This is a genomic window from Ruegeria sp. G2 (assembly GCF_056533505.1).
Genome location: NZ_JBQFON010000011.1, coordinates 57,672 through 115,342 on the forward strand (window position 1 = coordinate 57,672; position 57,671 = coordinate 115,342).

The 57,671-nt window shown below is 54.9% G+C and carries 42 protein-coding genes (1 of these 42 only partly in view); 7 read left to right on the forward strand and 35 right to left on the reverse strand.

Features of this window, described 5'->3' with window-relative positions:
- From ACR0DU_RS18180 to ACR0DU_RS18220, 9 genes are all read right to left on the reverse strand, one after another.
- Window positions 1–783: the 5' portion of an ABC transporter substrate-binding protein gene (locus ACR0DU_RS18180; RefSeq protein ID WP_170781970.1), read on the reverse strand. It extends 1,257 nt beyond the left edge of the window; the window shows 783 of its 2,040 coding nt (coding positions 1–783); its start codon is at window positions 781–783; its stop codon lies off the left edge, out of view.
- A gap of 29 nt (window positions 784–812) precedes the next feature.
- Entirely contained in the window at window positions 813–1,658 is an 846-nt protein-coding gene (locus ACR0DU_RS18185) for a DeoR/GlpR family DNA-binding transcription regulator (RefSeq protein ID WP_170781969.1), read from the reverse strand.
- A gap of 176 nt (window positions 1,659–1,834) precedes the next feature.
- The gene (locus ACR0DU_RS18190; protein ID WP_010443432.1) at window positions 1,835–2,674 is read right to left on the reverse strand and encodes an EamA family transporter; all 840 of its coding nucleotides are present in this window, start codon (window positions 2,672–2,674) and stop codon (window positions 1,835–1,837) included.
- Window positions 2,675–2,684: 10 nt separating this feature from the next.
- Window positions 2,685–3,830, reverse strand: a complete 1,146-nt coding sequence (locus ACR0DU_RS18195) for an iron-containing alcohol dehydrogenase (RefSeq protein ID WP_480876396.1) — start codon at window positions 3,828–3,830, stop codon at window positions 2,685–2,687.
- A 65-nt stretch (window positions 3,831–3,895) separates the two neighbouring features.
- Window positions 3,896–5,278 (reverse strand): aldehyde dehydrogenase family protein, encoded by a 1,383-nt coding sequence (locus ACR0DU_RS18200; protein ID WP_480876398.1) that lies wholly within the window; start codon window positions 5,276–5,278, stop codon window positions 3,896–3,898.
- An 89-nt stretch (window positions 5,279–5,367) separates the two neighbouring features.
- Window positions 5,368–6,729: a glutamine synthetase family protein gene (locus ACR0DU_RS18205; protein ID WP_480876399.1), complete on the reverse strand. Its 1,362-nt coding sequence runs from the start codon at window positions 6,727–6,729 to the stop codon at window positions 5,368–5,370.
- Window positions 6,714–7,475: an N-formylglutamate amidohydrolase gene (locus ACR0DU_RS18210; RefSeq protein WP_480876401.1), complete on the reverse strand. Its 762-nt coding sequence runs from the start codon at window positions 7,473–7,475 to the stop codon at window positions 6,714–6,716. Before ACR0DU_RS18210 ends, ACR0DU_RS18205 begins: the two co-directional genes overlap by 16 nt.
- A gap of 127 nt (window positions 7,476–7,602) precedes the next feature.
- Complete coding sequence (locus tag ACR0DU_RS18215) at window positions 7,603–8,391, reverse strand: inositol monophosphatase family protein (protein ID WP_480876403.1); 789 nt, start codon at window positions 8,389–8,391, stop codon at window positions 7,603–7,605.
- Between the two features lie 18 nt (window positions 8,392–8,409).
- Entirely contained in the window at window positions 8,410–9,183 is a 774-nt protein-coding gene (locus ACR0DU_RS18220; RefSeq protein ID WP_480876405.1) for a DeoR/GlpR family DNA-binding transcription regulator, read from the reverse strand.
- A gap of 216 nt (window positions 9,184–9,399) precedes the next feature.
- On the opposite strand from ACR0DU_RS18220, the gene ACR0DU_RS18225 reads away from it, so the two are divergent.
- From ACR0DU_RS18225 to ACR0DU_RS18240, 4 genes are all read left to right on the forward strand, one after another.
- Window positions 9,400–10,965 carry a sulfatase-like hydrolase/transferase gene (locus ACR0DU_RS18225; protein ID WP_480876407.1) on the forward strand — a complete coding sequence of 522 codons (1,566 nt, stop codon included), beginning with the start codon at window positions 9,400–9,402 and terminating at the stop codon, window positions 10,963–10,965.
- Between the two features lie 372 nt (window positions 10,966–11,337).
- Window positions 11,338–12,864 (forward strand): caspase family protein, encoded by a 1,527-nt coding sequence (locus ACR0DU_RS18230; RefSeq protein WP_170781960.1) that lies wholly within the window; start codon window positions 11,338–11,340, stop codon window positions 12,862–12,864.
- On the forward strand, window positions 12,834–13,535 hold the full coding sequence (locus ACR0DU_RS18235) for a hypothetical protein (protein ID WP_319544428.1): 702 nt from the start codon (window positions 12,834–12,836) through the stop codon (window positions 13,533–13,535). Before ACR0DU_RS18230 ends, ACR0DU_RS18235 begins: the two co-directional genes overlap by 31 nt.
- Window positions 13,532–13,951, forward strand: a complete 420-nt coding sequence (locus ACR0DU_RS18240) for a hypothetical protein (RefSeq protein ID WP_480876409.1) — start codon at window positions 13,532–13,534, stop codon at window positions 13,949–13,951. The genes ACR0DU_RS18235 and ACR0DU_RS18240 overlap by 4 nt, the downstream gene beginning before the upstream one ends.
- Window positions 13,952–13,965: 14 nt before the next feature.
- On the opposite strand, the gene ACR0DU_RS18245 is transcribed toward ACR0DU_RS18240, so the two are convergent.
- Window positions 13,966–15,453, reverse strand: a complete 1,488-nt coding sequence (locus ACR0DU_RS18245) for a caspase family protein (protein WP_480876411.1) — start codon at window positions 15,451–15,453, stop codon at window positions 13,966–13,968.
- Between the two features lie 150 nt (window positions 15,454–15,603).
- Between ACR0DU_RS18245 and ACR0DU_RS18250 the strand changes: the two genes are divergently transcribed.
- Window positions 15,604–16,659: an OmpA family protein gene (locus ACR0DU_RS18250; RefSeq protein WP_010443420.1), complete on the forward strand. Its 1,056-nt coding sequence runs from the start codon at window positions 15,604–15,606 to the stop codon at window positions 16,657–16,659.
- A 21-nt stretch (window positions 16,660–16,680) separates the two neighbouring features.
- Here ACR0DU_RS18250 and ACR0DU_RS18255 read toward each other — a convergent pair whose 3' ends face one another.
- The 4 genes from ACR0DU_RS18255 to ACR0DU_RS18270 form a co-directional block, all read right to left on the reverse strand.
- A complete protein-coding gene (locus ACR0DU_RS18255; RefSeq protein WP_480876413.1) occupies window positions 16,681–18,615 on the reverse strand; it encodes a caspase family protein in 1,935 nt (644 codons plus the stop codon).
- Between the two features lie 20 nt (window positions 18,616–18,635).
- Window positions 18,636–22,295 carry a two-partner secretion domain-containing protein gene (locus ACR0DU_RS18260; protein WP_480876414.1) on the reverse strand — a complete coding sequence of 1,220 codons (3,660 nt, stop codon included), beginning with the start codon at window positions 22,293–22,295 and terminating at the stop codon, window positions 18,636–18,638.
- The gene (locus ACR0DU_RS18265) at window positions 22,240–23,979 is read right to left on the reverse strand and encodes a ShlB/FhaC/HecB family hemolysin secretion/activation protein (protein ID WP_170781954.1); all 1,740 of its coding nucleotides are present in this window, start codon (window positions 23,977–23,979) and stop codon (window positions 22,240–22,242) included. Before ACR0DU_RS18265 ends, ACR0DU_RS18260 begins: the two co-directional genes overlap by 56 nt.
- 173 nt (window positions 23,980–24,152) lie before the next feature.
- Window positions 24,153–24,992, reverse strand: coding sequence for a M15 family metallopeptidase (locus ACR0DU_RS18270; protein ID WP_170471976.1), 840 nt, complete (start codon window positions 24,990–24,992; stop codon window positions 24,153–24,155).
- A 166-nt stretch (window positions 24,993–25,158) separates the two neighbouring features.
- On the opposite strand from ACR0DU_RS18270, the gene ACR0DU_RS18275 reads away from it, so the two are divergent.
- Window positions 25,159–25,734, forward strand: a complete 576-nt coding sequence (locus ACR0DU_RS18275; protein WP_170543757.1) for an OmpA family protein — start codon at window positions 25,159–25,161, stop codon at window positions 25,732–25,734.
- 38 nt (window positions 25,735–25,772) lie between these two features.
- Window positions 25,773–27,974 carry a serine/threonine protein kinase gene (locus tag ACR0DU_RS18280; RefSeq protein ID WP_480876416.1) on the forward strand — a complete coding sequence of 734 codons (2,202 nt, stop codon included), beginning with the start codon at window positions 25,773–25,775 and terminating at the stop codon, window positions 27,972–27,974.
- Between the two features lie 58 nt (window positions 27,975–28,032).
- On the opposite strand, the gene ACR0DU_RS18285 is transcribed toward ACR0DU_RS18280, so the two are convergent.
- The 21 genes from ACR0DU_RS18285 to tssA form a co-directional block, all read right to left on the reverse strand.
- Window positions 28,033–28,755: a PP2C family protein-serine/threonine phosphatase gene (locus ACR0DU_RS18285; RefSeq protein WP_480876418.1), complete on the reverse strand. Its 723-nt coding sequence runs from the start codon at window positions 28,753–28,755 to the stop codon at window positions 28,033–28,035.
- A complete protein-coding gene (gene tagF / locus ACR0DU_RS18290) occupies window positions 28,752–29,438 on the reverse strand; it encodes a type VI secretion system-associated protein TagF (RefSeq protein ID WP_480876420.1) in 687 nt (228 codons plus the stop codon). The genes ACR0DU_RS18285 and tagF overlap by 4 nt, the downstream gene beginning before the upstream one ends.
- On the reverse strand, window positions 29,438–33,010 hold the full coding sequence (gene tssM / locus ACR0DU_RS18295) for a type VI secretion system membrane subunit TssM (protein WP_480876421.1): 3,573 nt from the start codon (window positions 33,008–33,010) through the stop codon (window positions 29,438–29,440). The genes tagF and tssM overlap by 1 nt, the downstream gene beginning before the upstream one ends.
- Window positions 33,007–34,428 (reverse strand): type IVB secretion system protein IcmH/DotU, encoded by a 1,422-nt coding sequence (gene icmH / locus ACR0DU_RS18300; RefSeq protein ID WP_480876423.1) that lies wholly within the window; start codon window positions 34,426–34,428, stop codon window positions 33,007–33,009. Before icmH ends, tssM begins: the two co-directional genes overlap by 4 nt.
- Before the next feature lie 108 nt (window positions 34,429–34,536).
- On the reverse strand, window positions 34,537–35,877 hold the full coding sequence (gene tssK / locus ACR0DU_RS18305) for a type VI secretion system baseplate subunit TssK (RefSeq protein WP_480876425.1): 1,341 nt from the start codon (window positions 35,875–35,877) through the stop codon (window positions 34,537–34,539).
- Between the two features lie 37 nt (window positions 35,878–35,914).
- On the reverse strand, window positions 35,915–37,372 hold the full coding sequence (gene tagH / locus ACR0DU_RS18310; protein ID WP_480876427.1) for a type VI secretion system-associated FHA domain protein TagH: 1,458 nt from the start codon (window positions 37,370–37,372) through the stop codon (window positions 35,915–35,917).
- Between the two features lie 10 nt (window positions 37,373–37,382).
- Entirely contained in the window at window positions 37,383–37,691 is a 309-nt protein-coding gene (locus ACR0DU_RS18315; RefSeq protein WP_010443407.1) for a PAAR domain-containing protein, read from the reverse strand.
- Between the two features lie 2 nt (window positions 37,692–37,693).
- Window positions 37,694–38,305: a DUF6931 family protein gene (locus tag ACR0DU_RS18320; RefSeq protein ID WP_480876429.1), complete on the reverse strand. Its 612-nt coding sequence runs from the start codon at window positions 38,303–38,305 to the stop codon at window positions 37,694–37,696.
- 11 nt (window positions 38,306–38,316) lie between these two features.
- Complete coding sequence (locus tag ACR0DU_RS18325; RefSeq protein ID WP_010443405.1) at window positions 38,317–40,422, reverse strand: type VI secretion system Vgr family protein; 2,106 nt, start codon at window positions 40,420–40,422, stop codon at window positions 38,317–38,319.
- A gap of 34 nt (window positions 40,423–40,456) precedes the next feature.
- Window positions 40,457–44,605: a type VI secretion system contractile sheath small subunit gene (gene tssB, locus ACR0DU_RS18330; RefSeq protein WP_480876431.1), complete on the reverse strand. Its 4,149-nt coding sequence runs from the start codon at window positions 44,603–44,605 to the stop codon at window positions 40,457–40,459.
- On the reverse strand, window positions 44,598–45,455 hold the full coding sequence (locus ACR0DU_RS18335) for an ion transporter (protein ID WP_170472001.1): 858 nt from the start codon (window positions 45,453–45,455) through the stop codon (window positions 44,598–44,600). Before ACR0DU_RS18335 ends, tssB (ACR0DU_RS18330) begins: the two co-directional genes overlap by 8 nt.
- Window positions 45,456–45,518: 63 nt before the next feature.
- Window positions 45,519–46,754 (reverse strand): hypothetical protein, encoded by a 1,236-nt coding sequence (locus ACR0DU_RS18340; RefSeq protein WP_010443402.1) that lies wholly within the window; start codon window positions 46,752–46,754, stop codon window positions 45,519–45,521.
- 62 nt (window positions 46,755–46,816) lie between these two features.
- Complete coding sequence (tssH, locus tag ACR0DU_RS18345; RefSeq protein ID WP_480876433.1) at window positions 46,817–49,534, reverse strand: type VI secretion system ATPase TssH; 2,718 nt, start codon at window positions 49,532–49,534, stop codon at window positions 46,817–46,819.
- On the reverse strand, window positions 49,531–50,607 hold the full coding sequence (gene tssG, locus ACR0DU_RS18350; RefSeq protein WP_480876435.1) for a type VI secretion system baseplate subunit TssG: 1,077 nt from the start codon (window positions 50,605–50,607) through the stop codon (window positions 49,531–49,533). Before tssG ends, tssH begins: the two co-directional genes overlap by 4 nt.
- The gene (gene tssF, locus ACR0DU_RS18355; protein WP_170543733.1) at window positions 50,571–52,448 is read right to left on the reverse strand and encodes a type VI secretion system baseplate subunit TssF; all 1,878 of its coding nucleotides are present in this window, start codon (window positions 52,446–52,448) and stop codon (window positions 50,571–50,573) included. The genes tssG and tssF overlap by 37 nt, the downstream gene beginning before the upstream one ends.
- Window positions 52,449–52,452: 4 nt before the next feature.
- Window positions 52,453–52,947: a type VI secretion system baseplate subunit TssE gene (gene tssE, locus ACR0DU_RS18360; RefSeq protein ID WP_010443398.1), complete on the reverse strand. Its 495-nt coding sequence runs from the start codon at window positions 52,945–52,947 to the stop codon at window positions 52,453–52,455.
- Entirely contained in the window at window positions 52,940–53,761 is an 822-nt protein-coding gene (locus ACR0DU_RS18365) for a type VI secretion system accessory protein TagJ (protein ID WP_170472015.1), read from the reverse strand. The genes tssE and ACR0DU_RS18365 overlap by 8 nt, the downstream gene beginning before the upstream one ends.
- Before the next feature lie 84 nt (window positions 53,762–53,845).
- The gene (locus ACR0DU_RS18370; RefSeq protein WP_010443396.1) at window positions 53,846–54,340 is read right to left on the reverse strand and encodes an Hcp family type VI secretion system effector; all 495 of its coding nucleotides are present in this window, start codon (window positions 54,338–54,340) and stop codon (window positions 53,846–53,848) included.
- A 97-nt stretch (window positions 54,341–54,437) separates the two neighbouring features.
- Window positions 54,438–55,934: a type VI secretion system contractile sheath large subunit gene (gene tssC, locus ACR0DU_RS18375; protein ID WP_010443395.1), complete on the reverse strand. Its 1,497-nt coding sequence runs from the start codon at window positions 55,932–55,934 to the stop codon at window positions 54,438–54,440.
- 3 nt (window positions 55,935–55,937) lie between these two features.
- Window positions 55,938–56,453: a type VI secretion system contractile sheath small subunit gene (tssB, locus tag ACR0DU_RS18380; protein ID WP_010443394.1), complete on the reverse strand. Its 516-nt coding sequence runs from the start codon at window positions 56,451–56,453 to the stop codon at window positions 55,938–55,940.
- Window positions 56,454–56,523: 70 nt separating this feature from the next.
- Window positions 56,524–57,561: a type VI secretion system protein TssA gene (tssA, locus tag ACR0DU_RS18385; RefSeq protein ID WP_170781939.1), complete on the reverse strand. Its 1,038-nt coding sequence runs from the start codon at window positions 57,559–57,561 to the stop codon at window positions 56,524–56,526.
- Window positions 57,562–57,671: the final 110 nt, after the last annotated feature.

Here is a 57,671-nt window from a genome sequence, read left to right on the forward strand (position 1 = left end):
CTCATATCCAAGTGCTTGTGCATTGGCGTCCGCATTTGCATCCAGAGCCGGATGGAACTGTTCAAAGAAATGCTTTGGCTGGAAGGGCTGAACATACGTGAATGAGAACGTCTCGGTCAGACCCGGCTTCGGCGCGGCCAGCGTAAAACGAACGGTAGTATCGTCCAGCGCCTCAACCTTCATCGGTTCACCACCTGCCAGCGCGTAGTCCTTCGCTTCGGCTATAACGTTGGTGTCCATCATCAGGTTATCATACCAAAAGACAACATCTGCAGATGTAAATGGCGCGCCATCCGACCATTTGTGACCTGAACGCAGATGAACCGTCAGCTCGGTGAATGCGTCATTCCATTCCCAAGACTTCGCAACATTGGGCACTAAGGTTTGCAAGTCGTCGGAATAACGGAACAGATTGACGTGGCGCACGGACAAAAAGTCGGATGTACCGCTTTCCGTAGCGTTGGACAGCGCGTCCAGCTGGCCGCCATACTGACCAATGCTGTCGTAGGGTACGATAACCAGTGGATCAGCTGGCAAACGATCCGCAACTGCCGGTAGGGCTTCGTTGCCTCGGATCATGCCGTTGAGGTCTGCGATAGATGGGTTTTCCGAAAATCCAAGCGTACAATTTCCTGCGGACTGGAATTCAGACAGATCAAATTGCTGAGGATATGCCCCATCCGTCAGGCCTTGCATATCTGCCACCGTCGCAGTCGGACAATTTGCCCAGGCAGCACTTCCAAGAGTCGCAAGTGCGGCTCCGGACATCAAAAGCTTCTTCATGATAACCTCCCTAAAGATAGCTCTGTTTCTTAGTTTTCTTCATCTATGGCGGCATTGGCATCAGCTGCACTTGCGCCATTGCTGGTTCCACCCCTTTCAGAAGCGACGTGGACCCTGACCCCAGCCTCATGCAGAGCCGAACCAAAGTTGGCGGGTGGGGCAATATCTGTGACCAGATCAGTCACTTGATCAAACCGACAAGCGATATTGGCCGCTCGCGCTCCAAATTTTGTGTTGTCCGTTGCGACAATCGTACGGGCGGTGTTGTCCAAAAGCGCACGTGTCAGCTCGGCTTCCAGCAGATTCGAGGTCAGCACTCCGCCTTTCAGAGACAAGGCATCAGCACCACAGATAATGGCGTCATAGCTATACTGACACGCCAGTTGCTCGGCGGCACGCCCAAAGCTTCCGCGTTCTGAGCGGATGACTTCGCCTCCGGCTAGAATGGCGCGCGTACCGTTGTGATCTGCCAAAGATGCGATAACCGACAACGAATTGCTCACTACCAAAAGGTCCTTATGATCGCGGAGCTGTTCTGCAACATGCGTCATGGTCGAGCCTACCGAGACGAATATCACCATTCCATCTTCGATGATCTGGCTGACCCGATTTGCAATAAGGGTCTTCTCTTTCGCATTATGTTCGAGCGCCCCAGAGAACATTGGTGTGTCCTGCGCTCGCGACAGATACGTCCCTCCGTGAACACGTTCGACCATGTTTTCGCGTGCGAGCGCTTTGACAAGACGGCGAACGGTTTCTTCGGACACATCCATGACCTGGGCGATTTGGGTGTTGCGTGCAGAGCCACCCAACCGTGCCAACACGTCAAGAAGCTCCCGCCCTCGATGTGGTATGTTTCCACTATCATCGTTCATTTTTTAACTTCGCCATAATTCCACTTATAAATCCACAAAAAAAGTAATAGTTTTGTGACAATTTTGGTTTTTCATAAAAATATATATCCAATTCAAACATAAACGGTCACGCCATCAACTGCCCACCGGGCGAGTCATTACGGCACAAAATGATTGTTGTATTACTTCCTGACAGCTCAGGATGCCAAAGCGATCAATGCCACGCCGACAGCCATAATGATTGCAGCCATGATTCGACGGACCGGGTGACCTTCACCAAGCAGCAAATACCCAATCAGAGCCGCAAATATCACGGACGTTTCCCGCAAAGCCGAAACGGCACCAAGAGGCGCAAAGTTTTTTGCATAGAGGACAAGACCGTAGGCTGTCATCGAAACGAATCCACCCGTGAGCCCGATAACCCATGTCTTAGCAGGTAACGTCAACATCGCCCTGCCACGCCTGATGCCAACAAAAGCCGCTATGAAAACATGCAACAGAGAGTGCCAAGCCCAGTACCCAAGCGTATTTTCGGACAGGCGCACTCCGACACCATCGACAAGCGAATAGGCTGAAATACACACTCCGGTTCCTAGGGCAAATCCCAATGCCGCGCGGCCAACGCCCTGACGTAACGCCGCCCAGCTAGATAGCTGAATAGCCCCCGCGATCAGCGCTATGCCCAACCACGCTTGTGCGGGCAGTACCTCACCCACAAAGAGCATTGCCCAAAGCGAAACCAATGCAGGCACGATGCCGCGCGCAATCGGGTAAACCACGCTGAGATCGCCATGTTTATATGCCTGACCGAGCATATAAAAATACCCGAAGTGGATCACTGTTGATCCCAACAAATACGGCCAGCTTTCAATGGCTGGAAATGGCAGATAGGTCACCAAGATCAGGCCCGGGAAAACATGCCCAAGCGCGACCAGCCCCAACGTCACTGTTCGGTCACCGGCTGCCTTAACGATCGTATTCCAAGCGGCATGCAAAACTGCCGCCGCAAGGATGATTATGATGATACCCGTGCTCAAATGACGTGTATCAAATCAGCGCATTAAACAGGCGCCGCAAATTTTCGCGTGTCAGTTCCACTGGATTTCCACCACAAGACGGGTCAGAGATCGCCCCTTCGACAAGCGCATCCATCTTGTCTGCGGTTACGCCCATCTCGGACAATTTTCGCGGAATTTCAAAACCGTCATTGAATTCCTGCACAAAGCTCTGAAAGCCCTCAAATCCCCCATCAATACCCAGATAACCAGCGGCCAGATTAAAGCGATCGCGAATGACGTCCGCATTGAACTTGAGAACCTCCGGCATGCACACAGCATTTGTGGTGCCGTGGTGAGTGTTAAAGATCGCTCCGATCGGGTGACTCAAGGCGTGAATAGCACCTAGTCCCTTCTGAAAGGCCGTGGCCCCCATGGCTGCTGCACTCATCATATGGGCCCGTGCCTCAAGGTCCGTACCGTCTGCATAGGCACGCGGCAGATTGTTGATGACAAGGCGCATGCCTTCCAGTGCAATACCCTGACTCATCGGATGGTAATGTGGCGAGGAGTACGCTTCAACACAATGAGCAAAGGCATCAAGACCGGTGCCAGCCGTAATGAACTTGGGCATTCCAACGGTCAATTCCGGATCACAAATCACAACCGAGGGCAATACTTTCGGGTGGAAGATGATTTTTTTGACGTGGGTTTGTGAATTCGTGATGATGCTCGCACGGCCAACTTCAGAACCCGTACCCGCAGTGGTTGGTACCGCAATGATAGGTGCAATTACATCGGCATCCGCACGTGTCCACCAATCGCCCACATCTTCAAAATCCCAGATCGGACGCGTTTGATTGGCGTGGAATGCCACCATCTTACCGAGATCGAGACCGGACCCGCCGCCAAATGCAATGACCCCATCATGGCCACCCTCTTTGTAGGCGTCCACACCCGCCGCCAGATTCAATTCTGATGGGTTCGGATCCACATCAGAAAACAAACCGCGACCAAGACCTTCCGCTTCCAGGATATCAAGCGCGCGTTCCGTGATCGGCAGATTGGCCAAACCTTTATCCGTCACCAATAACGGGCGTTTTATTCCGAGATCCTTGCAGGCACCCGCCAACTCAGAAATGCGCCCAACGCCAAATTTGATCGCGGTCGGATAAGACCAGTTTCCCGTGATGCTCATTCTCTCACCTATTCAAATCAAAGGGTGCATGCACCCAACATGTGATGTCTGCGTTGCCACAGAGATTATTTGGTCACCTTTTTCAGGTGATAGCTCTTTGGTCGGGTTAAGTTGTGATAACCAATGACCGACAATCCGCCGCCACGTCCGGTGTTTTTGCAACCCGTCCAGCAAAGCCCGGGATCAAGATAATCTGCCCGGTTCAAGAATACCGTGCCTGTCTCGATCCGATCACCTATATGGGCTGCCCGGTCGACGTCCTGCGTCCAAAGACTTGCTGTCAGCCCAAATTCGCTGTCATTCATCAAAGCAACGGCTTCATCGTCTGAAGACACTTTCATGATGCCAACAACTGGGCCAAAACTCTCGTCACGCATGACGCGCATATCATGATTGACGTTTGTCAAAATCTGCGGCGTCAGATACGCGCCACCATCATCTTCGGCAAACAGATCGATATGCGCGACAGCTCCATCTGCCAGAGCCTCTGATATCTGCGCCCGGACTTCTGCAGCAAACCGCAAATTAGCCATTGGCCCGATCGTCGTCTCAGCATCTAGGGGATTGCCAAGCTTGTATCCCTTTACAATCTCGACGGCCTTCTCAACAAATTGATCATAGAGACTTTCATGCACATAGATACGTTCGATGCCGCAACAGCATTGGCCAGAGTTGAACATCGCGCCATCGATCAAGGTATCAACCGCAGCGTCCAGATCGGCATCCTCCATCACATAGCCCGGATCTTTTCCTCCAAGCTCGGTCCCGACTCCGGTAAATGTTCCTGCGGCAGCTCTCTCCATGGCGATACCACCACCGACAGAACCTGTGAAATTTACAAAATCAAACGCATTGCCTGCGATCAGATCATTGGTCACATCATGGGTCAGGAAAACATTCTGGAATACGTCGTCCGGCACGCCCGCAGAATGAAATGCCTGCGCCATACGTTCCCCGACAATCAGTGTCTGAGTTGCGTGTTTCAGCAAAACCGCATTGCCCGCAATCAGTGCCGGAGCCACCGTGTTGATCGCGGTCATGAACGGATAATTCCAAGGGGCTACAACAAAAACCACACCGTGCGGAACACGCTTTATATAGCGTTTGAAGGTCGCATCCTCGCCCACTTCGATATCAGCAAGGCTTTCCGGGGCAATAGATGCCATGTGGCTGGCGCGTTCATTGAAGCCACCAAACTCGCCACCATAGCGCACCGGGCGGCCCATCATTTTTGCGATTTCAGGAACGATTTCATCATTCATCGCCCCGACAGCGGCAACCCCTGCCATAACCAAATCGATCCGCTCTTGTAGCGGGCGCGAAGCCCAAACTGCCTGTGCGCCTCGGGCTCGCTCTGCCGCAGCAAAGGCCTCATCCCGTGACAGAGCCACACGTTCTGCAAATACCGACCCGTCAATCGGTGAGATACATTTCAAAACCTGATCCATGCCAGTTCTCCAGATACAGGGATTCCACCCCGTCTATTCAAAGAAAGTCCCATAAACCCAACGAGCGATGTTCCGAGGGCAATACGGAGCTATGCCCGCTCAAATCCGCGCGCGATCTCGTAGTCAGTCACAACACGTTCAAATTCTTCGATCTCCACCTCAGCAGCGCGCACATAGTGGTCGATGGCTTCGTCGCCCAAAGCCGCGCGAAGCATCGTAGATGCGTGTAACGCGTCACGCGCTTCGCGAAGATTACCCGGAATCATCCCGGATTCTCCCTGATATACGTCACCTTTGGTTGGAGCTTGAAGCTCTAGGCCCTGTTCAATACCTGCAATACCTGCGGCAAGCATGCCTGCCATGGCAAGATAGGGATTCATATCAGAGCCGGGGATCCGGCACTCAATACGAATAGCTTTTGTACCATCGCCACAAAGTCGGTATCCGGCAGTACGATTATCCACCGACCAAATGATGCGGGTCGGTGCAAAAGTACCCTTCATGAAACGTTTGTAGCTATTGATGTAGGGCGCCATGAAGTAGGTGTAGTCGGGTGCATACTTCAACAAACCGGCGGTATAGGCCTTCATTACCTCAGACATGCCCAAGCTGTCGCTTGGGTCATAGAATGCATTTGAATCTTCTTTCCAAAGCGATTGATGAACGTGAGACGAACTGCCTACCTTGTCATGGTGCCATTTTGGCAGAAATGTCGCTGCATGGCCTTGCTGCCACGCGATTTCTTTGACTGCGTGTTTTGCGATTGTGTGATAAGCCGCCGTGTCCAATGCTGAGGCATACTTGATATTCAGCTCTTCCTGACCGGTCTCTGCTTCACCTTTCGAATTTTCCACCGGAATCCCAGCATTCCACAGATGATTGCGGATCGGGCGCATCACATGTTCTTCTTTGGTGGTTTGGAATATGTGATAATCTTCGTTGTAACCCGATATCGGCGCCAGATCCCGAAACCCGCTTTTGCGGATTTCATCAAAGTTCTTTTCGAAGAGAAAAAACTCCAGCTCAGTTGCCATCTTCGCATCATACCCAAGCGCATTCAGGCGCTTTACCTGCGATTTAAGCATCGCGCGTGGGGAATGAGGGACCTCCTCATGTGTGTGGTGATCAAGAATGTCACACAGCACGAGTGCCGTACCTTCCAGCCACGGTACCGGCCGTAGCGTGGTCAGATCAGGCTTCATAACATAGTCGCCATAGCCCCGCTCCCAGGAAGTCGAAGCGTAGCCATCCGGCGTTCCCATCTCCAGATCAGTTGCCAGCAGGTAATTGCAACAGTGCGTTTCCTCATAAGCACCTGCAACAAAATGCGCCGCGTGGAAACGTTTCCCCATTAAACGTCCCTGCATATCTGCAAAACAGACCAAAACAGTATCGATTGCGCCGTCTTGCACCTTCGCTTGAAGGTCCTCAAAAGTCATCGTTCCGCCCATGACAACTCCTCCAAATGAGCGATTTCCTTTATGGCAGGTTGAAGAAGCGTCAATAGCTCTTCCGTGATCTCCGCCACATCCTCCGGAGAGCGCATCAGATCATTGCGCACTTCGATCATGACATTCGCCAATCCACGGGACTGGGCATGCAATCTGAGCGAATGTGTAACCCCATCGCCGGGTCCGTAAGGTTCATTCCGTTCTATCCGACGATGCGAAAGCAAAGTTTTCCGCGCCAGCATCGCGTCGGCCAGGCGACTGTCTTCATCATGCAACAGCCCGATTTCAACCGCACGCTTTGCGCCGTAATATATCGGCGTAAAACTGTGTATCGTCACAACCACCGGATCGTTGTTGCGGGCTTCCAAAACGCCTGACACGGCCGCACAGAATGGTCCATAGACAGACTGTATTCTTGCATCGCGCTGTGACTGGTTCAGATTCTGATTTCCCGGTACCTCAATCAGCTCGGACCTTTCCGGTATCGCACTTGGCGCATCCGGTGAACGGTTACAGTCGTAAACCAACCGAGAAACCCGCGATATTATGGCGGGCGCATCCAGGGCGGCACTCAAGGTCAATGTAACTTCACGTGCACCGGGATCCCAAACTGCGTGGCTCAACCTGTCTTTTTCGGCAAGGCCCAACCCGTCATAAGCTTCGGGTATTGTGGAACTTGCATGCTCGCACAACAACACGACACGACCCTTGCCATTCGGATTCAATATCTCAACCGGGTCGATCATGCGCCTGCCACCTCCCTGTACAGGTTTGCACCAAGGCTGAACTTTGTGCCACGACGCACCACATGAACGACAAAACCATCAGCATCGCCGCGCGCACAAATTCAAATAGAAATCTGCCATTTACCATCTAGCGTCCCAGGGTCATGGCCAATAGCTCGGCATGCAATGCAGGCGTCGCGGCTGATATCACACGACCATCCGAATTCAGATTAAGCGGATTACCATTCCAATCAGTAATCACACCACCGGCAGCTTCGATGACAGCCGCAACCGGAAGAAAATCGTAAGGTTGCAGGTCATAGTCAATAACCGCATCAACGTGCCCCATCGCAACCAGGGCATGGGGATAGCAATCGTAGGCAAACCTTCGGGTTTGACCGGAATGCATCAAATCTCTGAACAAATCAGGGTGATCACAGTAAATCTTATCTCCTTCATTCACGAAGAATACTGCGTGGCTCAAACTCTCTGTTCCACTGACTGAAACCGACTGGCCATTTAGCATGGCCCCTTGCCCTTTGATACCAAGCAGACATTCATTCAGTGCGGGCATTCCAATCACGCCAAGCAAAGGTTCACCCTTAACAAGCAAACCCAACAAGAAGCCAAATAAAGGATGGCCTGACAGAAACGAACGGGTGCCGTCAATCGGATCGATGATCCAGACATGATCACGATTCAACCCCTCGGCACCCTGTTCCTCACCAAATATTCCATCTTCTGGAAAGTGCTCAGCCAGATAGGCACGCACGATGGTTTCGACGCCTTTATCTGCCTGCGTCACAGGGCTTTCATCGGTTTTGAATTCAACGCCCAGGCGGCCACGAAAATAACCCCGAGCTGCGTCAGCGGCCAAAGCTGCAATCTGCGTCGCATGCTCTGCATGTGTTTTCCCGTCCGTAGTCGATCTAACCATTTCTGAAGGGCTCAACATTCAATACGATCCATCTGCAATTACTGCTTTGATACCCCAGGCATCCAGTGATTGCGCGAGTGCCTTACTAGGCGCTTTATCGGTCACAATATGACTAATCTGGCGCGGGGCGGGTCCTACAAAGGGCGCAGATTCGCTGAGTTTGCCGTGGTCGAATGCAATCAGAATCTGGTCGGCACATTCCGCCACGATCTGCGCAAGCTCTGCCTCTGCATTGCTGTGATACAAAAAGCCTCGGCGTGGTGAAACGGCATCCGTACTGAGGATCGCCATGTCATATACCAGTCGCTGGGCCTGTCTGTGGGTTACGTGACCAAAGGCACCACGCTCATTGGCCTGCATTTCTCCGCCAAGAATATGCACCCGGTTACCATTCACGTTGACCAGTGTCTGGGCCACTCCAATCGAATTGGTCGCGATTGTCAGGTTTTGATGCCGTCGCAGTTCTTCCGCGACAAATGCAGTGGTCGATCCAACATCAAGAAAAAGGGTCATGCCGTCAGAGACTCGCGTACTAACGACATTGGCAATCAGCCGCTTTTCTGTCGGGCGCTGAGTAATGCGCCGAAAAAAGCTGGGGTCGTTCTGTGTGCCTACCAAATAAGCACCACCACGCACGCGGGCCACCATTGCAGTTTTGGAAAGGGACTTGATTGTTCTCCGTACTGTTTCCTCGGAAACGTCGAGCGCTTTCGCCAGATCTGTGTTCCGCGCAGAGCCACCCAGGCGCCTTAGCGCTTCAAGAAGCTCAATTTCTCGGTGCGTCTGCGACATCCGCTTTCCACAATATCCCTCACATTTTCCACGTTATCCCACATGTTTTTGCAAATGCAACAATTCTTGCGTCCATATGTTGATTTTTGATGTTTAATGTGGATTTTGGCGGGGCGTGCAGCGCATTCTTTGCTCGGCACAAGCAAGTTAGAATCACAACAGCTAGATTCCTGACATCAACTGAGCCGTCGGTCAATTCATCTGGAGCGTCAAACGATGCACGACAAACGAAACGTCCTTTTTATTATTACCGACCAGATGCGGGCTGATTGTGTGTTTGGTGCGCTGGCGAACCACGTTGATCTACCCCATTTGCGGGCGCTGATGAAAGACAGCGTCACCTTCACCCGTCATTTCTCGGTTACAAATCCATGCGGGCCTTCGCGAGCATCGCTGCTGACGGGGCAATATGCGATGAACCACCGCTCGGTTCGAAACGGCACGCCTCTTCGCCACGACACGCCTTCGATCGCATCAGAGATGCGCAAGGCAGGCTATCTTCCTATGCTTTTTGGATATACTGACACCTCGCAGGACCCGCGCGTATTCGACGCCAATGATCCGGCACTGCGTTCTTACGAGTTTCACCTGCCAGGTTTTCAGGAAATGGTGGAGATGCGCATGGAGATGTCTTTTCCCTGGCGATCACACCTTAAGAACAAAGGATATGTTTTCGACGACTATTTTGATGTTTTTAAACCCGTCTCGCCAACCGGGGACGCCCCGAAACTGAATGATCCTGCGCTCTATGCTGCAGAAGACAGTGACACGGCATTTCTGACTGACCGGTTTCTGGAAACCATGCCAGCTTATGCAGATCAGGACAAAGGATGGTTCGCCCATCTTACTTATCTACGACCACATCCGCCGCTCGTCGCACCAACCCCTTACAACCAAATGTATGATCCGGCCAAACTGCCGAATCCAACGCGCCATGCTTCAGCACAAGCAGAAGACGCGCTCCATCCGTTCTTCGCACCTGCCAGAGCTAACAGTGCTGTTGAAGGATTTGTTGAAGGTTTCCCCGAACTCGAGCCAACTGACGAGGTCGTCGCGACCCTTCGGTCTATCTATCTGGGCCTCGCAACCGAAGTTGATCACCACATCGGTCGTGTCGTGCAGTTTCTGAAAGACAGCGGCCAATACGACAACACACTGTTGGTAGTCACAGCCGATCATGGCGAGATGCTGGGTGACCATCATAGTTGGGGTAAGATGTCGGTCTATGACGCGGCATACCATACACCCCTGATTGTCAGGATGCCGGGCGGTGCCGAAGGCGCACAGATCTCGAAGCCAACGGAGAGCATCGATATTGTCCCAACGATCCTCGATTGGGTTGGGCAACCAGCTCATGACGCAATGAATGGCATGACTTTGATGCCGTTCCTTGAGGGGAACCTACCTGAGAACTGGCGCAAATATTCTTTCTCTGAGCTCGACTTTGCGGACCCAATCGCGCCAACCCTTTGGCAGAAGACGCTTGGCACGGACATCTCGGACAGCTGTCTTGGCATTCTGCGCGACGATCGGTTCACGCTTGTACAGTTCGGAGCCGACCTACCACCCCTGCTTTTTGACCACAAAGGCAAAGGCGAAATGGAAAACGTCGCAGAACGACCTGAGTTTTCGCAGGTCCTCACCCAAATGACGCAGGAGATGTTACGGCATCGCATGCGTCATATGGACAAAACCTTGTCCAATTGGATGATCACTTCGGACGGCCCCCTCCATCCCTCGCAGCTGGCATCACAAGTGGGAAAAAGCGGGAAAGCATATTAATTTGACGCGTGGAGCTCAAATGGTAGTAGAGTCAGTAATCTGGCGTGAATTCTTGTATTAGATCAGTCATCGTTTACAGGAATTGCAGCCTCAATGCTGATCTTGCTCAGACCTGGCGCAACAAAAATCATTCTGGAACAACATGAATGCAGAGCTTTCCCCAAGGTTTCTGCTCACTCTGCCCTTTGACGGAACTGTCTTTGATCTCAGCGATTTTTGTGGTCAAAAAAGTTTCAATGGAGCCAATCTATCAGAATAGCTTGCGGGCGAACCAAACCATACAAACTCCAATTGTAAATTTTCAATCTATTGCGCTAACCTAACTGCATGAGCCCGCTCCATCCGGCCAAGCCAACTAGCATTTTTCTCATAATGACGTTCTTGAACGTCTTGTTTTTTGCGACGCAGGTATATGCCCAAGAGCGTGTGGCATTATTAATCGGCAATTCAAACTATGAAGCCCCAGAAATGTCATTGCGCAATCCGGCAAATGACGTCGCAGCCTTGAGCGCTGCACTGGAGGAGCTTGGATTTGCCGTCACCCAAGCCACGGATCAGAACGCAGAAGCCATGCAAAGGGCAGTAGAGCAATTCGGCGTCGCGGCGAAGGGTGCTGAGATGGCGGTCTTCTTCTACGCCGGACACGGTGTCCAGATCGGAGGAGAAAATCATCTGATTGGCACAGACTTTGCAGGCAACGATCTATCGGCGCTCAGGCAAAGCTCGATGACCCTAGATTTGGTGCGCGATGTGATGTCCAGGGCCGGACCAGATATCGGGATCTTGCTCTTGGACGCTTGTCGCAACAACCCGTTCACTGAAAGTGGGATGGTCGAAAATGGGCTGGTCAGAATTCGTGGCGGAGCCGGTTTGCTGATCGCTTATGCCACTGACCCCGGCAATGTGGCCTATGATGGATTGGAAGAAAACAGCGTTTTCACTTCAGGTCTTCTCGATCACATTGCGACACCCAATCTGGACGTGCGGCTGATGTTGGGTCGCGTGCGCCAACAGGTCGTTCTTGAGACAGATGGACGCCAAATTCCCTGGGTCGAAGAATCCGTTCTGGATGAGTATAGCTTTGCGCCGGTTCTGGCTGGCAGTGCCCCCAAAGACGAATACACCATTGATCTGGAACATTGGCGGCGCATCGCTTCCAGTTCGAATGCACAGGATTTCGAGGGATACCTAGAGGCCCACCCGGAGGGATTGTTTGCTTCATTTGCGCGCGAAAGGATAGCCGCTCCCCTACCGGAACCTGCAGCTTCACTGGCGCCGATCAACGCCTCGCTAACCGAAGCCGATCCCAACAAAATTGCCTCGGCATTGGTAGCTCTGGGGTATTTGAATGACCCCCAGACGCGCGACCTGGGTCCAGCATTGGACAATTATCGTAGCCAATTGCCAGAACGCGAAACTGCCTCGGCTGACCGCCTGCTTCAAGACGCGGCGCAAGTGTCGATTTTTCTGGCCACCACCACGCTGCAAAGACTACGCACCGATATTGTGGCCTTGCGCAGCCTGGAACGCACGCTTGGTATCGCCGAAGATGCATTGCGGCAAATCGAGGATATTGCCCGTACCGACGCAAATGCCTTGCCCATTTTGCAACAGGCGCGCAACGACATTTATGATATCTATCGATCGCGCGGAATCATCTTGCGCCGTCTGGACCAAAGCCGAAGCTACTACGAAGAAGTTCTAAATCGCGCTGTCATCTTCTTCCCTCCTGGCATTGATGCGTCAATAATAAGCAAAGCATCAGCACCGCGGGATCTGAACATCGCCGATGCGCGAATGACAAACGACGCAGCTCTTTTTTTGCGGCACGTTTCGCAGGCAGAAGATAGTAGAAAAGGAAGTTACCAATGGCTGACCGATCTCATCCCTCCCGAATAGGTGCTGCACTTGTTGCGGTATCTCTTGCCCTCTCGGCTTGCGGGGATAGCAGTCAGACCTCGGCCCCTGCGACTGGCTCCACGGGAGCAACACAGGCTGAGGCCGATCTAGCGAAACAAGCCGCGGCGATGCAGAAAACAATCCTGCAAGGTGCCATCGCAGGTGGTGTAACCGGTGGCGCAATCGGATTTGGCCTTGGCGGTAGTGACGATATTGGGACAGGTATTTCAGTTGGCCTCGGGGCGGGTGCCCTAGCCGGAACCTACGTCGCCTTCGTTCAGCGTAACTATGCTGGTCGCGAGGCACGTCTGCGGCAAATCAAAAAAGATCTGGATCGCAATGCCAGTGAAATGCAAACGACGCTGAACGTTATGAACCAGGTTCTTGCGGCGCAAAGAGCCGAACTTGACGCGCTGAACGCCAGCGTAGCAGCGGGCACAGCCGATCAGGCGGAGGTCACAAAAGAACTTGCCGAGGCAAATGGCAATCTTGCTCAGATGGAGCTTGCAATCGACGGAGCGACCAAACGTCAGGCTGAATTCAATGAGGCCCGGAACCTGACGATTAAACGTGGTCAGACCGCCTCACCGATTGACGGAGATTTAGCCGCCCTTTCGAACCAGATCACGCAAATGCGCGGGATCGCAAACGATCTGGCATCTTCGCTATGACGAAAGGCACACCAACTCGTTTCGCCGCCCTGCCCTGCCTATTGCTGGCCGGATGTCAGACCACGACCGATCCGGCGGACGGCGGTTTCTTTGCCGGAGTCTCAGGTATCACAACCGGAGCCTATGATGATCGCATCGCTGCTGCCGAGGGGGATGTGGCCACCGCAGAGGCGCGCAACGAAGCCCTCGCCGCGCAAATCCGGAATTCTGAATCCGAATTGGCACAGTTGAAGTTGAATATTCTTCAACAGCGCGATGCAATCGGAGGGGGCGACGCCGCAACGGCTGCCCGCATCGACCGTGTGCTGAATGACACGCCTACCGGTGCAAAGCCGGATGCAAAACTGGCAGCATTACAAAAGAGCATCGCTGAAGCCCGCGCCCTGAGCGCCGATCTTGCCAAACTGTCGGGTTGATCCGCCTCAGCGCATTAACCCTGGCACCCACCAAGAGCCCAGCGGCGGAGATTGACCTTTAGGCCACCGCCATAGGGGTGTTGTTTGGTAACATTCCCGGCCTCGGGGCGATTCACGTAGGTCTGTGCCTGATCGCAAAGGGCTTCGGGTGTCCATTGATGGCAATTGGAGCAGTTCTGATCTTTCCACAACTCGTCCGGCAACCCCTCGATTGGCGGAAATTGTGGCGTGCCCACCACCAGTTGATTGATGGTTTGCCCGCGTACATACGCGTTTCCAAAATCAAGCAGTGAGTCCAGTGTAACCAGCACATCTGCTGACGCATCAACCCCGCCTTGGGGCTCTGACACGTCGGAATCGGGCGCGGTCTTACGTGTCACGGATTCCTGTCCATACCTCAGGGCCGCCAGACGGTCCTCCGCTTTGCTCGAAAACGCGCCTTCGGGAAAGCTCTGCAAATACACTTCGTAGGCGTGAACGGTATCGTCGGCCAGAGCGAGCTCATACATCAGGCGTTCTGTTTCATTAGCCTCGGCAACTTCCTCCTGCTGCTCTGGCGCATTCGCTCCGAGCAGCGGGGATGTCCCAAAGGACTCCGCCATAACCGTCTGCAATAAACTGCTAGCCTCCTCGGCACGCGAACTATTGGGATACGCCCGCATGAAGAGCATGATCTGAACAGGGTCGCGTGTGGTAATCGCTTCCTGCCACAGGTCATCTTCACTTTGATTATTGGCGATTTGCGTTTGGACCTGCGGTGAGAATGCAAAGTCCTGTGTCAAAGACGATGTATCCCAAGGGGTTTGCAGGCCGCGCGTTTCTTGCAGTACGTCAACGCGAACTTTTTTGAACAACTGTTCGATCGCCATACCCGGTGTTTCGATATGTTCTGCCAGACTGAGTGTGAACGGGCTGTTGCCTTTTTCGCCGTCCAGTGCAACCCCACCGGGATCGGTGGCATAGGCAAGAAAAGTGCCCGTCGGGGCCTTCATCTCGGCCAGGCCATTGTCATCCATGTTCGAAAGACTTTCGAATGGATTGTTCCGACAAGCGTCAAGAATGACAATATTGGTCTTGTTATGTGCCGATGCCATTTGATGCAGGACAGAACGCGCTTCAACTGCCATCAAGTCCAGATCAGCCGGATCACTGAGTGAGATATCGACCGGCAGCAGGTAATTCGAACCAAAGGACTGTACGCCATGTCCGGCATAGTAAAAGAGCCCGACCGCATCTTCACCACTTTGACGCAGGTCACGGCCAAACTGGGAAATCGCCCTTTTCATCTCAATCTGGCTACTGTCCGTCAGATTTCGGACATCAAAGCCAAGGTCAGTGAGCTTTTCCGAAATCAGCTTTGCGTCATTGACCGGATTGTCCAACGGCGAGACTGAACCATAGGCAGAATTCCCAATCACAAGCGCAATACGCGTCTCAGCCCCTGCCTGAGCGACCCATGATATCGATATCATCGCAATCAGAACGTAATAAATGCGAAACACGCCAGATCCTTTGCCACCCTCATCCTAGCATATCCGTGACGCCGAGACATCAAGCCAGCTAGAAATTGGTTATATGTGTCTTTTGGCTTTATTATGGCCACGGACTGACATATTCCGATTTGAGTATCAAGCATAGGAAGAGGTTCACACATGCCACGCTCAACCTTGATGCGAGTTCTTATTGCCATCGCGCTCTTGGTACTTTCGAATGCCGCATCGGCACAGAGCGCTGATCCATTTGAGCATGGCTGGACGCTTGATGCCGAAACCTCCGAATTGCAGTTTTTGTCCGTTAAGAAAAATTCGGTGGCTGAAAACAGTGGCTTTGCAACGCTCACAGGCGTGATCAACCCGGATGGTGCCGCTGAGATCAGGGTTCTGATGGACAGTGTCGATACAAACATTGATCTGCGCAATGTGCGCATGCGGTTTCTGTTTTTTGAGACCTTCAATTACCCTGAGGCTGTCATCACAGCGCAGCTACCACCCGAAAAGTTGGTTGACCTGCATCAGGCACGTCACAAAATCATTGACCTGCCCTATACCTTGTCGCTGCACGGCGTAACAAAGGACGGTGTCGCGCAGGTTGCCATCACATTGGTCGACAATGACCGTGTCGCAGTGGCAAATACTACACCGATTGCAATCGCGCTGCCCGATTTCAACCTCGAAGAAGGGCGGGGCAAACTGCAGGAGGCTGCAGGCGTTGACATCCTGCCCTTCGGGTTCGTCAGCTTTGGCTTCGTGTTCGACCGGGCGCAAGCCGGCACCCCTCCGCAACTTGTCGCGGCATCGACGACCCCCGGGGCCGCAGCGCTCGAAACCAAAGGCAATCTTGACCGCGAAGCCTGTGAAGGCCGCATGGAGATTCTTTCGCGTACAGGCAACATCTACTTCAATTCGGGCAGCGCCCGCTTGTCAGATGCGTCCATCCCGCTGCTGACCAACCTGCACAATATCGTTGATCGCTGCCCTGAACTGACGATCGAGATCGGAGGCCATACAGACAGTGACGGCTCGGATTCAGCAAATCGGGTGCTCAGCGAACGTCGCGCGCAGGCCGTCAACACCTATCTGGTCAATCAGGGTATCGCACCCGAACGTCTTGTAACCGTCGGCTATGGTGAAAGCCGTCCTGTGACTTCAAACGATACGGCCGAAGGCAAAAGGCGCAATCGTCGGATCGAATTTGTGCCGGTGAATTAACCACAATTGAAGAACAAGGGCTCAATCCCCAGCCAGAATAATCGGATTGAACCCGCCGCTGCGCCATTGTCGCAGGGCTGAAATGAAATTCGGTCCTGGCACACCGTCGATGGTACTGGAGTAGTAGCCGGCTTTTTGCAGCAGTTTTTGCACTTCCATCAAAGTGTCCCGTGTCCACTGATCCGAAGCCAGGGACAACTGGTTCACAATCGTGCCGTTATCTTCTGCCGCACCCCGCAGCAACATGCGGGCTGCTTCGACGGGGTCTTGTGCAACGCCACGCCCCTCATCCAACAAGATCGCCGCCGCCAGATACCCCTGATATTCACCATCGCGCGCGGCTTTCTCAAAGTAGTTCAGTGCCTCTGTTGGCTCTCCGGAAACCCCATCCTGCGCCAGCACACCAAGGTTGAAGGTTGCTTTGGCTGATCCACCTTCGGCGGCTTGCTGCAATAGCGCGATCGCGCGCGCCTCGTCCTTAGGCACGATATTCCCTTCGAATAGTGTCACGGCCAAATTGATCATGGCGTCAAAACTGCCGCCTTCTGCCGCGCGTTCGTAGAGAGACAGCGCCATGTCCTGATCCTGTGGCACCCCTGTTCCGCTTTCATGCAGCTGAGCCAGCGAAACCATCGCCCGCAAGTCACCTGCCTCAGCCGCCTGCTTGTAAAGCGTAACGGCGCGATCCACATCCCCTGCAGCAATGGTTGCCCGCGCCAACAAGGCTACGTAGTGCGACAGATCAGGCGTCTGCGCAGTGGCAGCACTGCAGGCCTGTATAGCCGTCAATGCGTTTTCCTGAAGGCGGCTGAATGGCACCCCAGGGATGCTGGCCGTTCGGTCTCGGGGATGGGTCGCAAGACGTTCACATATACCGCCCGGGGTACTGTCTTCGGGGCGCGGAATTGATGAAATTAAGCGCTGCGCCTGACCGGCATGAGCACCGTTGGGGTATTGCTCCAGATAGAATTCGAGCAGCGGGCGCATGCGGCTGCGCTGTGCAAGTTTCCAAAGACGCTCGGCTTGCTCGTCTTCCTCTTCGACGGTCACCGCGCGGGTCAGCGTTTGCGCCTGCCCTGCCCGGTCCAGAAATGCCACAACTTCGTTCACATGTGCGCCTTGCGGGTAGCGATCTATGTAAAGCTGCATGAGCGAGGCATCCTGCGCATTAGCCGCAACCTGCCACAGCAACGTCTCTTCCGAGGCAGTAACGGGGCTGTTGTCAAAACGGAACTGCCGCGTCAAAGACGAGTTGTCCCAAGGAATTTGACGTCCCCCCGTTGAAGCCAGAACATCCTTACGGACCGAAATCATCAAATCCGAGATGTCCTGTCCGGGCGTGTAGATATGGCTCAGCAACGCTTCGGTGAAAAAACTGTTTCGACCGGTGCCGTCATAGGCCACGTTGTCGGGTTGGGTCGCGTAAGCAAACATGAAATCCGCGGCACTGCCAACACGTGCCAGCCCGTCACCGCCAACCTCAATTCCGGTGCCTTCAAAAGGATTGTCGCGACAGGCATCAAGAAAAACCAGTCGAATACCGTCTGACCGTTCCATTCGGTTAACGAATTCGTCCATCTGAATCGTCTGTTCCGGAATGTCATCCGGTTCCGTGATCTGAGCATCAACTGGCACCAGATAATTGCGCCCGCCCACTTGAAACCCATGGCCTGCATAAAAAAGCAGCGACACATCGGAATCCGCCGCAGTTGCACCGTAAGATTCTGCGAGTGACAGCATTTCATCATGCGTCAGATCGGTGCCTAGAAACACCTCAAACCCGAGCCCTTCAAGTGCGATGGCCAGATCGGAAGCATCGTTGATCGGGTTGTCCAGCGGGCTCACCGACAAGTAGTCCGAGTTGCCGATGACTAGCGCAACACGTTTGTCAGCCAGTGCCATTGAAGCACCGAACATCAACAGTAGAAGCGCCGCGAGGCAACGTTTCAGGTACACTGGCTAAGTTCTCCGACGTCTTAGAGACCGATGGCGCGCGTCAGTCCGATTTCCGCCTGACCAACAGCCGCCACTATCGTTTCTACCTGCTGGTTCTGGATGATGGCAAGTTCGGGATCGCTTGCTCTTATCAACGTGATAGCTTTTCGGATCTCCCTCTGAGCCTGACGAATTTGACGCCGTGCCTGCTGGACAGCTTCGCGTCGAATCGCGTTGCGTTCCTCGGCAGTCGTGGCAAGCGACAGACGGCGGCTGGCTTCTTCGCCAGTTTCGCGGATACCGGCACTGGCACCGCGGATGATATCCCCAACTGAATCCAGTCCCGGTGGTAGGCCCTTAACGATCCCATCTAGATCGGCAGCATACTCATCCATCGCCTGGGCCAGACAGGCAAGATATTCGCTAACGCTTTCACCACTACTGGCACAGGATGCAATCTCTTCGTCAAATTCCTGCGACACATTTTCGACTGTCCCCAGCGCGGCTTCCGCCTCGGCGACAGTTGTCACGGCTGTGCCTCCGCCACCTCCGCCGGTGATTGTAGTGTCGACGGTCGGCGTAACCTCAATTGTAGGCGTCGGAGGAACTGTAATAATCGTGCCGTTTGTAATGACGGCCGCCCCCGGCAAAGCGGCAATCGTATAGACCTGCCCGCCGCTGCTGGTCACTGAACTTCTGCCCAATGTAAAGGTCGTCGCCCCGGGTGAAGTGCTGGCGAAATTCAACGGACTGAAAACGCTGGAAGTATTCAGCGTATCGGATGCCGGACCAAACCGATAAAGCGATGGCCCACCATAGACCGTACCCGTCGTGGAGGCGCTAGATGTCTCGCCGGCCGGGACGGCAACATCGTCAGGTATGGCGAAGAGCACAGGCGAAGTGGTATAGTTTGCTGGGTTTGTGCTGCCTGTACCCGGTGCCCATACGCTGGTGAAATCCCAGCCCTGAGAAGAGGCGCGTCTGTAAAAGCTCTCGGTGTCCTGCAGCTGTGATGTGCTCAGTGCTGTGCCACCGTCGCTGGTGCTGACCCCCGTAGACTGGCTATCCCAGAATGAAGCCGTGACCGAGGCCGAAGGATCATTTGACACGACCAGACCACCAATGTTTGTCGATCCCGCACCAGCCACCGTGATGTCACCCGCCGCAAATGTGCGTTCGATTGTGCCAACCGTTCCGAAATCCAGGTTTTCGTCGTTGTCTATCACCAGACCACCGATGGTCACGGTGCCATCAAGGTTGATGGCTGTGATGTCGGACGTTGAATATGAATCCCGGATTGTTCCGCTGTTGAATGCCACCAGACCTGCCCCCAATCCATCGCCAGAGCCCGTTACGGTTGACAAGATGATCGGCCCGGAACTGTTTGACCGCTCAATCGTGCCTACGTTGTCCGAGACCAGCCCGACCCCGATCACGGTAGAATCCGAGATGTCTGCGGGCGAAATCGCTTCGATACGCGCTGTGGAAAAGCTTTCTTCGATCGTGCCTTCGTTGAAATTGACCAAACCGACGGCCACCGAAGCGCTGGAAAAGCTCTGGCCCGTCACCGTGCCGCCGACGGATACGCCACTGATCAATCCTGCGTTCTGTAGTGCAAGACCCGCAGCGTTTCCGCCATCAATGTTCACATTGGTAAGGCTGAGGTTCGATATCGAAGCGCCCGTCCCTAAAGAAACAAACAGTGCGGCGTCCGCATCGACGCGATCAATGGTCAAACTATCGATTGCAAATCGGTTGCCATCGAGTGACCCCGAGAAGGTGTCAATCGGGTCAAACCCCCCGGACCAGCCGGATGTAACCGATGCGTCAATGTCGTTTACCAGTTCAAAGTCGGCGCTATCCAGCCCCGAACTGTCTATCCCTTGCAGGCCATAGACATCCGTCAACTGATAGGGGCTGGCGGCAGTTCCGCTACCACCCAGCGCCCTCAGGAATGTGGCCCCGTCCGTGATCGAGAAATCGCCCGCCGCGAAAGATGGGAGCGAGCTGCCAACCTGATCCCAAAATCCTGCTATTATCGTGAACGCGCCGACGTTGATGTCGCCGCCAGCACCCGTCAAAATTGTCGCCGCTCCGGCGGGGCTGGCAGCCCCCAGCGCCGTCAGGATTAGTCCGCCGTTCGGCCCGTTGATCGCGCCGTTGAACGTAATGATGTTGTCTGCGATCAACGTCAGATCGGTGGCAGTGGTCCAGTCGATATCAGCATTGATAGTGATATCACCGTCTTCAGGGCCACTTACCGACGTCGTCAAGGTGACGTTCCCGGCCGCTAGCTGGGCTTCAAGATCAGCCTCGGTAATTGTGCCGGGGACCGTAATGTTAACGGGATCCAGCAGCAGATCGCCGAAGGCGCCATTCGCCGCGCGCAGATCGGTGAAACCGCGATAGATCAGATCTGTCTTGCCCGAAACCTCGACAAAGCCGCCGTCGCCGGACACGTCACCGCCCCGGGCCGAAATCTGGCCCTGGAACGTGGTCAGATCATCGGACCAGACGATGATACGCCCGCCATCGCCCTCATCGCCGCCATCGGCGGTCAGGGTCGAACTAGCATCAATCTGCGTTGTCTGCGCAGTCTGCAGCGTGCCGCCGCCCTGATAATCTCCGCCAACCCGGATCGTCCCGCCATTCCCGGTGCCGGACCCATCGGCGCTGAGCGTGGCACCGGTCAGCGCGATCGCCTCACCGGTGATCGTAATTGCGCCGCCATCCTGACCGCGAAGCCGGGGCCGAAGTGACGTTGCAACAACCGTCTCGCGCGCCGAGGTGTCAATGGTGCCATCGACCTGAACCGCACCGCCTGAGCCGCCCAGAACAACCGCGCCGGATACTCCACCGACAGATTGCGCCTGAATCACGCCGGACATGTTGATCACCTGCCGCGCCGCATTACGCGCGCTGGCAGCCTTGAGATGGACGATGCCACCCTCAGCCTCGATCCGCCCCGAATTGGTGACCAGCGCCTCCATCGCGGCATCGTCGCTGTCTGACGGAACCGCAACCTGCAGGAAACCGTCGCCTGAAACATCAAGCGTCACCTGCTCGCCCGCGCCCAGCCCGACCTTGCCCAGCGGCACCCGGATCAGGCCCGAGTTGGACACTTTGCCTCCAACCAGCGCCGCATAGCCACCCGGCACAACCGATATCGTCCCGGCATTGTCGACCGAGGCTGAATTGCCATTGCCCTCAAAGCGATACCGGCCATTCAGGAAGTCGTCATCAGAAATCGCCAGCGTCGAGGCCACAAAGCCGCCCGTGTTCACATGACCGTTCGGCCCGATGAAAATCCCGTTGGGATTGACCAGAAAAACCTGCCCGTTCGCGTTCAACTGGCCGTGGATTTGGCTAGTGGTATCACCCGTCACCCGGTTCAGGATGGCGCTCTGCTGTCTGGGCTGATGAATGTTAACCGTCGAACCGGAACCGACCGAAAATCCGTCCCAGTTCACAATAGCGGTATCTGAACTTTGAGTTATGTCCAGTTGTGTGCCGCTGGGTTGCGAAATTGTCGCACTGCCTGAGGCCACGGAACCACCTGTTGGCAAGGACTGCGCCATCGCAGTCGTGCCCCAAAGCAATGCCGTGGCTGAAACTATCGCAGTCCGAAGTATCTTGTCGGTGCGCTCAGAATCTCCGGCTCGCAACGATACTGAAGCGGTTTCCATCAGCTCCCAGGTCATCGCGTTCACCTCTCCCATACTCAACTCGTAACGAACCCGACTTATAGGTCGAGTTTTCAATGATAAACAAATCAGCGCCGATCCCATAGGAATAGGCCGTGGTGGTGCTTTGCTCAAATATCGTAGGCTGTTCTAATCCCAGTTCCCCATAAGCACCAAAGATATAGGGCTTCAACAGCAGCGGAACTCCGGCGAGTTCAATCTGTTGAGATCGTCCCACTTCGGACCGCACGACCCAACCATCATCACCACGTAGCGAGCCCGCGTCAAACGTTGACAGCTCGCTCGAGCTGGCGACACTGAACTGCTCAGATGTAACTAGCGGATCGCCAAAACTAGATTGAATGCGGCCGCTTAGATTCAATGACCAATTGGCATTTATCGGGCGCTGATATTGACCGGCCAAAACGAGTTTGGTGAATTCGGCACGGGCACCCTGCCGAGACAAAGGCGCTTCATCAGGCCCGACCGATGTGCTGGCTCCAAATGCATCTAACCCACGAGACAGGATAGCACTGCCGCGCAAGAATGCCCCATTATCATAGTTTCGCGTAACATCTAATGTTGCGCGCAAGACGCTTGTATCGTCGTCGTATACCGGAACTGAATCTGATCCGATCAGCAAATCTTGAGAATCGCTGATACGGTCAAAGATCAGCTGCGATGTCAGGTTTAGCTGCCTCGATCGAATCCAAGGATAATACAGCCTCAGAGACAACCTCTCGAATTCGCTTTCATTCGGAACAAGGTCTGTTTCGGGGCGCGCCTTACTGGATGTTACTTCTGCATTAAACGTCAGACCATCATAGCCAATCGGGAATACGGTACCTGCCGCGACTATTCGGTATTCAGGGTCACTCGAGAAAAACCGCGTAGGTGACCCGCCCACATTGAAGTAGAAGGTCTCTCCAAGATCGAGAAAACCGTTCATCTCAAGCCCCAGACTCAGGTTCACGGGACCAAGCTCATCCGATAACGTGTTGTCGAACCCAAATGAGCCGGTAATTTCTTTGAATTCTCCGTCCAGTGTTAGAATCGTTCCGCCATTGGCGTCCCCGGCTGATAGGGTCGATGCCAGCCGAACTCCAAATGTATCACCCGCTAGCAATAGTGCCCGCTCAATCTCTTGCAGCCTGATACCGCGTTTGCCGATCAGTGGTTCAGTGATCGCCACCACCCGGTCGCGCACTTGTTCGGGAACCTTCCGGGCATCGATGCGCTCGACAAACCCATCAACCACAACAATGCGAAGGGTTCCACCGTCGCGCAGAGTCTGCTGCGGCAAAACTACACGACTTAGAACAAACCCGGCATTGGCGTACGCGCTTTCCAAACGGTTGGTCGCAGCAAAGATTTCAGACGCCGCAACGCGCTTGCCCGACAACCGCTCAACAAAGGCGGTATTTGCACTCTCCATCTGGGGCAGAGCACCTTCGATATCGACCCGCCCAACCGTCACGAATAACCGGTCCGCACCCTCCGGTATCGGAGCACCCGGATCCCGCGCCACAGTCACTGGCCCAGTGCTTTGCTGATTTTGTGGCTGAAACGTCGAAGGCGCAATGTTGGACGCGCTTTGCGCCCAGGCGCTATCCGCAAGAATGTTCAAGCTGCCGGCGGCAAGTGAAAATATCACACTGATATTTTGGAGGCGCTGAAACTTCTTAGGCAGTAGCTTCGACATTGGTGACCTTTGGTGAAGGCGAGAAACAGTACTCAGAAAAACCCAGCGTATACGCCAAAGCAAGATTGTATTTACCATTTACAAAAACTCGTTGGAATTACTGTTCTGGGTATCACGTTTAGTGGCTTTGAAGTCCGTGTCCAACTTCACATAACGCGCTACGGATCGCGAAACTACAGCAGACCTTGTTCCAGCCACTCTTCTATCTTGTCTCGACTGACTTCGAAATGCATGGAATCCTCGCGCCCCCATGCAGCCCCCCAGACCCAGCCTTCCTGGCGGAAAAAATCGGCAAGGATAGTGAGGCCAAGTTGAGTTTTTCCATCGCCCAAAGTGTCCAGCACACCGTCGATGTTCAGATCAACAGCCAGTCCATAAGCATGCGCCGAGGCTGAGGATGTCGCTCCTCGAATTCGGCGGACACACAAAGACCCTGCCGTATTAATACGGGCAAATAAATCAGGATCGGTTCGTCGGATATTGTCGAATACAGTGCGCAGGGAATCGATTGCAGGTTTCAGCATCCGCACACGAACAGGCCCCACTTCTTCAAGGATCAGCAGACTTTCCAGACGCGGATTAGTCATTGACTGGCAACTGTCTGTTAAGTCCTCGCGCGGCAGACCAAACGTCTCTTTCAAGAATGTTGAATTTGCCAGCTGAAGTTGCTGATTCACCTTCTTACGATTGGCAATCAGAACAACCTGAGCATAGGCATCGATGATGTCGTTTGGTGTGGTGCTGTCATAGCCATAATCATCGGCACCGTCGGCACCTTGTTGCAACAAAGGTCCACCGCTTTGCGATCGGGAGATTTCCAGAGATAACTGTTCAATCTGATTGCGCATGTCTTCGACTTGCTGGCTCAGCATTTCTATCTCGATCCGGGCGCCTGAGTCGATTGCGGGCCCCTCAAAATCACTTTCAATAGGGACTATTATAGGGAAGACATACCAGATGATCGGGGCAAGGATTATCGCCACACCAAGGATTATCGCTGGAACGGTGCGCATCTGCTATGTTTTCCTGTGTCTCACTGCCTTTATGCATCAACCTAGAAGTCGACGGACAGGATGTCACGTCTTTGCCCGAAATTGTTAATCTCATATGTGACTTTCTTCATTGTCGCTGCTCAGAGGCAGGGGTACTCTTTGTCTCAAATATGGAAGGACTTCAGTAATGCCTGCATTTTCATCGACGAAAACTATCGGGGCTTCGGCTTTTGCATTTGTATGTGCGACACAATTTGCACTGGCGCAGTCAAATGAACTGACAGCCGACGAAATCACCGACGCATTCAACAAACAAAAAACACGCGGACTTGTGATCGTGCCCTCAAATTCCGGCACCGAAACTACACAAGACACCGCTGAAACCACTGTTGCTGCAGCGCCTGCCGAGTATCAGCCCGTCGCAACAGAAGATCAGGTCAACATTCAGGTTCGTTTCGATTTCGCCTCGGCCGCACTGCGGGACGATGAAAAACCGAAATTGGCCTCGCTCTGTCAGGCGATGAAGAACGTCGACGTGAATGTCTTTCAGATTATCGGACACACCGACAGCGCAGGATCTGCGGAGTACAATCAAAACTTGTCTCTGTTGCGCGCAAAAGAGGTCAAACGCTTTCTTGTCAGCGATTGCGGCATCTCGGACCAACGCCTGGAAGTGCTCGGCGTCGGTGAAGCACAACCTCTGAATAAGGATAACCCGCGTGCAGATGAAAATCGCCGCGTTGAATTTCAGGCTCTCGGCTGATTTAGTCTCCTCTGATAACAACTAAATTCGAGGGCGGCATGACTGAATCCCGCACAGGTGACCTGTTTCAGCCGGGCGATCTGGTGAACAATACCTATCGGATCGAAGCGATCCTTGGGCGGGGTGGAACGTCAGACGTTTACCGGGCACGCTCCGAGATTTCGGGGCGACTTGCCGCACTCAAGGTATTGAAGGCCGAATTCTCCAGTAACGACGATTATCTTGTCCTTCTGACCCGAGAAGAAGAAATTCGCGACATCCGCCACGACGCGGTTGTGCGGTATTCTGAAAATAACCGCACCGCCGACGGACATGTCTATCTGGTGATGGATTACGTCGACGGACCCGGACTGGACCGGAAGCTGGCCGAGGGTCCGATGTCTGCGCCTGAAATTCTCACTGTGTGCAAACGGGTGTGCGAGGGATTGGAGGCCGCCCATGCCCGCAATATCGTCCATCGCGATCTGAGCCCGGATAACATCATCCTACGTGATGGCGATCCTGCACAGGCGGTGATTATCGATTTCGGTATTGCCAAGGACACCAATCCTGGCGCGGAGACTATCGTGGGTGGTGAATTTGCCGGCAAATATGCCTATGCAGCGCCCGAGCAGTTGTCGGGTAAAACCGATCAACGCACAGATATTTACTCTTTGGGCGCGTTGCTACTTGCAAACTTCCGGGGCGAAAAAGCAAACTCAGGGCGCAACCTGCTGGAGGTTGTCGAAAGCAAGAAAGAGCCCCTGGACACAACAAATGTGCCTGAGCCTCTGAAATCCATCCTCGACAAGATGACCGCCCCGGATCCAAATGACCGATTTCAATCGGCCGGTGATGTACTAAGGGCGCTTGCCTCTGCACGATCAGAACCAGTTGAGAGGGCAATCCCTGACACTGATGAAGATGCCACTATAATTGTTCCTAAAAGTAGCGCACCCGCACCTGCGATGGCCGCGCCTGAATCCACGCCTACTCAGGAAGTGCAGACACCGGAGCCCTCTCAGCCTGCTACCGCAAAAAAGTCGCGGATGGGGCTTATGGCCACCTTGGGCGTTGTTATCGTCGGCGGGACCGGAATTGGCGGCTATCTAAGTGGCACCTTCGATGTACTGTTGGGCCCGTCATACCCCGCCGTCGCGCCCTACACATTGGTAGCGGACAAACGCGATGGGCAGCCCCCGCGTGCGGTCGGGTTCGTACCATCGGAAGAAACTCGGGATGCTATGACACGCGAGATTACCGGAGATGGCGGTACGGTCGATTTGACATTGGCATCGGGCGACATTTCAGAAACCTGGGGAAGCGCCGTCAGCGATGTCGTAGACGCGGTAATGGACCTGGAAGAATGGCGTCTGGTCGTGAACGGCAATGACGCCCAGTTGACCGGACAGACCACGAACAAGGCCCTGCACACAGAGTTGGAGCAGCTTTTTTCCGCAGGATTACCTGCTGGGCTGCAGGGAACAGTTGATCTGGAACTTGAATCTCTATTCGTTACAGCAGCAGAGATCAGACCAATTTTGGCAGGCTTGGCCGATTGTGGCACGTTGCAATTGGTTGACCCGCCCACAACCGGATACGGGCTTGAAACCCCGGTTCGGGTGAGCGGCACACTGGCGTCTCAGGACAGCTTAATCGGGCTTGAAACCGCTTTGACGGCGCTTGTTGGCACACGACCTGTGGATTTGGATCAGATTGCGCTCTTGAATCCTACCCTGTGTCTGATCGAGAACTATCTTCCGACTGCACCGACCAGCGATATTTCGATCGCATTCTATAATGGTGAACAGGGTAACGCGCCAAATCCCAATGGTGATTTTATCGTCGGCCAGAACCCGGTGATCGACGTCAAACTGCCAGATGATGCGCAGGACGGATTTCTGTCTGTTTCAGTTCTTGATGTCTCGGGAAACGTATTCCACCTGCTGCCCAACGTGACGCGCCAGGAAAACGGCATTCCGGCCTTAAGGGAAGGCCAAACAGGACCCATGTCAGTACGCGTTGCTTATTCGATACCAGAGAGCCAGGAAAACGGAGGCATTGCTTTCGAGGTTGATGATTCCACCTTGGGCAAAAGCAAAGTCATCGTGTTGCATAGTGACAAACAGTTATTCGACACCCTGCGACCAACGACCGAATCCGCAGCAGGATATGCCGAAGCGCTGCGCGAGCAAGATCGCAACGTCGATACGCAGATCCTGTCGCTAGACAGCCGTATTCTGACTACGCTGGAACAATAACCTGGCCTCGAACTGCAAACCCTAAGGCATCAGCGACGCCTGAAGGCATCGTTTGCCTTCAGGGAATGTCGACAACAATCACCGAGATATTATCTGCGCCACCCCCATCCAGAGCGATTTGGATCAACTGATCTGCCACCGTCTCAATCGGCATTTCGGACAGCGCTTTTTCGAGCATTGGAAAAGTAGCATATTTGCTTAATCCGTCCGAGCATATCAGGAACCGGTCCCCCGGTTGAACTTCGCCACGGATCTTGTCCAATTCCAGCTCATCCCCAACTCCCACCGCACGGTTGATGGCATTGGATTGAGGGTGTTGCTCAGCCTCGTCCCAGCTCATCTGACCGGCCAAAACGAGATCAGCGACCACGGAATGGTCGGTGGTAAGCATCTGAATTTGATTGTTCCGCAACAAATAAATTCGGCTGTCTCCGGCCCACAGCCCAACAAAATGGCCATTTGCCAACATCATGCAGGCAACAGTCGTGCCGATGGTTCCGCCACCGCATGCCTCTGCCTCGGCGCGGATCGCCGCATGGGCCTGCCGAAGCACATCGCGCAATGTGACCATCCGGTCTGACGGTGGCAGACCCGGGGGGATGGCCGCAACCATATCCGCAACAAGCCGACTGGCGTAATCACCCGCCTCGTGACCGCCCATCCCATCCGCAACCAGCCACAAGTTTTCCTCGGGCAGTGCAAGCACCGCATCTTCATTGAGCTTACGCTTGAGGCCAACATGGCTGCGGGCGCTGTACCGAACGCGGTGACTTGAATTCATATTGGCCTTGCCTCGGTCCAGACTGCAGCGTGAAGGTTGAACAAACCTTGCATGTTTGCCCCTTCCGGTAAACCTTCGCAGACCATCATTCGAGGCACACCACCGATTTCAGTGCTCCAAATTGTTGGCATCCGAAAACGATCAGATACTAATCCCGAAGCAAGATCGGGCAGCAGGCCGTCGGATACTTCTCCGCGCGTCAGTACCAAGGTGTTGCCTTGTGCACGAACCGGGGCTGTTGGCTCCTGCACTGGAACGATCAAAGCCTCAAGCTCCTTAGCCAACTTGTCACGGGTCATGTCGTCCTCGAGCGCAGCCAATGCGAGATCTTCGAGCTGACCGTAAATCTCCGCAGCCCGAAAATGAGATAGAATAGCAGAACCCTCGTTCGAAATCGCTGCAACCAATGTCAGGGGAAAGCGTCGCCCTACTCTGTCCACGGAAGGCATAAGAACGCCCAGCATTTTCTGCGGACCTGCCAAGCCTGGGGCAAGGCAGAAGCGCCAGATAGGGGCCGACATGTAATGCGAATCCCAAGCAGGCCCCAGCGACTCGGACGCGGCAAGCATGCTGTACTGTATCCAGGTGTCCCAGGGCTGGACAAACTCGGGTGCTACCCCGAGCCGAAAGAAATCTCCGACCGAGGGCATCTTCCCGAATGCGCCAAATCCAGCCTTCGGCATCAGAAAGACTTGGGGCAGCTGAATTTCTGCAGCGCCGGCAAGGCAAAGGGGTTGATGACCGATCCTGATTGCAGCTGGAAAATCGCGATGCGACCGCCAACGTTGAAGATTACCTTCTTGCGGTCTGACACGTTTGTGCGCCGCACCTCGGCTGCGTCAAGTAAGCGGAACCAGGCCCACGGTCCGTCCTTGGACAAGACGCTTTCAATGTTGCGTTTTTCCGGTTCAAAGCTAACTCGCGCCAGCCCTACCTGACCCGGCCAGGCAATGGCCATCGGTGATGGAAGCCCTCCACGATGGCGGAACTCCAACGTCTGACCGTCAATCTCCAGCTTCACGCCCTTTGCCTTGGGGTCCAGCGCCTCGGGCATGATCTGAAACTGTATCCGCGGCTGGGGGCCAGCTGCAAAAAACGCTTCTCGGATCTCGGCTGCATTCTGAAACTGGGTCAGTACTGCCTGACTGATCCCCAGATCGGCCTCATTTACACTGGTTTTCCAAGACCACGGCCGGGTACGCATATCCACATGCTTCGCGAGGTTTTCGTTGAAGAACGTATCAATCAAACCTTGCGGGCCAAACAGCTTGCTGAAATCACCCATGGCAACATCCGCGCCCGATCTGCGGTTGAACGGATAACGATCGGTCACAACCTGTTCACAGAAGGGCAGTACATTAGCCTGCCAGCGCGCATTAATAGATGCGCGCGTGCTGTCCGACGTGATTCCCGATGACCCATCGATGATCTGCAATGCCCAGCGTTCCATCGGGCCAGGAATACGCGCCGCTTCCTGCTGGAACTGCTGCAACGCCTGACCGGATTCCGCGCCAGAGACACCACTGAAGGACATCTTGTTCAGTTCTTGATACACACCGGTCAGCGATCCCATCAGAAGATCAAGCTGCGAGGGTTGTCCCTGTTGCTGTTCCACCAACTGATGCAACCAAGAGAACCTATCTTCGACATATTGGCCCGGTTCTTGCACCGGCTCTGATGAAGTTGCACCGCTGGACTTGGCCAGCGCTTCCAGCAGGATTTGTGTTTGGACGGAGGTTGCGGATTGCACTTCCAGGCTGGCGGCATTTGACAACCCTTCGTTCAACGCATCCGTATTGGGCAGGGCTGAACGGCTTTCTGTCAGTTTCGTCTCGTCAGAAATCGAATTTAGGATGTTCACGATAGGCGACGTCGGGCCTGACAGTACGTTGGTCACCTCAACTGCATGGCTCAGGCTTTCCATAGGAACGATGTCGATATCGCCTAGCATGGCGTCATAGCGCGCGATGTAGTCGTTGTAGTACAGGTCCAGAACATCTCGGCTAAGCGCCGCGAGGGCCAGTTCGGTTTGCTCGGCTTCTCCGCGAGGACCTAGAACCCAGCTTTCCTTTTGTACCCGTTTGGCCACTCCGACCGCTTCGCCCAAAAATACGTCGTTGAAGCCTTTGTAGGTGAAAATCCCCTCGATCCCGTCATTTAACGGCTTCCCAGATGACCGGACCAGCACGCGACCAACGGCAGGGCCGCCAACTTCGGTAATGCGCCACTCCGGCAAGGCCGTTGCAGTTGGGCTGGATATGATCCCATTATACACCCGCTGCGCCAAGGGCAGCTCCGATAGAATACCTTGGATCTGTTCCACCATCGGCCCATTCAAGGCAACGGCCTGCATCGGCTGACTCAGCAAAGCTTCAAGGTGATCATTCAGGTCAGCGCGAAATTCCTCACGAGAAGGGCCAGGGAACGAAACCGTCCAATCGATATTCATCCATTCATTGACGAGGTTCGGGTTCATCGGACCCTGCAAGCCCAACATCAGGTAAACCTTGAGCGCTTCATATAGAACATCGGGATTGTTGATATTCGCACTCATCTGCTCTTCCAGACGCAGCAGCAAGCGCGGTAGGAACCGTTGGTTCAATGCGGCGCGATAGGTCTGCGCCGCCTGCGTACCAATCACGTCACCCTGATACAGACCATATGTCAGGCGCGTTTCCGGGTCCGGATCTGACAGTGTCGGATTCGCAGGCAGATCGCGCAACGTATTCAAAGCCTGTACAACAGGTACTAGATCGGTATCTCCCACCGGACTGGGTGGAAGCGTTGCTGCAGCGGCCTGATAGGCGGACACACCTTCCTGCGCCTCGGCAATCAGCTCGGAATTTCCCGAGAAGCTGCGCACAAGCAAAGCGCCAACCGTCACGGCCGCCATAACAGTCGCGGCGACCGAAACCCATTTGGTAATCCTGTACCGGCGTTCAACCTTATCATCTGCACTGACCAGACCTGCTTCACGGAAAATCACCTGATCAAACAATCTGGTCAGGAAGTACGAGCGCCCTGAACCCTGCCCCGTACCAATGGCCTGACGTCCTATTCCGAAGGTCCGGGCCATACCCAGCATCAGCCGGTCAATCGGTGTGCCTTCCTGCGTTCCAGACGTGAAATACACACCGCGCAGCATATGACGATGTTGATAGCGGCTGTCCTGAAAAACCTCGGTTAGAAATTCATGCGCAACCTTCCGGAAGGATGCCACCTGCATCGGGAAACCTGCAACCAGAGCGCGGCGCTGTGGGTCGGTTTCGGTCTGCATCCGTTCCAGCGATTGGGCGTTCAGGCGGCCCAGCAGCAAGGCGAACTCTTCATCGAAGGCAACAACAGGAGATTGCTCGGATCGAGACTTGTCCAATGGCAGCGTGAAGCCCCACACCTGTTCACGATCTTCCTTGCCCAGATTGTCGTAGAATTCGGCGAACCCGGCGATCAGATCAGCTTTGGTAAACAGGATATAGACCGGAAAGCGGACACCCAACTTCTCGCGCAGCTCCTCAAGCCGACGGCGCACGGCTTTCGCGTGCTCTTTCTGAGTGATTTCATCCTGCAGAGACAGATCAGAAAGCGAAATCGCAATCATCGCGCCATTGATTGGCTGGCGTTTACGGTATTTCTTGAGCAACCCTAGAAACCCGATCCAGGCCGCATTGTCGACTTCAGCGTCACTTTCTTGCGTTGTGTACCGCCCCGCAGTGTCGATAAGAACAGCATTTTCAGTGAACCACCAATCGCAATTACGCGTTCCGCCGACGCCACCAATCGCTGTTTTTCCCATTTCATCGGCCAGTGGAAAGTTCAGGCCAGAATTCACGATTGCCGTGGTCTTGCCTGCGCCTGGCGGGCCAATCATCACATACCAGGGCAATTCGTTTAGATGGCGTCGTCCGTTCTTGGACTTACGCAGCGCCGCCATTGCCGTTTTCAACTTGCCACGCAGCTCGGAAATCTCGCTGTCGATCATATCACCGCCATCACTGACGGCTTCGGTGATTTCTTCGGTCAGGTTCTTTTCGCGTCTGCGGCGGACAAAGAATACCGTCAGCGCAATAGCCAAGAAGATGGCAAAGATGACGCCACACCAGATCAGTCGCGCCGCCACCCCATCCAACGGGCGCCATTCATCCGATCCGATCAAAGGCCCGAAGAAATACAAGCTCAGCGACAGAGCCGTCGCGGTAAAGAACAAAACCGTGTAGATGGATAGGAAAACAAACTTCAGAAATCTGAGGACGATCATGGGGTTTCCTCCTGAACCAACAGGACTTCGATCCGGCGGTTGGTCGCGCGACCTTCTCGAGTCGAATTGTCGGCAATTGGTTCACTGTCGGCCCGACCTTCAGCGCTAAGCCGTTTGGGATCGGACAAATCGGCGGCCATCTGGTTCATGACAGATTTGGCCCGAGCCAGTGAAAGGGCCAGATTGGACGGAAACCGAGAGGACCGGATCGGCACGTTGTCCGAATGCCCAGCCACGATCACGGCACCCAGTTCGTCGTTCAGCGCTACCGCAACCCGGCGCACCGGCTCGCGGAATTTATCCTGCAGATGATCCGAACCCGAGCCAAACATGCCAGAGCCTTTGATGCGAATGACCAGTGTGTTGTCCTTCTCAAATACCTCGACCAATCCTTCGTCGATCTCGGGCTTCAGGAATTCCACGACCTTTTCCACCTGTGCCTGCGGTGGAGGCGGTGGAGGTGGAGGCGCACGACGCTGCAATTCGGTCACAGGACCCGCATCAATTACCGACATCTGTCCTACAAGATTTTCTGTTTTATTAGACAGCGCGTAGGACAGGCCACCAAACTCGATCATCAGCAAAAGGGCCGTCACGCCAAGCGCGATCCAAACCGGTTTCCACATGCTGAGCGCTCGATATGGCTTGTCTTCGCCTTCCCAATGCGGAGCTAGATCGCGTTCAACAGGGCCGCGCTGAGCCCGGATGATCCGCGCAAGACCTTGCCTAATCTGCAAATGCTTGTCCGGACCTCCCTGTTCCACCCGCAAGCGGCCTTCAAAGCCCAGTGACAGGCACATGTAGACGAACTCTAGCAATTCGATGTTGTTCGCAGGCTCTTGTTCCAGCCGCGCCAGAAGATCATAGAACCGATCGCCACCAACCGTCTCGCGGTGGAAGGTCCCGACCAGAGACTGTGTGGCCCAGCTGGATTGCCCGCCCCAAGGTGTATTCAACACCACATCGTCCAAAGTGGCGCAGAGCGCATAGCGTGCGATCTTTACTGACTGGGCTGGGATACCCGCCTGCAATGCCGCGTTCTCGAAACTGCGCACTTCAGCTACCACGCTTTGGCGAAGCTTGTCGGGGTCCATGTGTTGCGCGCGGTTGCGAATTCGACTGATGAGCGAAAACAAAGGCGAGGCACAGGCATTCAGGCGGTTCATGCCGGTGGTTGCAACCTGCCCTGTTCCACCCTGCGACGTGCGCGGTTGCGAAGCCTGCGCAGGTGGTACGCCAATTTCTGCCCCGCCCGCCGCTGGCTGCTGAGGTGGAGTCTCCATCGGGTAACCTGCCGGTTGCTGAGACGCGGCAGGCTGCCGCTGCGTGCCGCCGGGCTGACGCCGTCCACCCGGGTTAGGTCGGATCACCGTCTTGTCTGTGTCGTCCGGTTCGGCAAAAGGATCGTTGTCGGACATCGTTTTCCTGCTTCCTCAAGGCCCCCGCATCTTACTGTGACCCACGCGGGCAGCCCCATCAAATTGTTTTTTGGCAACCTCTCTAGGCCTCGTCTTTCAAACGAACGCCTACTGGTTGCGGATCGCCCAAAGCTCCATCTGCAGACCTGGGTACTGTCCTGACACGTGCACCGCGATCCCACCCGAGGTAGTCATTTTGCTCCAATACGGGCTGGCTGCGTCCAGTTCGAAGTACACCACCCCCGAATGATACGGAATTTGACGCGGAGCAACAGGGAGCGGGCGCAGCGTGATTCCCGGTAAGGCCGAGTTCACCAACTGACGGATTTCCTCGACTGGCCCGGTCTTGGCTTGACCCGCAAAATGCCTCCGTACATCCTCGGCTGGAATATCGGCATTGATGGCCAGAACGAACCCGGCATTTCCGATCAACTTGCGGTCGGCAATTACCCCTACGCTTATGCCGTACTTCCGTGGCTCCAGCGGGATCGAGATCGCCGTCTGCTCCAAAACCGAGCTCAGGTACTGGCGCAGAACGCGGATCACTGGCGCAAAAGACTCGGTCAGATTGTCATGCTGATAGGCTGGAAACTGCACGGCTTCCTTTTCGGCACTCATAAAGGTCGCAAGCTCTCCGGCCAGCGCGGCACAGACGCGATAAACATGTTCAGGATGCACATTTTCGATATTTGCGAAATGGCGAACAAGAGGCAAGTTCCGGTTTATCACCATCAACAACAAGAAATCCGATATCTCGGCAGCACCCTTGGCAGGACCGCCTTCAGATAATCTTCCGGCCAAGGCCTGCATCCTGTGTGACAGCATACCCTCAAGCTCGTTCATGAACCCCGCCAGTGCCGGAGCCGCACGAACATCCATAACCGAGGGGATAAAGCCACGGTCCATTATGATTTCTTTGTCCGGACGCACTTCGATGATCCGGGCAATCGGAATGGCAAGCTTGTCGGCCAAATCGTCAACAGCCAGTGCAAACTGCAGGCGCAGCTTGCCAACACCAAGGGTCACCGGCTTTTTTTGCTGGCTCATCACATCCGTGATTTCCTGCTCTGCCGGACGCAGACGGCTAACCGACTGTTCAGCCCCGCTCAGGTCTACTTCGGACGCGCCTTGCCGCCTTTGCGGAACCGTCAAATATACCACGCAATCCTTGATCGACTCGGGCACTTCCAGCGCCGGTGGATGATCTTCGGCCTGCGGGACGCGAAACACCTGCCCATCCGATGTCAGACCCGCGCAAGACTTGAGCGCGATCTGACCGACCTTGAGTACTTCGTCATCAATCTCAAGCGCACTCATACCCCAGGCATAGGGCGTCATTCTACGCGCCAGCCCGGCCACCAGAGCCTCAGTATATCTGTCGGCCTGCTGGAAATGATGGGGCTGCAGAAACAACCCTTCGGTCCATAGCACCTTGCTGTCCCAGGACAATGGCTGCCCTCCCTTGTTATCGCGCCCAAGCTGGACGTTACTTCAGCTTCTCCAGCTGTTCCTTATAGGCACGTGCGAACTCGCGGCTGAATAGATCGTGGAAATCATTCTCTGCCTGATCCGAAATCTCCGCGTACATCTTCTCATAGACTTCCCAATATTGGGTCTTCTTACCCTTGAAAAGTGACCCAAGTTTGCCAGACCCTTCAATTTTTCCGGCCAAAACTTCGGGATCAAGACGAGACAGCACGCCTTTCAATGCCGCCTCCATGCCAGTCACCATGGCGATCTCATGCGCCTTGATGTCATTCAGCGCCTCCTCGGTCGCTTCTTCCGAAGCCAGATAGCCTTTGACACGAGGTTTCACGAGCGCTTCGATTGCCTGCTCCGGGCTGATCGAAAACTTCAACGGGTTATTCCGACCTGCGCTGATCATCGTCTGATCGATCCGGAATTCAGACTTGATCGAGGTGCGCGTCATCAGGATCTCGCGCAGACCAACAATCATCGTTCGCAGCACACGGCCCAACCGGCCCATCGTTGCGGGCAGATCAGCATCGTCAATACGTAGATCATCCACCTCAAGCGCCTCAAGCAAAGCGCGTGCCGCCGCCTGATCCCCAGTCGCGACAGGCATAGCGGCCTGTACGTCCACTTTTGCTTGCTCCGGCGCAGGTTCGGAAGATGCAGCTTCGGGTTTGGGGATCGGTGGTGGTGCATCAGCCTGCCCACCCGGTGTCGGTTTAGTTGGCGGCGGAGCCGGGTTTTGTGGTGCTCCCCCGAAAGGGTCTGTGGGTGACGCGCCTTGTGGCGAAAGCAGGTCATCATCCCAATCATCCGGGATCAGATTTGCGCCACTGCTTGGAGCCGAAAACGCATCCGAGGCTGACGGATTGTGCATCGGATCGCTGGCCCCCATTTCCTGATGCGCATCTTTTGGTTTCGCAAAAAATGGGTCGTCATCATCCAAAGGCGGCAACAGCTCATCCATCGGGTCAGGCGTCGAAATTTGGCCCGGCCCTTTCGGCGCGTCACCCCCCAACAAATCATCAAGGAAATCCCCGCCCGGCCCCGAATCGTCCAGCAGAGCCAACGGGTCAGGCGCATTTTGCGACTGCCCCGGCGAGACTCGATCCTGTTGCATCGGCTGAGGAATCATCTCTTCGAACGACGGCAGGTCGGCGCCGATTTCGACCACCATTTCATACCCACCTGCCGTCAGCACATCGCCATTGTTCAGCGGTGTGGGCGTCCGGCCCAGGGCAATCTTAGAGTAGTTGAGAAAAGTGCCGTTGGTCGACAAGTCCACAATCACGACGTTGCCATTGTGATCTTCGATGACAAAATGGTTCTTGCTGAGTGTTCGCTCAGGGTCGGGGAGGACAAGGTCATTGGCCGGTCCACGCCCCACGGTCAAAGAACCCCCCTGCATCGACACCGGGCGCCCGTCGCCCGGCACTATGCCGGTGGATTGAAATTTTAGTGTGACCGTCATTCGTTTGTCTTCATCCTCCAACCAGAACGGTGGGGCAGCAAGGCGGCAGGATCGGACCACCGCAGGCGCAAGTATCCATCACCCGCGCCGCCGGAAGCTTGCCAATCAACACCGTCGCCGATCCTTTCAATATAGGATGCGGAAATGCAGGTGTCGCCAAATCTGTCACACGTGCCGCTGGCAGTTTTGAAACCAGAACGGTCGGACAACAAGGTGGCATGATCGGCATCGGTACCGGCGCAGGAGGAGGAGGCGCTGGCGGCGGTGCCGGCAGCGTGCATGCGTGCAGATCAGTTACACGGGCCTGTGGAAATCCCATGTTTATTCCTCCGTCCCTGAACCGGCACCGTCGCGGTCCAGACTACCATTCCCACCCCGAGCAATATCGACGCCGCGATCAATCAGCAACTGTAGGTAGGTATCAAAATCGCCTTCGTGATTGTCCATCGCAACAACATTCATTGCAAAGGCCACGATTTCCGCCGCCCCGAGCGGGGCTGGCATAGTCGCTAAATCGCCGGTTCCCAGCGTACCATCTGAATAGAGCACGCCAATGGCACAATTCACGGTTTCGTCATCCGGGTCGGCCAGATCAATGGTTTCCCCCGCTTTTTGCCGGTTTTCGGGCGTTGGGCGAAACACCCATTCCTCGGATGCAGCTAAAGCGCGGGTATTGTTGTCCGGCGCTTTGCCGATGTAATCGCGCGCGGCCAGGCAAGACCACCACACGCGCTCCCGTGGCGGCAGCGCAACACCCAACAGACGCAGTACATCAATGTAAGCTTCCTTTTTATCCAATTCAGCCAGAACAACATCCACTGCAGCGCTGGCCGGGGCATCAAGTTCAACACTGAGCCGCGCGTTGGCGTCGGCCAACATGCGGGCGGCGGGTACCTGCGGGACCTTGACCATATCTGCAAATCGTTCACTCATCGGTCAGCCCCCTAGTTGATCATTGTCAGGCCGCCCTTGAGGGTCAGCATGGCATCGCCGTTCACAGTCGTCATCGGGCTTTTTGCATCCAGTTTGGCATTCGCCTGAACCTTGATCATCGTACTCTTGATTGTAATGCTTGTCGGATCCAGCTTGATCGATGACCCGCCCACTTTCAGTTCAATCGACTGCATTGCGGTGACGGTAATCTTGCCCGATTTGGCATCGACCTGAATATTGCCGGTGTTCACCGTGGTTGTCTTGTTCCCGGTCTTGATCGTTTCGGTGTTGTTGCCGGTCACGGTGCGGGTGGACTTGCCCTCGACCGTTTCGGTCTGGTCGGTCTTGATTTCGACCGTCTGGCTGCCGGTTTCAATCTTGAAAGTATGGTCGCCCTCTTTGATCGTTTCATCCACGTTCTTCTTGACCACCTGGCTCAGACAGCCGTCGCCGCCGTTGCCGCCTTTGTCCAGCTTGTCATAACCAACGGTAATGGTGGACATGTTCTTGACCAGCTTTTCATGATCCTTCTGCGCCTGAAAACGCACCAGTTCTTCGCCCTTTTTGTCCTCGAACATCAGCTCGTTGAACATCTCGGCGCTGCCACCTTTCGAGGACCGCGTCTTGATCCCGGTCTGCGTTTGATTGGCAGGCAGCGCATAGGGCGGCATGGTGTCCGCGTTGTACAGCATGCCGGTACAGATCGGCCGGTCCGGATCGCCCTCTTCGAACTGGATCACCACCTCCTGACCAATGCGGGGAATGCTGACCATCCCCCAGTTCTTGCCGGACCACGGCGTGACGACACGCACCCAGCAAGTCGTGTTCTCGTCTTTCTTGCCTTCGCGATCCCAGTGGAACTGCACTTTGATGCGCCCGTGCTTGTCGGTCCAGATTTCCTCGCCGCTTTTGCCAGTCACAATGGCGGTATGCAGCCCCGAAATCTCGGGCCATGGCGCGGTCAGGGGCGAGCGGTATTTGACTGATTTCGGCTGCGCCTCGAACTCGACCATGAACATCTCGCCGCCATCATCGGGGAATTCCAGCGCGCCGGTATCAAGGTCTTGTGAGTTCTTCTCGAACCCGTAACCCTCGGTCGTCTGCAGGTAATAGGTAGCCCCGGTGATCAGGAAATCATCGTTCTGGGCCTTTTCGGGATGTTCCTTCAACGTGAAGGTTTTGCCCACCTCCATCGCCCGGACTGAGGCGCGGCCCCGGCGGCGGTCGAACCGGGCATCTTCGGCCTCCATGCGCACCTGAGCACGGGTCGTGCCGAGCTTGGTTTCCTTATAATAATGTCCGGGTGCATCGTACAGCTCATAGCTTTTGTAGTTATGCGTAGCCTTGGTCTTTGTGTTCGCCCGCACATCCAGCTTGGCGTTCGGCGTGTTGAAATCGAAATCCCGCAGCGACACGACGCCCGGTACGACCTCTTGCGAGCTAGCCCATTCCGACACGCAATCCGGCAGGCGCTGTTTATAGTCATCGCCTGGGCGATATTCGACCGTCGATATGCCTTCGATGGGCTTGTGCGCGGAAACATCGTCGCACAGCACGAGCGTTTCCAGCTTACGCTCGGCATTCGCGTAGTCGAAATAATAATAGATGCCCTCTTCCTGCATCAGACGCGAGATGAAATCGAAGTCGGTTTCCCGGTACTGCACGCAGTATTCCCGCTGCTGATAACTGGCGCTCAGACTCTTTTTGAAGTCCGAGAACGCGTACTCGCCGAAGATTTTTTCGATGATCTGCACGGCGGTCATGTTCTGGAAAATGCGGCTGTCGGTGGTCTGATCCAGCATCCAGAACCAGGGTCGCAATTCTGCCAGCAATTGTACAAAGCCATCCCGCAGTGCCAGCCGTTCAACGCGAACAATCGTGCCGGTGAACTTGCGCTCGGCCCCCTTGGCGGCGGCCATGTGGATGGTCATGATCTTGCCCAGCAGCTTGTCCAGCGCGATGGACTTGTCCGGCGACAGAACCTCGACCTGAATGTCCGTTAGCTCGCCCAGCTTTTCCGTCACAATCGCCCGCCGGATGACAAGCTCGTCTTCGCCATAGCTGTATGAGCCGGTGATCCGAAGGGGCCACTCTTTACTTTGCATACCTTGCGCCATTTACCGTTCCTTCCAAATCTCGTTCGACACGCCGTTACAGATCGGCCAGCAAAGCCGCCAGTTCCGGGTCCATTTCATCTTCATCCCCGTCATCCCCCGCATCATCATCAAATGCCGAGAGAAAATCATCCAGACCGCCAGCGTCATCGTCCTCAATATCCAGGTCGAAGTCATCGTCATCCAGATCCGATGTGTCGTCATCGCCGAGGTCAAGATCTGGATCGGAATCATCGTCCAGACCCAGATCATCCATATCAAACTCATCGTCCGAGACCGCCTCTTCCGCCTCGGGCTCATCCGGCACATCCGGTGATGGCGCCGGAGCCGGGACGCCTGACCACGGCCCTAGCAACTCCTGACCAGCGACCGAGTTGAACGATCCCAGCCTGATCTCATCCCGCCCTTTGACAGACAGCAGGGGCATATAACCGCGCTGAACCGAATGTTCGTGCTTGTCCAAACTGATATTGCGCTCGGTGCAGGGCAGAGCCATCTGATCGCCATAGCGGTCGTTTACGAAATGATAAGGCATTCCACCAAGGCTCATGACTGAACCCAAATTCATCGCTTTGCCATTCTGCTTGAATGACCGTGCAAGTAAGATCGTCACTAGCACCGCTGGATTGGCCCAGAGCATTCCGCGCAATCCTTCAGCCTCGGTGAATTCCTCGAATTCAAACTCATAAATTGGTTCGGAATTGGCCCCGTATGGCCGACGCAGCAGAAAGCGTGGCGAAGCAAGCCCGACATGCCCGGCTTCAGGCATCATGCGGAACGTGTCCCAAGCCTTGACCACCAATGGGTGGCGGTCGTCTTTCTTGATGTCCAGATAGGCGGGTGTAATAGCGCTGATAAAGGGTGCATCCACATGTGCTGCAACCCGGCCCACGCGCCCGAGAAGTTCTGCATGAGGCGGTGTCTCCTCGAAAGTATAAAGACCGATCAGCGCAGAATATCCCCCGCGTCCGTTCTCCTCGTCCAGGGGTTCTTCGGTCAGCAAACGCACAAGCCCGGTTTGGGCCAGATCCTCTTCGGCGGCCAGATCGGCGGCGATTTCTTCAGCGGATACATCGTAGAGGATCACATCCAGCGTATCGTCATCTTCGACGCTGCGGGCGATCAAGTCCAGACTGCGCCATTGCGCCTCGACTGACTGAAATTCGGGATGATGCAGAACCAGCCGCATCGCCGTACTCAGCGCGTCATCTACCGCAGTCTGCATAGCGGCGACATCGGGACTGGGTAGTTTGTGGATATGCGGCCCAACCACGCGCTTCAACAGATCGTCCACCGGAGAGGGTTGCGCCAATTCACCGCCGGTATCACCGATTAGCTTCTGAAAATCGCTCAGTTTCAGATCAGCTCGTACGGTGTTGCCACCCGAAGACTTGCGCGGTGGAACCACAGCCTGGCCAAATTCCTCTCCCCATGCCGTCAACTGTTTTGCCGCATGATCCGCCGTTGCTCCGGCACTCAATTGGCCTTTCAGGCCCGCCAGACCCTCAAATAGCTCAACGTTTTCGTAAAGCTCATCGGGATGCAGGTCGTCGAGCTCATTCAGTTTCACCTCAATCCCTGCGCCATCCTTCCCGATAGGCAGCACAAGGGTGGTGGCGAAGCCGGCGATCACATCCTCAACCGTATCCGAATCCAGCAGGATCGGTTTGCGCGCGGCCAAAGCGTCCCCCGTCTCGATCTGGCCCCTCGCAGAACGGCCCGAGAAATCGCCAAAAACTGCTATACGAAAACGGCTACGCTTCAAGCGTTCAGGATCGGGCCTGTCGGCGCTCATCCGACCAAAAGCGAGCATCGGTTCCCCATCCGGTTTGGCCCCTTCCGAAGCGACCTCTTTACCGGTGCCCTCGGATTCGTCATCGTCCGACAGCAGATCGTCCAAATCAAAGTCATCTGCGTCATCGGACATAGTCTCTGCTTCATCCGAGTCATCCAGCAAACTGTCCAAATCAAGATCGTCCAGATCAGTCTCGGCACTTTCGGATCCTGATACGTCATCGGACGAGTCATCATCGTCGAACAGGTCGTCCAAATCCAAATCGTCGAGGTCTTCCTCGGATGTATCCGCCGCGTCATCATCCTCAGACGCGTCGCTGCTTAGCAGATCGTCCAGATCGAGGTCATCCAGCTCATCAGGCACAGGATCTTCTTCATCCGTGTCGTCCAGCAGAATGTCTATATCCAAATCGTCCTGATCAGTCTCGGTGCCTTCAGCTTCTTCTGCTTCGCCGGTCGTGTCGTCATCGCCAAGCAGGCTGTCCAGATCCAAGTCGTCGAGATCTGCCTCGGAAGTATCCCCAGCGTCTTCTCCTTCGGTCGCGTCGCTGTCTAGTAGGTCGTCCAGATCGAGGTTGTCGTCTTCACCTTCTGATACGGGACTGTCATCGTCTGACGGGTCATCTTCGAAAAGTTCATCCAGCTCCAAATCGTCCCCGTCTGCTTCCTCCGCAGTAGCCTCGGAACCCTCATCATCCAAGGCAAGGTCTCCGAGCAGATCGTCCAGTTCAACCTCATCCGAGGTCTCCTCCTCGGTCGCGCTGTCTGACAAATCGCCTAATAAAGCATCCAAATCGTCAACGTCATCCGCACTTTCCTCGGGCACGTTCTCTGCCAGATCGCCGAGAACATCATCTAAATCTTCTGCGTCATCCGCGCTATCGAGATCCGGAATTGCTGCAAGGATATCATCCGATTCATCATCCTGATCCATGTCTTCTGGTGCCATGTCGGCAATATCGCCCAAAAGATCATCGATGCTGCTGTCTTCAGTGTCCTCCTCGGGCGCAGCGTCGGCAAGGTCGGATAGTATGTCATCACTCTCGTCGTCGTCATCGGCCTCTTCAACGACCGGTAGCGAGGCCAACGCGTCTGCTGAGGAGGTATCCTCCAGCGCTTCGTCAACCGGTGCCAAATCCGCGAGGTCGCTCAGCAGGCCATCTACAGTGCTGTCATCCAGGGCATCATCTGGCGCAGCATCAGCGAGATCGGACAGGATGTCACTGCTGTCGTCGATGTCCTCGGCTTCGACAACATCAGGCAGCGACGCCAGAGCATCGCTGGCTAAACTATCCTTCGCGGTGTCCTCAACCGGCGCCATTTCGGCAAGTTCACCAAGCAGATCATCAACACCACTGTCTTCAGACTCGACCTCCGGCTCTGCTTCGGCAAGGTCAGACAGGATTTCGGAATAATCGGTTTCGGTTGCTTCTTCTGTCTCTGGGAGGGACGATAGCGCCTCTTCTAGGGAATTGTCCTCGGCAACAGCATCTGAGGCCTGATCTGCGAGGTCGGACAAAATGCCTGCTGCCTCATCTTGCGCCTCGTCTTCTGCCATGTCTGGAACTGAAGACAAGGCGTCTTCAACCGAAGTATCTTCTACGGCCTCTTCGGGGGTTGCACCTGCCAGATCAGACAGCACGCCAGCGGTCATGTCGGTTTCGTCGTCGCTTGCAATCGCTTCCGGTAATGAAGCCAAAGCATCGTCCAGGGACGTATCCTCAGGCGGGTCTTCGGGAGCATTGACAGATAGGTTCGATAAGACGTCTGACGTCTCATCCGGATGTTCGACGACCTCGGTTTGGGGCAGCGTCGCCAATGCCTCGGCCACTGAGTGATCCTCGGGAGCGTCCTCGGGGGCCAACTCCCGCAATGCATCCAGTGTCGACGCTGGGTCAGGATCTTCAACCGGGCCGCTTGCCAGCGTCGCCAACAGTCCAGGATCGGCCAGAATCTTTTCGATCAACGCCTCGGCTCCGGCCTTGCCGTCCATATAGGCCATAAGCGTGGCTAGCTGAGTGCGCGCGTCCAGTAGTTTCTGCAGGGGTTCAATCTTGGCCGCGATCTGAGCCGGGTTGAAATCACCCATCTTCTCAAATGTCAGGTCCACCGACAGATTGCCATCACCGGTCAGAGTATTGGGCACCGAAAACGCAACACGAGGAGCCATCGCCTTCATGCGTTCATCGAAATTGTCGACGTCGATCTCGAGAAATTTGCGGTCAGAAATCGAGACGGCTTCGGCCTTAGACTTCCCGGACAGATCACTCAGAACTCCCATCACGAACGGTAGCTGAACCTTTTTCTCGGCCCCGTACAATTCGACATCGTATTCGATCTGAACCCGCGGCGCCCTGTTGCGTGCAATGAATTTCTGAGAACTGTCAGCCATCGCCCTGCCCTTTCAACTCCGCAACTTCGCGACGCAACGCTTTCACTTCGACCAGCAGTTCCTTAACGCGATCATCAACTATGTCCGTTTCGCTGCGTACCAGTTCACGAAGATGCGAAAACTCTTCGACCGACTCGTCTTCGACCGCTGACTGCATCGTATTGACCAGTAAACCAATGAACAGGTTCAACACTGAGAACGCAGTTATGACTATAAATGGGACAAAGAATAACCACGCAGTTGGATGTGTTTCCATCACGGGACGCACGATGCCCATCGACCAGCTTTCCAGCGTCATGATCTGGAACAGCGAATACAAAGACCGGCCCAGCGTGCCGAACCATTCGGGAAAATCGGGGCCATACATCAGCGTAGCCATGACAGCAAAGACATAGAACACGATCGAGATCATGATGATCACTGCGCCCATGCCCGGCAACGCATCAAGCAACGCCTGTACCACAGCGCGCATCTGCGGAATGACTGACAAAAGGCGCATGGCGCGAATGACCCGCAGCCCTCGCAAGGCCGAAAGGCCATCGCGATTGGGCAACAGGCCCAGTGTTACGACCACAAGATCAAAGATGTTCCATGCATTTCTGAAGAAACTCAGCCGGTAAGCATAAAATTTCAGCAGCAACTCGGCTACGAAAATACCTAGGACGATGCTGTCAAACGTGGTCAGGAGATGGCCAACACTGGCCTGTATGGACGCCGAGGTCGACAATCCCAGCGTGATCGCATTGAAAATGATCACGCCAAGAATGGTGTTGGTCACAGCCTTGCGTTCAACAAATGCACGCACGGTGTCGCGGAGCGTTTCGCTCTTCTCGATACCGGTATCCAACATGGCCTCCTGTCGTCTAGCATCTGTTGGGCGCACAAGTGGCGCGCCCAACGTGTCAGGGTTCGATCAACCTACAGCGTCGCTGATATTGTCGATCATACCTTTCACGGTCTTGATGTTGGTGAACATGTTCTTGGCTTCCGTCGCGATGGTTTTCTTGTCCAACGCCTTGATCTTGTCGATGATCGCGGTGTCATCCACTTTCAGACCATTGCCTTCCATCAACGCGTTCATATCATTTAGAAAATTCTCGCGATCTTCCAGCTTCTTTGAAAGTTCACTGGCCGAGCGTTTGACGTTCATACATTCAGCGCCCAACTTGATCCCTTCTTTGAGGGTCTTGGAGCCTCTGGCCGCCTTCATCAATTTGTCTGCCGAAGCGCCCAGATCATCCACTTTATGACGTGTCTTCGTCGTATGCTCGCGGTATTTCTCGCGCGCTTTCTTTGCGTCCTCTGCCTTGCCTTTCACCGCTTTCGCTGCGAAGTCCAGCATATTCTTGGCGATAGTCTTGGGGTCTTTGCCCTTTGTAACTTCCTCACCCATCGCAATAGCTTTGGCGGTGAATTTCTTAATCGCCTCCAACGGCTTTTTCGGCGAAATACCGGATGTATCCGTGATACCCTGTCGCTCGGCCGCCTGCATGATGACAGATTCACGCAACTTCATGTAATTCTGGATTGCCTTATACAGATCCTTGCGCAGCTTTTCCTCACCCTTGAGCTGTTGCTGAAGCTCCTTGCCCAGAGAATACACTTGCTTGGCAATGGTCTTGTAGGCCATCGCATCTGCGCCCGAAGATGCCACCAACCTCGCGACTGCGCCACTGATCTTGATGACGCCCATGGTTACTTTCACCGTGGTTTTTATGCGTGCCTCTTTCAGCAGCTTGTCTTTGTTCGCTTCGTCTTTCAGCTTCTTTTCGATCGCCACCTTGGCCGCACCTTCGGCGGAGGCCATGGCATTCTTGATCGACTGATTGACGCCCTGGATCAGCTTTTCCGCCTCGTCCTGGGATTTTTTCCCAGGCGTCTTCATCAACTCCCCGACTTTTTTGTCGAGCCGGACAGCCTCTTGAGTGATCGTCTTTTCGTAATCCTCCAGCACCTTCATGCCGGCATCTTCCAGACGTTTCAGCGCGGTTGAGGGTACCGGCGCGGGCTTTTTCAGCTTACCCGATTTCGTGATCTCGAATTCTACATCAACCCGGTATTTCGGGATTTCGATGTATTCAAGCTTTGGCTTCGACCGGATCAGATCGACGACGTAAAACTTGTGCTTCGTAACTGTAGTCTTTGCCATCTTGGGACTCCTCCACTGGCGATATTCTATTGAGTTATGATCCGTCCGAATGGCGGCCTTTGTCAGTCAAACCCATAAGTGAATTCGCCGTCTGTGACCTCGATCACCACTTTTGAAACTTCGTGCCCTTCCATCATACGACGAAGAAACTCAGCCGAGATATCAGGCAGCATCGTATTGGTCACAATCGCGTCGATCATGCGACCTCCGCTGTCCAATTCCTGGCAACGGTTGACGATCTCTTCGACCACTGAGTCAGAGTATTCAAAGGGCACGCCATGAGCGTCCTGAACACGTTTTTTGATCCGGCCCAGTTGCAGTTTGGTGATCTCGCCCAACATTTCGGGGCTCAGCGGGTAGTAGGGGATCGTGACCAAACGTCCCAAAAGCGCGGGCGGGAAAACCTTGAGCAGCGGATCACGGAGCGCTTTGGCCATCCCCTCGGGGTCGGGCATCAAGTCGGGGTCCGCACACATATCCATGATCATCTCGGTCCCGACATTCGAAGTCAGCAGAATCAAAGTATTCTTGAAATCAATTACGCGACCCTCGCCATCTTCCATCACGCCCTTGTCGAAGACCTGAAAGAAAATTTCGTGTACATCAGGATGCGCCTTTTCGACCTCATCCAACAGAACTACCGAATACGGTTTGCGTCTTACCGCTTCGGTCAGCACACCGCCTTCGCCGTAGCCGACATAACCCGGAGGTGCTCCTTTCAAACTGCTGACGGTATGAGCTTCCTGATATTCGGACATGTTGATCGTAATGACGTTCTGTTCGCCACCGTACAAAACCTCGGCCAGTGCCAGTGCAGTTTCCGTTTTGCCAACACCACTGGTGCCAGCGAGCATGAACACCCCGATCGGTTTGTTCGGATTGTCCAGTCCGGCACGGCTGGTTTGAACCCGCTTGGCGATCATCTTCATCGCGTGGTCCTGACCGATCACACGCTTGGCCAGCCGTTCTTCGAGATTCAGGATGGTCTCGATTTCGTCTTTGACCATGCGGCCGACAGGGATACCTGTCCAGTCACCGACGACGCTGGCCACCGCCTGATGATCCACGATGGGCAGAATCAGCGGGCTATCACCTTGTAACACTTCCAGTTCTGCATTCTTGGCCTTCAATTCGGCCAGCAGTGCCTCCCGGTCGATGGGTTGCGTATCCGGGGCTTCATCGGTCGCGGCTTCACCCTCGGCTGTTCCAGTTCCTTCAACCTCCTGACCACCCTCGCGCAGCTTGGCGCGCAGGTCGAGAATTTCTTCAACCACCTTTTTCTCGGCGTCCCAACGTCCAGTCAATTCTGCCAGACGCCCTTCCTCGGCCACTTTCGCGGCATTCACCGCTTCGCGCCGATCGGCTACGTCATATCCTGCTGTCTCATCCCGCTCGATAATCTCCAACTCAGTCGTCAATGCTTCGATCCGCCGTTGGCTGTCGTCGACTTCCGCCGGAACCGCGTGCTGGGATACCGCAACGCGGGCACAGGCGGTGTCCAGAAGGCTGACTGATTTGTCGGGTAACTGACGCGCGGGGATGTAGCGAGCCGAAAGCGTCACCGCCGCCTCGATCCCTTCGTCCAGAACTTGCACACGATGGTGTTTCTCCAGCATCGAGGCGATACCGCGCATCATCAGAACAGCTTTTGGAATATCTGGCTCTTCAACATGCACGACCTGAAAACGCCGGGTCAGGGCTGGGTCTTTCTCGATGTATTTCTTGTATTCAGCCCATGTAGTCGCGCCGATTGTACGCAATGTACCACGCGCGAGCGCTGGTTTCAGAAGGTTGGCCGCATCCCCTGTCCCTGCGGCTCCACCAGCACCAACCAATGTATGCGTTTCATCAACAAACATTACGATCGGCGTCGGGCTGGCCTGCACCTCGTCAATCACCTGACGCAGGCGGTTTTCGAACTCTCCCTTCATCGAGGCCCCGGCCTGTAAGAGACCCACATCCAACACCAGTAAGCGCACATCCTTCAATGCAGGTGGCACGTCACCACGGGCAATCCGCAGCGCAAACCCTTCAACCACAGCCGTTTTACCGACGCCAGCCTCACCAGTTAGAATCGGGTTGTTCTGACGGCGGCGCATTAACACGTCGACGATCTGACGGATTTCCTCATCGCGACCCACAATCGGATCGATCTCGCCGTTGCGCGCCTGATCGGTCAGGTCAGTGCAGAACTGCTCCAAAGCCTCACCCTTACCCATCGCGCCGGGTGCCATCGCACTGCTGGCCTCACCAGGTTCGGCACCGCCCCCAACATTGGAACCATCCTGTGCGCCCAACGTATCCTCAGGAGAACCATCTGTGGCCTCAGCAAAGCTGTCGGCCAGATCATCTGCGCCTATCTTCGCGAGCTCGGGCGACATACTGCCCAGAATATTGCGTAGTGCGGGCGTCTTGAGCATGCCCAAAATCAGATAACCCGTGCGTACTTTGCTATCGGAGTACAAAAGCGACCCCCAGACCCAGCCGCGTTCCATCGCATCCATTAAGTGGTCGGAGAGGTCCGAGATCGAGGACGCCCCGCGCGGCAGCATATCCAGACTGCGGGTCAGTTCCGACGCGATCTTGCCCGGATCCAGATCATAGTGCTGGATGATCCGGTGAATGTCGCTGTCTTGGCCATTGAGGATTTGATGCAACCAATGCTGGATCTCGACATAAGGATTGCCCCGCATCTTGCAAAATACAGTGGCCCCTTCGATCGCTTGATAGCCCAGCTTGTTTAGCTTGCCGAAAAGCGAAACACGGCTGATTTCCGTCATATCCAATACCTCTCGTTGGGGGCCAGTTCTTTGGCCTCGAATTCTTGTGTCGTGTAGCCGGGGTACAGAATCAGATCATCTGCATCCGGCTGGGTTTTGTCCGCTTCATCGCGGCTTTTGATCCAGCTTGTGTGACCCAGCTGTGTCGTGCCGCCCAGCGATGCGCGGGGCACTTCGTCACCGGCCAGAACCAGATTGATCTCCCAATCCAGAGTGTCGCCGACATAGGTGCGTAGGATCGCCTCTAACCGCTGCTGCGACAGGCCGCCGGGAAGCAGGCGTTTGTAGTCTTCTAGTGAAACCGGCCCTATCCGGATTCGAAATTTGGCCGACCGAGACCAAACCCGGCTCCCGATGCTGGTTGACTGTCCCAGACGAGCGGGCCCACCCAGTTGCCAGGTATCATCGGGCTCAAGTTCCAACCAGGATCCTACAAATTGTTGGATGTGTGCCTCGACGCCGAAATAGTCGGACAGTATCGCGATCAGACCTTCAGCTGTCTTGGTGCCCGATCCCAGATGCCCGGCGAAAAATCGGCGTAGAATGTCCGACATCGCATCGCGATCTACGAACGACTGCCCTTTAAAACCGGCCAAAGCAGCCACCCGCTGTTCGAACGGATCATCCCCACGATCGAAGCTGGGGGCCGGTTCGGCTACTGACCATGCGCGGTACAGCAAGCTCATCATTCGGTGCGTCAGCATGTCGGCAAAAGCGACAAAAGTAGGATCGCGGTGATTACGTTGCCGGTCGCGGGCGAATTCCGTCAAGTGCAACGGCAAAGGGCCTTGCGGGCCGAAGAATCCAAAGAATAGGTTGTTCAGCTTCCCGGGAGCGTTTTCTGACGCCGGTTCAAAACGGGTTAGAGTATTGGGAGGAAAGGCCAGCGACACATCCTGTCCCAACCGCACTTTGTCTTCGCGCGGACGGCGGGATTCGCCCAACCTCGGTGCATCGGAATAATGCGCCTCGATCACCCGAAGCGCCTGAAAGACATGATGCCTTTCAGGGTCTGCCGCCAGCGCGGCAAGCAGGCTCAAATGATCCTGCCCAGGCCGGCTGCTGGTCGCCATCTGGCAATCTCTCCTCGTCTTTCGGTTTTCAGAACGGTTTCCGTGAAACTGTTGATCGTCGTATATTTACGGAAGAACCGTTCAAGCACGGCACCCAGAACATATACGCTGGTGCCTTCGTAAAAGCTTTCATCAAACCCCAACGTGATCTCCAGACCGCGCACGGCTGTGCTGAGCACTTCGTCGCTCATCCGACGCACGATTGGGCGACTGGTAACAGACGCCACGCCCTCCAACTGTTTTTCGGTCACCCTATTTCCCAGAGGAGCATAGATCCCCAACAACTCGCGCAGCGCGCCTGCACCGCCTTCCGCGCCATCACCAGAGATCGAAAGATAGTTCAGGCTCAAATGGCTGATTAATTTCCAGGCTGCATCCCCCTGAGCCAACGTCGCATGAGGTCGAGTTGGGGTTACGGGTGTGCGTACCGATTTAACTGGCCCACCTTCTGGCAGATGGAACACATCTGTCCCTCCCGCTGCAAGCAGCATAGGAAGATCCCGGTTCGAGCACAGCGCCTCAACCGCCAACTGGTCAAGCGATCCGGGGTAAGGAGCCTGAGCCCGATCTACCAGCGTCAGATACACTTCGGAGCCCAGATAAGATGTGCGAACTCCGCGCAACCGTTCTTTTTCGTTCCGTTGCCGCATCCGACGCTTGACCGTGTAATAGGCCGAGTGGTTATCGCCCGCAGCTGTCAGATCGGTGTCGCTGTAGAACGGGCGGAAAGGAATGTCCCCTTCTTCATCGGACTGAATCCCGGTCACGCGATCAATCGAAAATATCTCATAATCCAAACCAGCTGTCCGGTTCGGCACAACATGGTGCTCGGTGTCCATTTGCGTGATATGAACCCGGTCACATCGGCGGTGAAACAGATTGACAGCCGGAACTGTGTTCAGCGCAAATGCCGCAGGCGTAACCGCCGGAGCGACATCGCGCATCCCGTCCTGCAGCAGGATATAAATATCAACATCACTGCCCGCCGACTGTTTCAAAGCCTGTTGCAAGCCGGTCAATTCGACGAACAGGAAACGTTCGGGCATTGCGAAATATTCCTGCAACAGACGATAGCCGTCAAAGGATTGGCGCGGTGTCGGCAGCAAAGCTTCGTCAGGCTCGAACCCTTTGGGGATAACATCTGCCTGGTTTAGGCGAACGGTCCAGTCCGCACGCCGATCTGTCGACCGCCCTGTCAGGCCTACGCATTGAGTCGCCAGCAATTCATGAAGCGCCCATGCCTTGCCGCTCTGGGTGTCCAGATGCAGCACAAGATCGTCCAAACCCAGTTCTGCCATAGGTTCGCCGTCGGTGCGTCTCAAACGCAACCGGATGCCAGCCCGGGCGTCAGTTTCCTTGGCCACACCTGCTGCGACCAGTTCACCGCGCCCGTCAATGTATTCGGCTTCGGTAATCTCAATCGGCCACAGCGTCATGTCGGCCGAGGTCCTGAATTCACACGCGGTCTGCTCCCCTTCTGCCAAGTAAGAACGCAACGTCGCACCACGTGAAATCGTATAGCCCTCTTTGAGGGCTGCATTACCAACGTCCGGTTCAAACTGCGCAATCATCATGGATGGAGTCGGGGCCAGATAATGCGGATAGACAATTTCCAGAAGGTTCGACGTGAATGTCGGGAACTGCATTTCCAGTTCCAACTGCACGCGTGCCGCCAGAAAAGCGCTCCCCTCTAGCAGGCGTTCTACATAGGGATCGACAACTTCGATCCCTTCCATCCCCAGACGGGACGCGATCTTGGGATAAGCGGCAGCGAACTCTGCCCCCATTTCGCGAAGAAAGGCCAGTTCAGTTTCGTAGTGTTTGAGCAGGCGGGTATCCATCGCGCTAACTCCGCTCGATCGCGACTTCGCCGGTCGTAATATCAACGCGACTGCGTAGGTAAAGCTCCAAAGGCATCGGCTGAGCCCACATTACAGCGCGAATATCGTATTCTACATGCATTTCGCCCGATCCTTTTTCGGACCGCAAATCAACCGAGACCGAGCCCTTCATAATACGAGGTTCGAATACCTCGATCGAATCCGCGATAGAGCGTTGGATTCGCTGGGCTTGTCGCAGTGTTGAAAACGACCCCGAGCTTTCGCGGATGCCGTAATTTAGAACAGATTTCGACGCGTAGGGATAAGTATCTTCGTCAATCAGATCGGATTGATCTGTGGTATTGAGCAACAAGGACAGATCACGCTGAATGATTTCTCTCAGGCGGCCCACGTCGATCACACGAGAGTCGCGCCCTTCCTTTTTCTGATCCGGCGCGTCGTCCGTCAGCCGATCCAGAAGCGAAGGCTGCAAGCGTTCGGCAAGGGTCTTCTCAGCCATCTCCCGCCGTTTCCCCGGCCCCGGCGGCCACGTTCAGTACCAATTCGCGCACATCCAACAAAGCAATATCGGATTTGTCCGTGGTCAGTATGCGCTGACCCAGGCCGGTAAAGGTATCAGATCCCGCATCGACCCAACTTGTCGCGCGCGCCAACCGAGCGGCATCGTCTCCGTGTTCTGTCGTGCCCGGGTATCGGGTAGGGATCAACGCCGCAATTTCTCCGCCACTGGCAACAGTCAAAGTGCAGGCTGTCCAGACGGCGTCACGCAGGTCGCTGGGTGCCTCGATTTCAAGTCGAGCAATCTGAGCAAACGGGAGCCAGAAATAGCGCCCGTTCACAATAACCTCCAGCACCGGACCCAGACGCATGTCAGCATCCGCGATCCATTCGAACGTTTCGCCATTCACGGTACCTGACGTTGCGGGGGCCGCGTCGAAGGCTTTCGCCCGCATCTCGGCAGCTTGTTCAAGGTTCCCACCCGCGGTCAACTTCTGGGCTTCAATCAGATGCGCCAGCCATTCTTCGGGCTCGCCAAAGATCATCGGAGTTTTCTCGGCCGCAAAGACCTTTTCGCGATACACTTCGCAAATGATGGCCTCGCGGTAGGTCTTGGCCATCATTGTGGCCGCCTCATCCATTTCCGCGCTCAGCTTCAGTTGAGTGATCGCGCGTTTCCAATCTCCCATGACGCAAAGTAATTGAAACAGGAAAATCCGGAGCTTAGCATCAGCTGGATTTGTGCGGATTTTATCTTGCAACGCAGTTAGCGTGGCAGTCAGATCGCCTGTTCTTAGATGTTCTTCCGGCGTCATGAAGCCCTCGCGTCGTCAGGATGTTAAAAAAGGAAATAGCCTTGGCGGAAAATATACCGCCAAGGCCAATTTTTTCTCCAAAAATCAGCTGACGTCGCCGGTTTCCAGATTCCACTTGAACTCGTTGCAGTCGCTGAGTTTGCCGGTTTTGAAATCGGCGATCTTGTACTTGATCGAGATGCCGCGATACGCAACGGTCCACTGTTCTGATGGGATCGATTCTTCGCCCCCACTAACCGAATAGCTGTCGACGATAGCGTCGCGCAGGGTGAAGATCAGATATGGCTCCATACCTTTCTTCTCATCGTCACCCGACCGGCACAGATGAATCGTCATCTCGCCGTTGGACTTGCCCGAAGCAACATAGGTCATGAGCTTGGCCGAGGCTTTGCTGAGCTCGGTGCTCAGCGTGACTTTGCCGAAATTTGCATTCGCATAACCACGCTGGGTGGTGCCCATGTCGCCCATATCCAGGGTGCGCGCGACCTCCCAGCTGATCTCTTTACAAGCGATCCAATCGGTATGTTGTTTTTCCCTGGCCTCACCGGGGAAGTCCATCTTGATGAATACGTTTTCCATTTTACCTTCCTTCAAGGGCTAATGATGACACTGAGATATTCGAGGTTTGAAATGGCGGCAGTGAAGCACTTCACCCGCCGCCACTTTTTTTTTCGGTTTAACCGGCTTTTTCCGACGGAAGTTTCGAAACTAGGCGCAGAGACACCGATAGCCCCTCAAGCTGGTAGTGTGGGCGTAAGAAAAACTTGGACGTGTAGTATCCGGGGTTGCCTTCTACGTCCTCAACAACAACCTCGGCGGAAGCCAGCGGTTTGCGCGCTTTCTCAGCTTCAGCAGATATATCAGCGTTGAAGTCAACATACTGGTTGATCCAGTCCTGCAACCAGGATTCCATATCCTGACGGCTTTTGAACGAACCAACTTTGTCCCGCACCATGCATTTTAGGTAGTGAGCAAACCGACAGGTCGCAAACAGATATGGCAGACGAGCAGCCAGATTGGCGTTCGCAGTCGCGTCAGCATCGTCATACTCGGCGGGTTTATGCAGCGATTGCGCACCGATGAAGGTGGCAGCGTCGCTGTTTTTGCGGTGGATCAACGGCATCATGCCATTCTTGGCCAGTTCCGCTTCGCGCCGGTCCGAAATCGCAATCTCGGTTGGGCATTTCATGTCAACGCCACCGTCGTCGGTCGGGAAGGTGTGCGCTGGCAGGCCCTCAACGGTACCGCCGCTTTCCACACCGCGGATCCGCGAGCACCAACCATATTCCTTGAAAGACCGATTGATGTTTACCGCCATGCCATAGGCCGCATTCACCCAGCTATAGCTGTCGCTATTCGCACCGGTGGTGTCTTCCTCAAAGGCGAACTCCTCGACCGGTTCGGTTTTGGAACCATAAGGCAGACGCCCCAAGAAGCGCGGCATGGCCAGACCCACATATTTGGAATCTTCACTTTCACGCAGAGACCGCCAAGCAGCATATTCCGGGGTCTGGAAGATCTTGGTCAGGTCGCGCGGGTTAGCCAATTCTGACCAGCTGTCCATCTGGAACAGGCTTGGCTTGGCACCGGTGATAAGCGGCGCATGGGCAGCAGCGGCAATCTTCGACATTTCACCCAACAGTTCGATATCCTGCGGGCTGTGATCGAAATGATAGTCTGCAACCAATGAGCCATAAGGCTCACCACCAAACTGGCCAAACTCTTCTTCGTAGAGCTTCTTGAAGATCGGCGATTGATCCCACGCGGTACCTTTGAACTTGCGCAAAGTCTTGTGCATGTCCTTTTTCGAGATGTTCATCACGCGGATTTTCAGCATCTCGTCGGTTTCGGTGTTGTTCACCAGATAGTGCAGACCACGCCACGCGCTTTCCATCTGCTGGAAATCGGCATGGTGCAAGATCAGGTTAACCTGTTCGGTCAGCTTCTTGTCGATCTCAGCAATGATGCCTTCGATCGAGCGCAGCGCATCGTCCGAAATAAGGCCGGTATTGGCCAGGGCCTGTTCGGCAAGTGTTTTCACTGCGCTTTCAACGGCAGTCTTGGCCTGGTCCGATTTCGGGCGAAATTCCTTGGTCAGCAGAGCTTCGAACTCGGATGATCCAAATGCGGTTGCGCCTTCGGCGGCTTCTACCTTGGCTTCTTCATCGGCCATCTTTTACTCCTCCTCAGCAGCGTCGTTGCCCGGCTTGGGCTGGGCTGCCAGTGTCTTTAGCAGGCTGGGATCCTGCATAATTTTTGAAATCAGATCCTCGGCCCCGGTTTTACCATCCATATAGGTCATGAGGTTGGACAATTGTGTGCGCGCATCCAGCAGCTCTTTCAGCGGTTCGACCTTGGCCGCGATCGCGGCCGGGCTGAAATCATCCATGCTTTCAAAGGTAATATCTACTGCCAGATTGCCTTCACCTGTCAGGGTGTTGGGCACCGTGAACGCAGCGCGCGGCGCCATCGATTTCATCCGGTCGTCGAAATTGTCTACATCAATTTCCAGGAATTTCCGGTCTGCAACGGCGGGCTGCTCGACCTCGGATTTGCCAGCCAAATCGCTCATGACGCCCATGACAAACGGCAGCTGTACTTTCTTCTCGGCTCCATAAAGCTCGACATCATATTCGATCTGAACTCTCGGAGCCCTGTTCCGGGCTATGAATTTTTGTGAACTGTCAGCCATCTGTTGCTCCTCGACTCATCCGTCAGCTTTTTGTTTCGATCCACGTTCCAGCGCTATCGCCGGAAACGTATCAAAATCCATCGTCATCATCATCTTTCAATCCGCCGATCTGGCGCACTTCGTCCAGACCCTCTTTGGCCATATCTTCGATAATCGTCATAAAATCTGCATTCACAAGCCGCTTTGCCCGTTCCAACAAAATCGGTAGCGGGCTGGAAGGCTCGCAGCGCGCATAATAATCCATAATGCGTTCCAACATTCGGGTAACGTCTTCGGGCGAGTTGACCGCACCACCGCCTGCAGGCGCAGCAGCTGGTCCTGATCCTGATTTAGCCGCGGGTGCATCCATTTCGTCCACGTCGTCATCTGCGGCGTCACCGACATCAGCGTAACGGGACATCGCCTGCTTGATGCTCTTCAATGCGTCAATCAAAGGGTCCAGATTCGGGCCTTCTCCCGGGGTCTTGTCAGCAAAGACAGCATCGATAGAGTTTACATTCTCAAGCGCTGATGCAACCGCTTCCGCGTTGGCGGAAAGTGTTTCTTCATCAGTATCCTTGAAAGCGGCGGCAACGCTGTTTTCGTCCGGGATGTCGTCCAGATCGGCCGGCATATTTATGCGGCCATCGACAACATCCAGATGACGTAGGGTGATGCGTCCGAAAGTTCGGCTTTCCGTCAAGCCAGTGCGACGTAGCGCTCGCACCATACGTTCAGTCGAGGCCAGACCACGCACCGCGTTGATCCGCATCGTCGCGTCGCCATCATCTTCGTCCAACTCAGGGTGACAAGTATCCCAGAATTCATCCAGAAGAGATCTGACGTAATTTATCGAAGCTGAAAATTCAGTAAGACCCTTTGTATGCAAAACCGCTTCAGCCAGGTAGATCGCGGCGCGCAAATCATGGCTCTGTTCCATAACCGCTAGCGCTTTGGCCTCGACATCAGCCCAATCTTGTTCTTCAGCGGCGACGACCTCGTCGCCCATCTGACGTTCTTCCCCTGGCTGAGCCGCGATCTCAAGATCAGTAAATGCCGGATCATATTCCAGGTTTTCACCGCTTGGCTGATCTTCGCTTCTAGGCTCCAGATAAGATGATAGTTCCATACTCTCCCCAATAACGTGGCGGTTGTCTGCCGCTTGTCCGTTTGTTGGCACCGCTTAACGTGATATTCCCGACAACCGATATGAACTACTTCACACGATGACAAAGCTTG

Bases quoted from the DNA above. Each gene is read 5' to 3' on its own strand.
- ACR0DU_RS18315 (WP_010443407.1), bottom strand. From the start codon at position 37,691: ATGGGATTTCCACAGGCCCGTGTAACTGATCTGCACGCATGCACGCTG.
- tssM (WP_480876421.1), bottom strand. From the start codon at position 33,010: ATGATCGTCCTCAGATTTCTGAAGTTTGTTTTCCTATCCATCTACACG.
- ACR0DU_RS18340 (WP_010443402.1), bottom strand. From the start codon at position 46,754: ATGGCAAAGACTACAGTTACGAAGCACAAGTTTTACGTCGTCGATCTG.
- ACR0DU_RS18260 (WP_480876414.1), bottom strand. From the start codon at position 22,295: ATGACCTGGGAGCTGATGGAAACCGCTTCAGTATCGTTGCGAGCCGGA.
- ACR0DU_RS18335 (WP_170472001.1), bottom strand. From the start codon at position 45,455: ATGTTGGATACCGGTATCGAGAAGAGCGAAACGCTCCGCGACACCGTG.
- ACR0DU_RS18250 (WP_010443420.1), top strand. From the start codon at position 15,604: ATGCCACGCTCAACCTTGATGCGAGTTCTTATTGCCATCGCGCTCTTG.
- ACR0DU_RS18205 (WP_480876399.1), bottom strand. From the start codon at position 6,729: ATGGGCGGAACGATGACTTTTGAGGACCTTCAAGCGAAGGTGCAAGAC.
- ACR0DU_RS18270 (WP_170471976.1), bottom strand. From the start codon at position 24,992: ATGCGCACCGTTCCAGCGATAATCCTTGGTGTGGCGATAATCCTTGCC.
- ACR0DU_RS18220 (WP_480876405.1), bottom strand. From the start codon at position 9,183: ATGTCGCAGACGCACCGAGAAATTGAGCTTCTTGAAGCGCTAAGGCGC.
- tagF (WP_480876420.1), bottom strand. From the start codon at position 29,438: ATGCCGAAGGCTGGATTTGGCGCATTCGGGAAGATGCCCTCGGTCGGA.
- ACR0DU_RS18195 (WP_480876396.1), bottom strand. From the start codon at position 3,830: ATGAGCATCACGGGAAACTGGTCTTATCCGACCGCGATCAAATTTGGC.
- tssC (WP_010443395.1), bottom strand. From the start codon at position 55,934: ATGGCCGATGAAGAAGCCAAGGTAGAAGCCGCCGAAGGCGCAACCGCA.
- tssH (WP_480876433.1), bottom strand. From the start codon at position 49,534: ATGACGGAAATCAGCCGTGTTTCGCTTTTCGGCAAGCTAAACAAGCTG.
- ACR0DU_RS18370 (WP_010443396.1), bottom strand. From the start codon at position 54,340: ATGGAAAACGTATTCATCAAGATGGACTTCCCCGGTGAGGCCAGGGAA.
- ACR0DU_RS18285 (WP_480876418.1), bottom strand. From the start codon at position 28,755: ATGAATTCAAGTCACCGCGTTCGGTACAGCGCCCGCAGCCATGTTGGC.
- ACR0DU_RS18235 (WP_319544428.1), top strand. From the start codon at position 12,834: ATGGCTGACCGATCTCATCCCTCCCGAATAGGTGCTGCACTTGTTGCG.
- ACR0DU_RS18275 (WP_170543757.1), top strand. From the start codon at position 25,159: ATGCCTGCATTTTCATCGACGAAAACTATCGGGGCTTCGGCTTTTGCA.
- icmH (WP_480876423.1), bottom strand. From the start codon at position 34,428: ATGTCCGACAACGATCCTTTTGCCGAACCGGACGACACAGACAAGACG.
- ACR0DU_RS18365 (WP_170472015.1), bottom strand. From the start codon at position 53,761: ATGACGCCGGAAGAACATCTAAGAACAGGCGATCTGACTGCCACGCTA.
- tssA (WP_170781939.1), bottom strand. From the start codon at position 57,561: ATGGAACTATCATCTTATCTGGAGCCTAGAAGCGAAGATCAGCCAAGC.
- tssF (WP_170543733.1), bottom strand. From the start codon at position 52,448: ATGGATACCCGCCTGCTCAAACACTACGAAACTGAACTGGCCTTTCTT.
- ACR0DU_RS18215 (WP_480876403.1), bottom strand. From the start codon at position 8,391: ATGGTTAGATCGACTACGGACGGGAAAACACATGCAGAGCATGCGACG.
- tssE (WP_010443398.1), bottom strand. From the start codon at position 52,947: ATGGCTGAGAAGACCCTTGCCGAACGCTTGCAGCCTTCGCTTCTGGAT.
- ACR0DU_RS18240 (WP_480876409.1), top strand. From the start codon at position 13,532: ATGACGAAAGGCACACCAACTCGTTTCGCCGCCCTGCCCTGCCTATTG.
- ACR0DU_RS18265 (WP_170781954.1), bottom strand. From the start codon at position 23,979: ATGTCGAAGCTACTGCCTAAGAAGTTTCAGCGCCTCCAAAATATCAGT.
- ACR0DU_RS18200 (WP_480876398.1), bottom strand. From the start codon at position 5,278: ATGGATCAGGTTTTGAAATGTATCTCACCGATTGACGGGTCGGTATTT.
- ACR0DU_RS18210 (WP_480876401.1), bottom strand. From the start codon at position 7,475: ATGATCGACCCGGTTGAGATATTGAATCCGAATGGCAAGGGTCGTGTC.
- ACR0DU_RS18325 (WP_010443405.1), bottom strand. From the start codon at position 40,422: ATGGCGCAAGGTATGCAAAGTAAAGAGTGGCCCCTTCGGATCACCGGC.
- ACR0DU_RS18225 (WP_480876407.1), top strand. From the start codon at position 9,400: ATGCACGACAAACGAAACGTCCTTTTTATTATTACCGACCAGATGCGG.
- tssB (WP_010443394.1), bottom strand. From the start codon at position 56,453: ATGGCTGACAGTTCACAAAAATTCATAGCCCGGAACAGGGCTCCGAGA.
- tssB (WP_480876431.1), bottom strand. From the start codon at position 44,605: ATGGCTGACAGTTCTCAGAAATTCATTGCACGCAACAGGGCGCCGCGG.
- ACR0DU_RS18230 (WP_170781960.1), top strand. From the start codon at position 11,338: ATGACGTTCTTGAACGTCTTGTTTTTTGCGACGCAGGTATATGCCCAA.
- ACR0DU_RS18320 (WP_480876429.1), bottom strand. From the start codon at position 38,305: ATGAGTGAACGATTTGCAGATATGGTCAAGGTCCCGCAGGTACCCGCC.
- tagH (WP_480876427.1), bottom strand. From the start codon at position 37,372: ATGACGGTCACACTAAAATTTCAATCCACCGGCATAGTGCCGGGCGAC.
- tssG (WP_480876435.1), bottom strand. From the start codon at position 50,607: ATGGCGACCAGCAGCCGGCCTGGGCAGGATCATTTGAGCCTGCTTGCC.
- ACR0DU_RS18185 (WP_170781969.1), bottom strand. From the start codon at position 1,658: ATGAACGATGATAGTGGAAACATACCACATCGAGGGCGGGAGCTTCTT.
- ACR0DU_RS18280 (WP_480876416.1), top strand. From the start codon at position 25,773: ATGACTGAATCCCGCACAGGTGACCTGTTTCAGCCGGGCGATCTGGTG.